At 70.4% G+C, this 57671-nt stretch carries 48 protein-coding genes and 1 pseudogene (1 of these 49 running past the window's edge); 18 read left to right on the plus strand and 31 right to left on the minus strand.

Going from position 1 to position 57671, the window contains the following annotated elements; all coding sequences use genetic code 11:
* Positions 1–32: 32 nt before the first annotated feature.
* The 3 genes from ACFWP5_RS17695 to ACFWP5_RS17705 all read right to left on the minus strand — a co-directional run bounded on the left by ACFWP5_RS17695 (position 33) and on the right by ACFWP5_RS17705 (position 5796).
* Entirely contained in the window at positions 33–2015 is a 1983-nt protein-coding gene (locus ACFWP5_RS17695) for an ATP-dependent DNA helicase (RefSeq protein WP_384156632.1), read from the minus strand.
* A gap of 463 nt (positions 2016–2478) precedes the next feature.
* Positions 2479–3441 (minus strand): GNAT family N-acetyltransferase, encoded by a 963-nt coding sequence (locus ACFWP5_RS17700; RefSeq protein WP_384156635.1) that lies wholly within the window; start codon positions 3439–3441, stop codon positions 2479–2481.
* Between the two features lie 153 nt (positions 3442–3594).
* On the minus strand, positions 3595–5796 hold the full coding sequence (locus ACFWP5_RS17705; RefSeq protein WP_384156638.1) for an IucA/IucC family protein: 2202 nt from the start codon (positions 5794–5796) through the stop codon (positions 3595–3597).
* A 623-nt stretch (positions 5797–6419) separates the two neighbouring features.
* Between ACFWP5_RS17705 and ACFWP5_RS17710 the strand changes: the two genes are divergently transcribed.
* Entirely contained in the window at positions 6420–7649 is a 1230-nt protein-coding gene (locus ACFWP5_RS17710) for a trypsin-like serine peptidase (protein WP_384156641.1), read from the plus strand.
* Between the two features lie 187 nt (positions 7650–7836).
* A complete protein-coding gene (locus ACFWP5_RS17715) occupies positions 7837–9033 on the plus strand; it encodes a trypsin-like serine peptidase (protein WP_384156644.1) in 1197 nt (398 codons plus the stop codon).
* A gap of 116 nt (positions 9034–9149) precedes the next feature.
* On the opposite strand, the gene hflX is transcribed toward ACFWP5_RS17715, so the two are convergent.
* The 6 genes from hflX to miaA form a co-directional block, all read right to left on the minus strand.
* Positions 9150–10643 carry a GTPase HflX gene (hflX, locus tag ACFWP5_RS17720; protein ID WP_384156647.1) on the minus strand — a complete coding sequence of 498 codons (1494 nt, stop codon included), beginning with the start codon at positions 10641–10643 and terminating at the stop codon, positions 9150–9152.
* Positions 10644–10811: 168 nt separating this feature from the next.
* On the minus strand, positions 10812–12341 hold the full coding sequence (locus ACFWP5_RS17725) for a M1 family metallopeptidase (RefSeq protein ID WP_384156650.1): 1530 nt from the start codon (positions 12339–12341) through the stop codon (positions 10812–10814).
* Between the two features lie 179 nt (positions 12342–12520).
* Positions 12521–14668 (minus strand): RelA/SpoT family protein, encoded by a 2148-nt coding sequence (locus ACFWP5_RS17730; RefSeq protein ID WP_384156653.1) that lies wholly within the window; start codon positions 14666–14668, stop codon positions 12521–12523.
* A 285-nt stretch (positions 14669–14953) separates the two neighbouring features.
* Positions 14954–15823: a diaminopimelate epimerase gene (gene dapF / locus ACFWP5_RS17735; RefSeq protein WP_384156656.1), complete on the minus strand. Its 870-nt coding sequence runs from the start codon at positions 15821–15823 to the stop codon at positions 14954–14956.
* Positions 15824–15882: 59 nt separating this feature from the next.
* On the minus strand, positions 15883–16383 hold the full coding sequence (locus ACFWP5_RS17740) for a hypothetical protein (RefSeq protein ID WP_384156761.1): 501 nt from the start codon (positions 16381–16383) through the stop codon (positions 15883–15885).
* Positions 16384–16491: 108 nt separating this feature from the next.
* Entirely contained in the window at positions 16492–17430 is a 939-nt protein-coding gene (miaA, locus tag ACFWP5_RS17745; protein WP_384156659.1) for a tRNA (adenosine(37)-N6)-dimethylallyltransferase MiaA, read from the minus strand.
* A gap of 183 nt (positions 17431–17613) precedes the next feature.
* Between miaA and ACFWP5_RS17750 the strand changes: the two genes are divergently transcribed.
* Together ACFWP5_RS17750 and ACFWP5_RS17755 are read left to right on the plus strand one after the other, a co-directional pair.
* Positions 17614–17907 carry a hypothetical protein gene (locus ACFWP5_RS17750; protein ID WP_384156662.1) on the plus strand — a complete coding sequence of 98 codons (294 nt, stop codon included), beginning with the start codon at positions 17614–17616 and terminating at the stop codon, positions 17905–17907.
* A 24-nt stretch (positions 17908–17931) separates the two neighbouring features.
* Positions 17932–18222, plus strand: coding sequence for an antitoxin (locus ACFWP5_RS17755; protein WP_384156665.1), 291 nt, complete (start codon positions 17932–17934; stop codon positions 18220–18222).
* Positions 18223–18653: 431 nt separating this feature from the next.
* On the opposite strand, the gene ACFWP5_RS17760 is transcribed toward ACFWP5_RS17755, so the two are convergent.
* The 3 genes from ACFWP5_RS17760 to ACFWP5_RS17770 all read right to left on the minus strand — a co-directional run bounded on the left by ACFWP5_RS17760 (position 18654) and on the right by ACFWP5_RS17770 (position 21531).
* Entirely contained in the window at positions 18654–19379 is a 726-nt protein-coding gene (locus ACFWP5_RS17760; protein ID WP_384156667.1) for a class III extradiol dioxygenase subunit B-like domain-containing protein, read from the minus strand.
* Positions 19380–19494: 115 nt separating this feature from the next.
* A complete protein-coding gene (gene miaB, locus ACFWP5_RS17765) occupies positions 19495–21012 on the minus strand; it encodes a tRNA (N6-isopentenyl adenosine(37)-C2)-methylthiotransferase MiaB (RefSeq protein WP_384156670.1) in 1518 nt (505 codons plus the stop codon).
* A 114-nt stretch (positions 21013–21126) separates the two neighbouring features.
* Complete coding sequence (locus ACFWP5_RS17770; protein ID WP_384156672.1) at positions 21127–21531, minus strand: MazG nucleotide pyrophosphohydrolase domain-containing protein; 405 nt, start codon at positions 21529–21531, stop codon at positions 21127–21129.
* 134 nt (positions 21532–21665) lie between these two features.
* Here ACFWP5_RS17770 and ACFWP5_RS17775 point away from each other — a divergent pair, with 134 nt between their 5' ends.
* Positions 21666–22664, plus strand: a complete 999-nt coding sequence (locus ACFWP5_RS17775) for a TAXI family TRAP transporter solute-binding subunit (RefSeq protein ID WP_384156675.1) — start codon at positions 21666–21668, stop codon at positions 22662–22664.
* A 127-nt stretch (positions 22665–22791) separates the two neighbouring features.
* On the opposite strand, the gene ACFWP5_RS17780 is transcribed toward ACFWP5_RS17775, so the two are convergent.
* Entirely contained in the window at positions 22792–24204 is a 1413-nt protein-coding gene (locus ACFWP5_RS17780) for an ATP-binding protein (RefSeq protein ID WP_384156677.1), read from the minus strand.
* Between the two features lie 9 nt (positions 24205–24213).
* Complete coding sequence (locus ACFWP5_RS17785; RefSeq protein ID WP_366098003.1) at positions 24214–24900, minus strand: response regulator transcription factor; 687 nt, start codon at positions 24898–24900, stop codon at positions 24214–24216.
* 289 nt (positions 24901–25189) lie between these two features.
* On the opposite strand from ACFWP5_RS17785, the gene ACFWP5_RS17790 reads away from it, so the two are divergent.
* The 7 genes from ACFWP5_RS17790 (at position 25190) to ACFWP5_RS17820 (ending at position 31577) form a co-directional block, all read left to right on the plus strand.
* Positions 25190–25966 carry an amino acid ABC transporter ATP-binding protein gene (locus ACFWP5_RS17790; protein ID WP_384156682.1) on the plus strand — a complete coding sequence of 259 codons (777 nt, stop codon included), beginning with the start codon at positions 25190–25192 and terminating at the stop codon, positions 25964–25966.
* A gap of 200 nt (positions 25967–26166) precedes the next feature.
* On the plus strand, positions 26167–27009 hold the full coding sequence (locus ACFWP5_RS17795) for a glutamate ABC transporter substrate-binding protein (RefSeq protein WP_384156685.1): 843 nt from the start codon (positions 26167–26169) through the stop codon (positions 27007–27009).
* A gap of 50 nt (positions 27010–27059) precedes the next feature.
* Positions 27060–27728, plus strand: a complete 669-nt coding sequence (locus ACFWP5_RS17800; protein WP_384156688.1) for an amino acid ABC transporter permease — start codon at positions 27060–27062, stop codon at positions 27726–27728.
* Positions 27725–28627 (plus strand): amino acid ABC transporter permease, encoded by a 903-nt coding sequence (locus ACFWP5_RS17805; protein ID WP_384156691.1) that lies wholly within the window; start codon positions 27725–27727, stop codon positions 28625–28627. The genes ACFWP5_RS17800 and ACFWP5_RS17805 overlap by 4 nt, the downstream gene beginning before the upstream one ends.
* Positions 28628–28802: 175 nt before the next feature.
* Positions 28803–30398, plus strand: a complete 1596-nt coding sequence (locus ACFWP5_RS17810; RefSeq protein ID WP_384156694.1) for an FAD-dependent monooxygenase — start codon at positions 28803–28805, stop codon at positions 30396–30398.
* Between the two features lie 241 nt (positions 30399–30639).
* Positions 30640–31179, plus strand: a complete 540-nt coding sequence (locus tag ACFWP5_RS17815) for a cysteine dioxygenase (protein ID WP_384156697.1) — start codon at positions 30640–30642, stop codon at positions 31177–31179.
* Positions 31176–31577, plus strand: coding sequence for a rhodanese-like domain-containing protein (locus tag ACFWP5_RS17820; RefSeq protein ID WP_384156700.1), 402 nt, complete (start codon positions 31176–31178; stop codon positions 31575–31577). Before ACFWP5_RS17815 ends, ACFWP5_RS17820 begins: the two co-directional genes overlap by 4 nt.
* 33 nt (positions 31578–31610) lie before the next feature.
* Here the strand turns inward: ACFWP5_RS17820 and ACFWP5_RS17825 are convergent, their stop codons facing one another.
* The 4 genes and pseudogenes from ACFWP5_RS17825 to recA all read right to left on the minus strand — a co-directional run bounded on the left by ACFWP5_RS17825 (position 31611) and on the right by recA (position 35857).
* Positions 31611–32573: a sugar ABC transporter substrate-binding protein gene (locus ACFWP5_RS17825; protein WP_384156764.1), complete on the minus strand. Its 963-nt coding sequence runs from the start codon at positions 32571–32573 to the stop codon at positions 31611–31613.
* Positions 32574–32865: 292 nt separating this feature from the next.
* Positions 32866–33480: pseudogene (locus ACFWP5_RS17830) on the minus strand (FtsX-like permease family protein); the annotation flags it as partial.
* 274 nt (positions 33481–33754) lie between these two features.
* Positions 33755–34720 (minus strand): recombination regulator RecX, encoded by a 966-nt coding sequence (recX, locus tag ACFWP5_RS17835; RefSeq protein WP_384156704.1) that lies wholly within the window; start codon positions 34718–34720, stop codon positions 33755–33757.
* Positions 34721–34723: 3 nt separating this feature from the next.
* Complete coding sequence (gene recA, locus ACFWP5_RS17840) at positions 34724–35857, minus strand: recombinase RecA (RefSeq protein WP_384156706.1); 1134 nt, start codon at positions 35855–35857, stop codon at positions 34724–34726.
* 334 nt (positions 35858–36191) lie between these two features.
* Here recA and ACFWP5_RS17845 point away from each other — a divergent pair, with 334 nt between their 5' ends.
* Positions 36192–36395, plus strand: coding sequence for a hypothetical protein (locus tag ACFWP5_RS17845; protein WP_384156709.1), 204 nt, complete (start codon positions 36192–36194; stop codon positions 36393–36395).
* A gap of 83 nt (positions 36396–36478) precedes the next feature.
* On the opposite strand, the gene ACFWP5_RS17850 is transcribed toward ACFWP5_RS17845, so the two are convergent.
* Positions 36479–37090 (minus strand): dihydrofolate reductase family protein, encoded by a 612-nt coding sequence (locus ACFWP5_RS17850; protein ID WP_384156712.1) that lies wholly within the window; start codon positions 37088–37090, stop codon positions 36479–36481.
* A 179-nt stretch (positions 37091–37269) separates the two neighbouring features.
* Between ACFWP5_RS17850 and ACFWP5_RS17855 the strand changes: the two genes are divergently transcribed.
* Positions 37270–38016: a hypothetical protein gene (locus tag ACFWP5_RS17855; protein ID WP_384156715.1), complete on the plus strand. Its 747-nt coding sequence runs from the start codon at positions 37270–37272 to the stop codon at positions 38014–38016.
* 34 nt (positions 38017–38050) lie between these two features.
* Here the strand turns inward: ACFWP5_RS17855 and ACFWP5_RS17860 are convergent, their stop codons facing one another.
* Both ACFWP5_RS17860 and ACFWP5_RS17865 read right to left on the minus strand, forming a co-directional pair.
* Positions 38051–39340 (minus strand): AI-2E family transporter, encoded by a 1290-nt coding sequence (locus ACFWP5_RS17860; RefSeq protein ID WP_384156766.1) that lies wholly within the window; start codon positions 39338–39340, stop codon positions 38051–38053.
* Between the two features lie 164 nt (positions 39341–39504).
* Positions 39505–39699, minus strand: coding sequence for a DUF3046 domain-containing protein (locus ACFWP5_RS17865; RefSeq protein ID WP_384156718.1), 195 nt, complete (start codon positions 39697–39699; stop codon positions 39505–39507).
* Between the two features lie 80 nt (positions 39700–39779).
* Here ACFWP5_RS17865 and ACFWP5_RS17870 point away from each other — a divergent pair, with 80 nt between their 5' ends.
* A complete protein-coding gene (locus ACFWP5_RS17870; RefSeq protein ID WP_384156721.1) occupies positions 39780–40724 on the plus strand; it encodes a hypothetical protein in 945 nt (314 codons plus the stop codon).
* A gap of 12 nt (positions 40725–40736) precedes the next feature.
* Here the strand turns inward: ACFWP5_RS17870 and ACFWP5_RS17875 are convergent, their stop codons facing one another.
* The 3 genes from ACFWP5_RS17875 to ACFWP5_RS17885 are packed head-to-tail and all read right to left on the minus strand — an operon-like array spanning position 40737 to position 42675.
* Entirely contained in the window at positions 40737–41045 is a 309-nt protein-coding gene (locus ACFWP5_RS17875) for an AzlD domain-containing protein (RefSeq protein ID WP_033286170.1), read from the minus strand.
* Positions 41042–41785, minus strand: coding sequence for an AzlC family ABC transporter permease (locus tag ACFWP5_RS17880; RefSeq protein WP_384156769.1), 744 nt, complete (start codon positions 41783–41785; stop codon positions 41042–41044). The genes ACFWP5_RS17875 and ACFWP5_RS17880 overlap by 4 nt, the downstream gene beginning before the upstream one ends.
* Positions 41689–42675: an AraC family ligand binding domain-containing protein gene (locus ACFWP5_RS17885; RefSeq protein WP_384156725.1), complete on the minus strand. Its 987-nt coding sequence runs from the start codon at positions 42673–42675 to the stop codon at positions 41689–41691. The genes ACFWP5_RS17880 and ACFWP5_RS17885 overlap by 97 nt, the downstream gene beginning before the upstream one ends.
* A 175-nt stretch (positions 42676–42850) precedes the next feature.
* On the opposite strand from ACFWP5_RS17885, the gene ACFWP5_RS17890 reads away from it, so the two are divergent.
* The 3 genes from ACFWP5_RS17890 (at position 42851) to ACFWP5_RS17900 (ending at position 50056) form a co-directional block, all read left to right on the plus strand.
* Positions 42851–48022: an ATP-dependent helicase gene (locus ACFWP5_RS17890; protein WP_384156728.1), complete on the plus strand. Its 5172-nt coding sequence runs from the start codon at positions 42851–42853 to the stop codon at positions 48020–48022.
* Between the two features lie 238 nt (positions 48023–48260).
* Positions 48261–49259, plus strand: coding sequence for an Fpg/Nei family DNA glycosylase (locus ACFWP5_RS17895; protein ID WP_384156730.1), 999 nt, complete (start codon positions 48261–48263; stop codon positions 49257–49259).
* Positions 49260–49291: 32 nt separating this feature from the next.
* Entirely contained in the window at positions 49292–50056 is a 765-nt protein-coding gene (locus ACFWP5_RS17900) for an SDR family NAD(P)-dependent oxidoreductase (RefSeq protein ID WP_384156733.1), read from the plus strand.
* On the opposite strand, the gene ACFWP5_RS17905 is transcribed toward ACFWP5_RS17900, so the two are convergent.
* The 7 genes from ACFWP5_RS17905 to ACFWP5_RS17935 all read right to left on the minus strand — a co-directional run.
* Complete coding sequence (locus ACFWP5_RS17905; RefSeq protein WP_384156737.1) at positions 50004–50342, minus strand: hypothetical protein; 339 nt, start codon at positions 50340–50342, stop codon at positions 50004–50006. The genes ACFWP5_RS17900 and ACFWP5_RS17905 overlap by 53 nt on opposite strands.
* A 308-nt stretch (positions 50343–50650) precedes the next feature.
* Positions 50651–51025 carry a helix-turn-helix domain-containing protein gene (locus tag ACFWP5_RS17910; protein WP_019060943.1) on the minus strand — a complete coding sequence of 125 codons (375 nt, stop codon included), beginning with the start codon at positions 51023–51025 and terminating at the stop codon, positions 50651–50653.
* Positions 51026–51134: 109 nt separating this feature from the next.
* Entirely contained in the window at positions 51135–51680 is a 546-nt protein-coding gene (locus ACFWP5_RS17915; RefSeq protein WP_384156740.1) for a CinA family protein, read from the minus strand.
* Positions 51677–52507, minus strand: a complete 831-nt coding sequence (gene pgsA, locus ACFWP5_RS17920) for a CDP-diacylglycerol--glycerol-3-phosphate 3-phosphatidyltransferase (RefSeq protein WP_384156743.1) — start codon at positions 52505–52507, stop codon at positions 51677–51679. The genes ACFWP5_RS17915 and pgsA overlap by 4 nt, the downstream gene beginning before the upstream one ends.
* Positions 52504–53976: a 30S ribosomal protein S12 methylthiotransferase RimO gene (gene rimO / locus ACFWP5_RS17925; RefSeq protein ID WP_384156746.1), complete on the minus strand. Its 1473-nt coding sequence runs from the start codon at positions 53974–53976 to the stop codon at positions 52504–52506. The genes pgsA and rimO overlap by 4 nt, the downstream gene beginning before the upstream one ends.
* Before the next feature lie 104 nt (positions 53977–54080).
* Positions 54081–54935, minus strand: a complete 855-nt coding sequence (locus ACFWP5_RS17930; protein ID WP_384156749.1) for a helix-turn-helix domain-containing protein — start codon at positions 54933–54935, stop codon at positions 54081–54083.
* Between the two features lie 252 nt (positions 54936–55187).
* Positions 55188–57671 carry the 3' portion of a DNA translocase FtsK gene (locus tag ACFWP5_RS17935; RefSeq protein ID WP_384156752.1) on the minus strand. Its footprint extends 237 nt past the window's final position, so the window shows 2484 of its 2721 coding nt (coding positions 238–2721); the start codon falls outside the window, past its right edge; the stop codon is at positions 55188–55190.

Consider the following 57671-nt stretch of genomic DNA (forward strand, 5'->3'; position numbering starts at 1 on the left):
GGCCCGGCGCGCCGGGCCGACACCGTCCCGGTTCACTCCGATTCGGCTTCCTCCTGCTTCGCCTTCGCATCGATCGCGGCCAACGACCTCCGGGCCTGGTTGCGGTCCGTGGTGTACCAGAAGTCGGGCAGTGACGCCTTGAGATAGCTGCCGTAGCGGGCGGTGGCCAGCCGCTGATCGAGGATGGCGACCACACCTCGGTCGCCCGACGCGCGGACGAGACGGCCGGCGCCCTGGGCCATGAGGAGCGCCGCATGCGTGGCGGCCACGGCCATGAAGCCGTTGCCTCCCGCGTCCTCAACCGCCTTCTGGCGGGCGCTCATCAGCGGGTCGTCCGGGCGCGGGAACGGGATCTTGTCCATGACGACCAGCTGGCAGCTGGCTCCGGGGACGTCGACGCCCTGCCAGAGGGACAACGTGCCGAAGAGACAGGTCTTCGGGTCGGCCGCGAAGTTCTTGATCAGCTCGCCGAGCGTCTCCTCGCCCTGGAGCAGGATCGGGTACTCGGGGACGCGGGAGCGCAGCTCCTCGGCGGCGAGTTGGGCACCCCGCATCGAGGAGAAGAGGCCCAGGGTGCGACCGCCGGCCGCCTGGATCAGCTCCGTCAACTCGTCCAGCATGTCGGCGCGATCGCCGTCCCGCGCGGGGCGTGCCAGGTGTTTGGCGACGTACAGGATTCCCTGCTTCGGGTAGTCGAAAGGCGAGCCCACGTCGACGCCCTTCCACTGCGGCAGGTCGTCGCCCGCGGTGCCCTCGGGGGCGAGGCCCAGGGAGGCCCCTACGCCGTTGAAGTCGCCGCCGAGCTTCAGTGTCGCCGAGGTCAGGGTCACCGAGCGGTCCGTGAAGAGCTTCTCCCTCAGCAGGCCCGACACGGACATGGGGGCGACGCGCAGGGAGGCGCCGAAGCGGTCGTGGCGTTCGTACCAGACGACGTCCCACTCGGAGCCGTTGGTGATCCGCTCCGCCACGTCGTGCACGCTCTCCACGGAGGCCAGCGCCTGCTTACGGACCGCGTCCTCGTCCTGCACGGACTTGTCGCGGGTGGCACCGATCCCGGAGATCACCGTACGGCAGGCGTCGCGCAGCGCCATGAGCGCGTAACCGAGGTCCTCCGGGACCTCCTCCAGGCGGCCCGGCAGAGCGAGCTCCATCAGCCGCTCGAAGCCCTCGGCGGCGGTCTGGAGCTGGTCGGCGGACTTCTCGTTGACCAGCTTCGCGGCCCGGCGCACCGCGCGGTTGACCTGACCCGGGGTGAGCTCGCCGGTGGCCACTCCGGTGACCCGCGAGACCAGTTCATGGGCCTCGTCGACGATCAGCACCTCGTGCTGGGGGAGGACGGAGGCGCCTTCGATGGCGTCGATCGCGAGCAGCGCGTGGTTCGTGACGACGACCTCGGCGAGCTTGGCGCGCTCGCGGGCCGCCTCTGCGAAACACTCCGCCCCGTAAGCGCACTTCTGGGCGCCCAGGCACTCACGGGAGGACACCGAAATCTGCGCCCACGCCCGGTCGGAGACTCCGGGTGTGAGGTCGTCCCGATCGCCGGTCTTGGTCTCGTCCGTCCAGTCGCGGAGCCGCAGCAGGTCCTGGCCCAGCTTGCTGGTGGGGGCGGCCGCCTCGAACTGGTCGAAGAGGCCCTCCTCCTCGTCCTGCGGCATGCCCTCGTGGAGCCGGTGCAGACACAGGTAGTTCGACCGGCCCTTGAGCATCGCGTACTGGGGGCGGCGGCGCAGCAGCGGATGCAGCGCGTCGACCGTGCGCGGCAGGTCGCGCTCCACCAGCTGGCGCTGGAGCGCGAGCGTGGCGGTCGCTACGACCACACGCTCCCCGTGCGCGAGCGCGGGCACGAGGTAGCCGAGCGACTTTCCGGTGCCGGTGCCGGCCTGGACCAGCAGATGGGAGCCGTCGTCGATCGCCTCCGCGACGGCTTCGGCCATGGTCACCTGGCCGGGGCGCTCCGAACCGCCGACGGCAGTGACGGCAGCATGCAGGAGTTCAGGGAGTGAGGGCTTCGTCATAGCGCGACCAGCCTACGGGGCGGGACTGACAGCCGGGCGATCAAGGCTGGGGGCAGGGGGTTGATCAAGACCGGGGGCTTTTGGATGGGGGTGGGTTTTGTTCGGGTGGGATCGGGTCGGGTCGGGTGGAGATGGGTTTGGGGCGGAGGGGGTTGGTTCGCGGCGGACGGGCGGGGGGAAATTGGGGTTGTTTTGCTTCGGTCGGGGGCTGGCTTGGTTCGCGGTGGCTCGGGTTGTTGGGGGTGAGGTCGGATTGGTTCGGTGGCTCGGATTGGTTCGGCAGGGTGATCCCGGATTCTTCGAGGATCCGGTCCGTTCGGGGTGGGAGCGGTCGGATTCGGTCGGTGGGGCCGGGGGTTGGGGCACGGAGGCCGAGGCGACGACGTCCGGAATCCAATTCGAGGAAGTGGGAACCGGATCGAGCCGAGCGGTGTACCAAAAGTGATGGCGCTGCACCGTGGCGTTACAGCAGATCGCGCAGTGAACGGTCTCGGACCATGAGGGCGGCCCGCTTTGCGGGCAGGTCGACCTCGGCGGAGAACCGGAAACCGGCGCCCAGGAAAGCGGCTACGGAAGGGGTGTTGCGAATGTCGGGTTCCGCGACGATGCGGGCGCAGGTGGAGCGCTTGTCGAGTACGAGATCGGCAACGGCCCGGAGGAGAGTGCCGCCCAGCCCTCGTCCTCGGTCGGCGACGTTACCGACGAGGAGGTGGATGCCGGTGTCGTGCGGTCGGGCGGGGTAGTGGCGGGCCAGTGGGTCGAGGTCAGCCCGGTAGATCTCCCAGTAACTCATCGGGGTGCCGTCCAGCACGCCGAGACAGGGAACGCTGCGTCCGTCGCCGGCGAGTTGGGCGCGCAGGTGGTCCTCGGTCAGCGCCTGAGGGCCGGCCAGTTCCCAGAACTCTGCGACAGCAGGGTCGTTCATCCAGCGGTTGATCAGCGGAAGGTCGCGATCGATATGGACGGGGAGGAGGTGGAAGGTGCCTGCGGGGGTGTGGGTCGGCCCCCAGTCGGCGACGCGGTCGAGGAGGTCGTCGCCGGGCGGGATATAGGAGTTGGGCGAGATGTCAGAGGTAGGCGGGGCGTCTACGTCGGGCGGGACGGCGGAGTTGGGTTGGGCCGTGCCTTCCGTGCCCTCAGGCGGGTTCCCCAGGCCGATGGTGTCGGCCTCGTCGGGGCCGGCTGTATCGGGGGCGGATGCGTGGTGGTCTACCGCGTCATGGGCTGCCGCACGGGGTGCAACCGCGCACTGAGCTACCACGTCGGCTGCGTCCGCCTCGGCCCAGAGCACGATGAACTCCTCGGGCAGACGTAGGTCGAGGGTGTCCTCCCCGTCCGTGCCTGGGCTCTGGCTCGCACTCGCGCTGACGCCCAGGTTGGAGCCAGGGACAGTCGCGGTGTCGGCGCTCGCATCGGTGGGAGGCACGGCGGCACTCCTCTCTGGAGATGGGGTGGGTCATGTTCCTCAGGGGCGAAAGGAGTTGGTGGTGGTCGGGGTTGATTGGCGATGGTCGGGGTTGAAGAGGGCCGGTGGTGATCGAAGTCGGGAGAAGCTGGTGGCGTTCGGAGCCGGTGACGGTCAGGAACGAAGGGGGTTGGCGATGGTGACGTAAACGGACTGGGTGTCGACCGGGCCGATGAGTTCGTCGAGGCCGTGCAGCCGGGTCAGCAGGTTGGCCTTGCAGCGCAGGACGGGTGAGTCGAGCAGGCGGGCCGGCAGGGAGGTGCGCAGCCGGGCAGGACCCGAGGCCACGTCGCCGAGGAAGCGACGGAAGGCGGAGAGCAACAGCCGTTCGTCGGCGAGACGTTGCGAACCGAACGCCCCGATGAGACCGAGCACGTTGTTGATCGCGAGGTAGTACGCGAAGCGTTCGTCGGTGACCTCGTCGGAGACGAAGGTGTCGCTGTGTTCGCCGATGCCGGGCAGCCGGGCGTCGAGTTCCGCGCGTCGGGATGCGCGGAAGTAGTAGCCCTGGTTGTCGCGGTAGCGGCCACCCACGGGCCAGCCTTCGCCGTCCAGCAGAAGCAGGGTGTTCTGCTGGTGCGCCTCCAGGGCGATCCCCGCCTCACTGTCCAGCCACAGCACGGGACGGACGACCTGCTCCAGGTAGCGCAGGAACCACTCGGCAGCGACTGCGCCACGCGACCGGCCGGTCCGCGCGGCGAGGTCCGTGACGACCTCGGCCAGACGGGACCGCAACAGCGGTGCGCCGGACTCGGAGTGGCTGGTGTGCGAGGTTGCCGCCGGTCCGACGACGGTGGCGCTCCGCACGGTGTACGGCCGGAGTGAGACGAGCCCGGCGATGCAGCACACGTCGTCGGACACGCTGAACGGGTTGTGCCGGATCACCACGTCGATTCCGGCCAAGGGCACGCGGGCACCCCGCTCGCCACGGCCGACACGGTCAGCACCGCTCTCTCCCGGGTCGGCGCCGCACTCGTCCAACGCGTCGACGGCCAGCCACGCCGGGTCGCGGACGATGTCGAAGCCCGGGTGGGCGGCGTGCCAGTGCCGGGACAGGCCGGTGCGTAGCAGGCGGTGTACCTCGACGCCTCGGTGGAGTTCCTTGCGGAGGTTCTCACGGCGGGAGTTGGTGATGCGGAGGCCCAGAGACAGCTTGAGCATGGCGGGGGCGCCGGATTGGTGAACGGTTCGTACGGAGGAGGTGGGGTGCCACGGGGCGCCATGGGTGCCGAGGTCCTGGATCAGACCGGCGTCGAGCAAGGCTGCGATATCCGCACGGTGTTGGATCTCGCGCCACTGCCAGGGATGCAGGGGAAGAGCGGCATGGCCCTCGGGCAACGGCAGTTCGGGGCCGGCGAGTCGGGCCGTGAGGTGAGCGGCGGGGACAGGTCGGCCGCGTTCGGTCCACGCCGAGTCGGTGGCGAGTACGGAAGGGGCGACAGCGAGCCAGCGCAGCGGGAAGGAGCCGCGCAACTCCGGTGAGTACAGGCGGGCTTCGGCCTCCGAGAGGCCCTCGCGGCTCTTCGGGGTCGGGTGCAACGGGTGACCGAGCAGAAGTGCCTGTTCGGCGGCGAGGAAGAGATCGGGGCCGTCGGCCGGGTGTGCGCGGCGGTCGGTGATGAAGGTGACGGTACGGCGGACGGAGTCGGCTACGCGGGCCACCAGGTCGGTCACGGTTTCGGTCGCCGTTGCGGTTGCGGGTGACCTTGTCGCTGCCGCTGTCACCGCCTCGTCAACGACCGGGAGGACGCCGGGAACCGCCGAAACCGAGGTGGCGCCGGGAATTGCCGATACGTCGGCGCCCCCGGCAACACGGCCGCCCCCCTGCGACACCGCTCCCGCAGAGGCAACGGCCGCTGTATCAGCACCCGTTGCTGAGCCGCCGTCGCGCACAACCGCCTCCCTGGCGAGCAGTGCCGCGACCGTCACCGCGTCGGCAGGTGGTGCGCCGTGAGGAGCTTCGGACAGATACGGAAGGCCGAAGCGGTGCCAGCCCGTCGGGGACCAGTAGTGGACCTGAGCGTGCAGGGCTGTGCCGCTGGCGGGGAGGGGGATGTGGAGGGTGCCGTTGGCGGGGGCGGGGAGGTTCGTTTCTCGTACCCAGCAACGCAGGAGGTTCTCGACGGCTGCGGTCTGGGCGGCGGTGTGCGGGTCGGGGTGCTCCAGGAGGTCGGCGGTTGTGCCTCGCGGCTGACCTACTTCTGGGCTCCGGGGCTGCTGCCGGGGAACGGACTCGGACGACGACGCCGTCAGGGTCTGCGTGTGTCGAAGGCTCGCCTCGTGGGAGTGACCGTCAGAGGTGGGTGTGGAATTCAAGACTGTTCCTCGGGAGGTGTTTCGGAGTGGGAATCATGTGGGGTCAAGACCCGGTGTTCTGACGGGCGTTGAGCTTGGCTGCTCTGCAACTGGTGCTCCAGGTCACCCGAGTTGGTGTCCGGCGGCGCTACGTTCTCCGGAGCGGTCACCTGGACGTACCGGCGACGACCGGTCGACGTACCGGCGCGGGCCGTACCAGTGCGGGCCAGCCGACGTACCGATGCACTTCCGCAGGGCACTCGCCTACCGCCCGCACCCCAACTGACGCCCCAGGGGCCCCTCGTACTGCCCGCCCACCGACCAACGCCCCAAGCCACCCCTCCTGGACCCCCAACCCACCACCGCAGACACACCGCGGAGCCCGCCCAGACGGGCGCAGGGAACCGCGCATCGACAGCAAGCTCCCCGTGGCTACCAACCCCACACCGCCCACGGGGTTACGGGTCGCCTCAAGATCCTTGCCGTGACGGAACCGTTGCCGTTCCGTGGGAAGCCCCCCACAGCGAGCGCATAGTGTGTGGTGCCGTTCCCGAAGGCCGTGAGTTCCGCGTGAACTCACCATGAGTTCCGGCTGAGATCACAGCCGTGGCGCACCATCCGTTCACCCAGGGGGAGTCAAGACCATGCGATCGATACGGCCGTCCTTCACCGCCCGTCGTGGGAGGGGCGCGCGTCGCGGAACCTCCCCCGCGCTGGCCGCAGTTGCCGTCGCCTCGGCGCTCGTGCTCACCGCGACAGCGTGCGGTTCCAGTGGCACGAAGGCCGATGGCAAGCCCACCGCGTCCGCCACCAGCAGTGACACCGGTGACGGCAAGATCAAGATCCCGGACGACATCAGGGACAAGCTCAAAGAGCACGGGATCGACATCGACAAGTGGAAGAAGGGCGCCTGGAAGAACTGGAACAGGGACGACTGGCTGCGCGAGGCCGACGACTACATCAACCCGATCATCAAGGGGCTGTGGAGTTCCGGCCGGATGCGGGACGCCAACGACCCGGACACGGGCGTCGACACCAACGACATCTCCGGTGACCAGGGTGTGACCGACCCGACGCCCACGGTGGTGGACGCGAAGGCCGTGTCGCCTACGTACCACGCCAACGCGGCGACGGCGGGCAAGGTGTTCTTCGACTCCCCCGAGGGCACCATGGTCTGCTCGGCGACGGTCGTGGAGGACCCGGCGCACCCGGGCAAGTCCAACCTGGTGTGGACGGCGGGCCATTGCGTCCACGCCGGCAAGAAGGGCGGCTGGTACCGCAACATCGCGTTCGTGCCGTCGTACAACAACGCGGGCCGGACGGCAGCGCAGTTGGAGAGCGAGACCCGGGACCAGGTCGCTCCGTACGGTGTCTGGTGGGGCGACTGGGCGCGGACCTCGCAGCAGTGGATCGACCAGGGCGGCGAGACGGGCGGGCAGGGTTCGTCGTACGACTACGCCGTGATCCATGTGACGCCCGAGAAGGGCAACGGGGGCAAGTCCCTTGAGGAGACAGTCGGTTCGGCACTGCCGGTGGACTTCAACGCGCCGGCCGTTCCGAAGGTGTCCAGCATCACCGCGACCGGCTACCCCGAGGCGAAGCCGTACGACGGTTCGACGCTGTACCAGTGCACGGACAAGCCGGGGCGGCTGTCGATCAACGCCTCGGACCCGACGATGTACCGCATCGGCTGCAGCATGACCGGCGGTTCGTCCGGCGGCGGCTGGGTGGAGACGGGCACCGACGGCAAACCGACGCTGGTGTCCAACACCTCGATCGGCCCGGTGACTTCGGGTTGGCTCGCGGGTCCGCGGCTGGGTGATGTTGCCAAGGGTGTGTACGACTCGGTCAGCAAGAAGTTCGCCGGGCAGTAGGAGCAGCGGCAGGCACAGTCGGGGGACAGACGTCGGCGGGGTGTCTCACAGGAACCTCACCGCCTCACCGGCGTTCGTCCCCAACTCCCCGGGCATAGTGGGGTGTCGTAGAACGATCAGCAGTACACGGTCAGTAGTACGCGATCGGTAGTAGAAGATCAGCAGTTTCCACGGGGGTTATCGCACCATGCGTTCCACACGTACGCCCGCATCGTCTCGGCGCGGGCGGCGCACCGGCCTGGCCGCCGCCTGTCTCGTCGCGGCCCTGTCGCTCACCGCGACCGCCTGCAACGGCGGCGACTCATCGAGCGACAAGCCCGCCGCCACCGCGACTCAGGCCTCCGGCCAGGACAAGGTCCGGATTCCGTCGTCCGTCGCCGACAAGCTCAAGGAGCACGGCGTCGACGTGGACAAGTGGGCGGACGGCGGCTGGAAGAACTGGGACAAGGACAAGTGGCTCAGTGAGGCCAAGGACTTCGTCAACCCTGTGATCAAGGGGCTGTGGAAGCCCGAGCGGATGCGGTCCGCCGAGGAGGCCAACAAGACGGTCTCCACGAAGGACGCCGCCGCCGACCAGGGCGTCAGCGACCCGGACCCGGCGCCCGTCGAGGCCGCGGCCGAGAAGACGCCGTACCACCAGAACGCGGCCCCGGTCGGGAAGGTCTTCTTCGACTCCCCCGAGGGTTCGATGGTCTGCTCCGGCACAGTCGTCAAGGACGTCAACCACCCCGGCAAGTCCAACCTCGTCTGGACGGCGGGCCATTGCGTCCACGCGGGCAAGGACGGCGGCTGGTACCGCAACATCGAGTTCGTGCCCTCGTACAACGACCTCGGTGAGTCCGCGTCCCAACTGAGCAACGCCTCAGCGTCGGAAATCGCTCCCTACGGCCAGTGGTGGGCGGACTGGGCCTCGACCTCGAACCAGTGGATCCAGGGCGGCTCGGAGACGGGCGGCGCGGGTGCCGCGTACGACTACGCCATCCTCCATGTGAAGCCGCAGTCCGGTTCCAAGTCCCTTGAGGAGACGGTCGGCGCCGCGCTCGACGTCGACTTCTCGGCGCCCTCCGCGACCGAGGTCGGCTCGATGGGCGCCTGGGGCTACCCGGCCGCGCCGCCGTACAGCGGTCTGAAGATGTTCAAGTGCCTGGACCGGCCGGGCCGGTTGTCGCTCAGCACCACCCTGCCGACGATGTACCGCATCGGCTGCACCATGACCGGCGGTTCGTCCGGCGGCGGCTGGTTCCGCGTGGTGAACGGCAAGACCGAGCTGGTCTCCAACACCTCGATCGGCCCGTCCGACAACACCTGGCTCGCGGGCCCCCAACTCGGCACCACCGCCGAGTTGCTCTACGAGAACATGAGCAAGACGTACGGCGGTCAGTGACCCGCACACACGCGCGCACGCCGAAGGCCCGCCCCCGGGAAAACATGGAGGCGGGCCTTCGGGCTGTTCTACGACCGCGTTTCCACGGCCTGCTCAACAGCCTTTGCTACGGCCGGTCAGGCCAGCGGTGCCGGGACGTACGGCGCGAGATCCGCCGCCAGTTCCTCGTGCACCCGCACCTTGAGCTGGGTGCCCTCCGGGGTGTGCTCCTCGGAGATCACCTCGCCCTCGGAGTGGGCGCGGGCGACCAGCTTGCCGTGGGTGTACGGCACGAGCGCCTCGATCTCGACCGAGGGGCGCGGCAGTTCGCTGTCGATGAGCGCGAGCAGCTCGTCGAAGCCCTGGCCGGTGCGGGCCGAGACCGCGATGGAACGCTTCTCGTTCCGCATCAGCCGCTGGAGCGTCAACGGGTCCGCCGCGTCCGCCTTGTTGATCACGACGATCTCGGGCACCTTCGTGGCGCCGACATCCCGGATCACCTCGCGTACGGCAGCCAGCTGCTCCTCCGGGACCGGGTGCGAACCGTCCACCACGTGCAGGATCAGGTCGGCGTCGCCGACCTCCTCCATCGTGGAACGGAAGGCCTCGACCAGGTGGTGCGGCAGGTGCCGGACGAATCCGACGGTGTCGACCAGCGTGTACAGCCGTCCGCCCGGGGTCTCGGCCCGGCGCACGGTCGGGTCGAGGGTCGCGAACAGCGCGTTCTCGACCAGCACGCCCGCGCCCGTGAGGCGGTTGAGCAGAGACGACTTGCCTGCGTTGGTGTAACCGGCGATCGCGACCGAGGGCACCTTGTGGCGACGGCGTTCCTGGCGCTTGATGTCGCGGCCCGTCTTCATGGCCGCGATCTCCCGGCGCATCTTCGCCATCTTCTCGCGGATACGACGCCGGTCCGTCTCGATCTTGGTCTCACCGGGACCACGGGTGGCGAGGCCGCCGCCCGAGCCGCCGCCCATCTGACGGGACAGCGACTGACCCCAGCCACGGAGCCTCGGCAGCATGTACTGCATCTGCGCGAGCGCGACCTGCGCCTTGCCCTCTCGGGACTTGGCATGCTGGGCGAAGATGTCGAGGATCAGGGCCGTACGGTCGATGACCTTGACCTTGACGACGTCTTCGAGGTGGATCAGCTGGCCCGGGCTGAGCTCACCGTCGCAGATGACGGTGTCGGCGCCGGTCTCCAGGACGATGTCCCGCAGTTCGTTCGCCTTGCCCGAACCGATGTAGGTGGCCGCGTCCGGCTTGTCGCGGCGCTGGACGACACCGTCGAGGACGAGCGCGCCCGCAGTCTCCGCGAGGGCGGCCAGCTCGGCGAGCGAGTTGTCCGCGTCCTGGGCCGTTCCCGTGGTCCAGACGCCGACGAGTACGACGCGCTCCAGGCGGAGCTGTCGGTACTCGACCTCGGTGACGTCCTCGAGCTCCGTGGAGAGGCCTGCCACGCGGCGCAGGGCCGCGCGCTCGGAGCGGTCGAACTGGGCGCCGTCCCGGTCTCCGTCGATCTCGTGGCTCCAGGCGACGTCCTCTTCCATCAGGGCATCGGCCCGAAGACCTTCGGGGTAGGCGTTCGCGAGGCGCTCAGTGTCCTGGGAAGGGGAAGAAGAGGAGGTCATTGGGTCCTTACGTCGATGGGAGTCCTGCGAAGGTCATAACGTGCGAGCGCCTCCGGAGATTCCCGGTGGCTGCCGGGTGTGTCCCCGGTGACCCGCGCCGCCGACCTGACGATGGTCGCACGGCACGGATCGCCGCGTCACTGCCTTATTTATTGCCCCGTCACCGCCTTACTTCACGGGTGCCTGCGACTTCCAGTCCGGGTGACCCGGCATCGGCGGGGTCTTCTCGCCGTAGAGCCAGCCCTTGAAGAAGTCGCTCAGGTCGCGGCCGGAGATCGCGGAGGCGAGTTCCTCGAAGTCCGCCGTGGTGGCGGTGCCGTCGTGGTGGATGTGGACCCACGAGCGCTCCAGGCGTTCGAAGGCCGGGCGGCCGATCTCCTGGCGCAGTGCGTACAGGGCCAGGGCGGCGCCGTCGTAGACGTTGGGGCGGAAGATGCTGATCTTCTGGCCGGGCGCGGGCGCCTTGGGGCGTGCGGGCGGCCCACCGGCGGCGCGCCAGCGGTCGGAGGCCGCGTAGGCCGCCTTCATGCGCGTCTCCATCGGCCTGTGCGCCTTCTCCTCCGCGTACAGCTCCTCGTACCAGGTGGCGTGTCCTTCGTTGAGCCACAGGTCGGACCAGGTGCGGGGGCTGACGCTGTCCCCGAACCACTGATGGGACAGCTCGTGCACCATGATCGACTCGACATACCACTTGGGGTAGGCGGGCTCGGTGAAGAGATCTCTCTCGAAGAGAGAGATCGTCTGTGTCTCGAGTTCGAAGCCGGTGGACGCGTCGGCCATGAGCAGCCCGTACGTCTCGAAGGGGTACCGGCCGACCTTGCTCTCCATCCAGGCGATCTGGTCGGGGGTCTTCTTGAGCCACGGTTCGAGCTTCGCGCGGTCCGCGGCGGGCACGACGTCGCGCATCGGCAGGTCGTGCGGTCCGGTGCGGTGCAGCACGGCGGAACGGCCGATGGACACCTGGGCGAGTTCGGTGGCCATGGGGTGCTGGGTGCGGTACGTCCAGGTGGTGTTCCCGCCGACCTTGTCGACGCCGGCCGGCAGCCCGTTGGCGACGGCCGTGTAGGCGTTGGGGGCGGTGACCCTGATGGTGAACATCGCCTTGTCGGAGGGATGGTCGTTGCACGGGAACACCAGGTGCGCGGCGTCGGCCTGGTTGGCCATGGCGAGCCCGTCCTTGGTGCGCACCCAGCCGCCGTCCTGGCCCTTGGCGGACACGGGGTCGCTGGTGTGCCGGACGGTGATCCGCGTCCAGCTCCCCTCGGAAATCGGCCTCTCCGGAGTCACGACCAGGTCCTCGCCGGCACTGGCGAAGGTAGCCGGCCGCCCGTCGACCTCGACCGAGTCCACGGTGCCGTGCGCGAAGTCGAGGTTGATCCGGTCCAGCGTCTCGGTCGTCCACGCGTCGATGGTGGTGACGGCCTGGAGCGGCTTGCTGTTACTGCCGGGATACGTGAAGGAGAGGTCGTACGACGCCACGTCGTAGCCCGGGTTGCCCAGCTTTGGGAAGAGACGGTCACCGACGCCCAGGGGCGTGGGCGGAGCGCTCGCGGCGACGAGACAGACGGACACGGCGGAGGCGAGCAGCGCCGCCTTCAGCCGTCGGGAGTTCCTGGTGCGCGGCCGGGAAGCCGGATCACCGGAGCCGGTGCGGGAGATGCCGATGCCGGTCGTGCCGGTGCGAGGGGTGAGCAGCATGCACCACCGCTACCAGCGCGCGCGTGCCCCACGGCGACGACTCGCGCCCGGCCCACTCGAACGGGGTCTCCCGAGGGCCTACGGGGCGCTCGGTGCACCGGGGGGCGTGGGCCGGCGTGTGTCCCGGTGCGCCGGGGGCGCTCAGGGCGGACGCGTGTCCCAGAGGGCCCGCGCCCGCCTCAGAGGGCCGTCGTGTTGTGGTGCTGCGCGCGGCTCACGTCGTAGACGCCCGGTACGTTGCGCATCGCCCGCATGAGGGTCAGGAGGTGGGCGGCGTCCGGGAGTTGGAGCGTGTAGGTGTGTCGGACGCGTTGCTGGGTCGGGGGTTCGACGGTCGCCGAGACGATTTCCGCGCCCTCCAGGGCGATCGCCTCGGTGAGGTCGGCGAGCAGATGCGGGCGGCCGAACGATTCGGCTACCAGCGTGACCCGGCACTCGGTGGTGTCGCCCCAGCGCACTCCGACCTCCGCGCGCCCCACGCTCTTCATGTGCGCCACCGCGCTGCACTCCACACGGTGGACGGTCACGACCCCGCCGCGTACCGAGAACCCGGTGACCTCGTCGGGCGGTACGGGCGTGCAGCAGCCCGCGAGCCGTACGGTCGCGCCGGGCTGGTCCACGACGGGGGTGGCGGGGCTTGGGGTGGTGGTGTCCGGGGTGTCTTCGGAGGCGGGGGGCGCCGAGCGGACGCTCTGCGCCCCGGCGTCCGCCTCCGCGCCCGCTCCGTCGCCGCTTCCGGGATGCGCCGCGATCCACCGCTGGATGGCGATCCGGGCGGCGGGCGTGTGCGCGTGCTCCAGCCACTCCCTGGAGGGCTCGGAGGCCGGGTCCTGGCCCATGAGGAGCTGGACGGTGTCGCCGTCCTTCAGGGCCGTGCTGAGGGTCGCCAGACGGCCGTTGACGCGGGCGCCGATGCAGGCGTGGGCATCCTCGCCGTACTGCGCGTACGCGGCGTCCACACAGGTCGCGCCGTCGGGCAGGCCCAACGTGCCGCCGCCTTGCCGGTACACGGTGATCTCTCGGTCCTGGGCGAGGTCCTCGCGGAGCGTCGACCAGAAGGTGTCGGGGTCGGGCGCGCCCTCCTGCCAGTCGAGGAGGCGGGAGAGCCAGCCGGGCCGGGTGGGGTCGGCGCGCTCACCGTCGTTCGCGGCCTGCTGCTCCTCCGAAGGAGGAGCGTAGGGATTGCCGAGCGCGATGACGCCGGCCTCGGCGACCTTGTGCATCTGGTGGGTGCGGATGAGGACTTCGACGACCTGGCCGTCCGCGTGGGCGACGGCGGTGTGCAGCGACTGGTACAGGTTGAACTTGGGTACGGCGATGAAGTCCTTGAACTCCGAGACGACGGGCTTCAGGCAGGTGTGCAGTTCACCGAGGACGCCGTAACAGTCCGCGTCCTCGTTCACGAGCACCAGGAGGCGGCCGAAGTCGGCGCCGCGCAGTCGGCCGCGCTTGCGGGCGACGCGGTGCACGGAGACGAAGTGCCGTGGCCGGATGAGGACTTCGGCCTGGATGCCGGCGTCGCGCAGGACGGTGCGCACCTCGTCGGTGACCTCGGCGAGCGGATCGTCCGTGCGGGAGGCGTTGTCGACGATCAACTCGCGTGTGTGGTCGTACTCCTCGGGGTGGAGGATCGCGAAGACCAGGTCTTCCAGTTCGGTCTTGAGCGCCTGGACGCCGAGCCGTTCGGCGAGCGGGATGAGGACGTCCCGGGTGACCTTGGCGATGCGGGCCTGCTTCTCGGGGCGCATCACGCCCAGGGTGCGCATGTTGTGCAGCCGGTCGGCGAGTTTGATCGACATCACGCGGACGTCGCTGCCGGTGGCGACGAGCATCTTGCGGAAGGTCTCCGGCTCGGCCGCGGCCCCGTAGTCGACCTTCTCCAACTTCGTCACGCCGTCGACGAGATAACGCACCTCGGCGCCGAACTCCTCGCCGACCTGATCGAGGGTCACTTCCGTGTCCTCGACGGTGTCGTGGAGCAGAGAGGCCGTCAACGTCGTTGTCTCGGCGCCGAGTTCGGCGAGGATCAGGGTCACGGCGAGGGGGTGCGTGATGTACGGCTCGCCGCTCTTGCGCATCTGGCCGCGGTGCGAGGACTCGGCCAGGACCCAGGCGCGGCGCAGCGGTTCGAGGTCGGCGTCGGGATAGTGGGCGCGATGCGCCTCCGCGACATGGCCGATGGCGTCGGGCAGCCGGTCGCGCGCGGTGGGGCCGAGCAGGGCGGCCCGGCCGAGCCGGCGCAGGTCGATCCGGGGGCGGGCCTTCCTGCGGGGCACTGTGTTGGTCACAGGGCCTGGGGTCGCAGGGTTCGTGGCCTCCGCACTCATGGGCACCTCCGGCTGCTTGACCGGCGGACGGGTGCCCCATGGCGTACTCGGCTCAGGGGATGGTGACGATCCCCCGTCCGGGCCGGTGCTTGATGCTACCGAGCCCACCACGTGCGACTGACCGCCTCTCGCCGAGCGTGAAACGGATCACCCATTCGAGCGAAGGTCGGCAGGTTTACGGTTTTGCGCCACGCCATATGAGGTCAGCCGTGGTTTCGAGCCGCGCCGGACGCCTGAGACTTCGGAACAGGGTGTCCGGAGCGGCCAGGACTGCGATTCACCCATTCAGCGGATGGCGTTTTCCAGCCACTCCGCGTCGATCTCGCCCTCGGCGACGATCACCGCGGGACCGGTCATCTCGATCTGACCGTCGGGCCGCTCGGTGATCACCAGCGTTCCACCGGGCACATCGACGGTGTACGTCGCGTGCGTCCCGGTGACGGCCGGGTCGGCGCCGTCTCTGCGGGCGGCGGCCACGGCGACCGCGCACGCGCCCGTGCCGCACGAGCGGGTCTCGCCGGCGCCGCGCTCGTGCACGCGCATGGCGACGTGCCCGGGGCCGCGGTCGACCACGAACTCCACGTTCACCCCGTCCGGGTAGGCGGCGGCCGGACTGAAGGGCGGTGGGGAGTACAGGTCGCCGGCCTGCGCGAGGTCGTCGACGAAGGTGACCGCGTGCGGGTTGCCCATGTTCACGTTCCGCGCGGGCCAACTGCGCTCGCCGACGCTCACCGTGACGTCTCCTTCGGGGAGACGGGCCTTGCCCATGCCGGTGGTGACGTCACCGTCCTTGGCGATGTGCATGGCCTTCACACCCGCGCGCGTGGCGATCGCGAAGTCGCCTTCGGCCACATACCCGGCTCGCTGGAGATAGCGGGCGAACACACGCGTGCCGTTTCCGCACATCTCCGCGATCGACCCGTCGCCGTTGCGGTAGTCCATGAACCACTCCGCCTCGGCCGCCATGTCCAGCGCCTCGGGGTGCGCGGCGGACCGCACGACGTGCAGCAGTCCGTCGCCGCCGATGCCCGCGCGGCGGTCGCACAGGGCGGCCACGGCGGCCGGGGAGAGGTCGATGGCGTTCTCGGGGTCCGGGACGATCACGAAGTCGTTCTCGGTGCCGTGCCCCTTGAGGAAGGCGATCCGCGTGCTCATTCCTCGATCGTACGGGGTGGCTATGACAACCCGATGACCCCGGTGACCGGCCTCGGCCGCTAGCGGAGCCTGGCCACGCGCCACACGGCCAGGACCACCACTAGGGCCACCACCAGGGCGTACGCGATGACGACACGCCAGTCCGGGCGGCGCCCGGAGCCGCGCTGCGGGAAGCCGGGCCAGGTGTAACCGACGCGGCGGGCGGCCGTCGTGCCCCAGCCGGCCGCGCAGGAGCAGATGAGCAGGCCGAGCATGGCGACCACGGCCCCACTGTCGCCGAAGTCGAAGGCGAGCGGGAAGGCGAACATCAGGGAGCCGACCGCGGCCAGCGCCACGATGGGGGCGAGCTGCCAGATGCGCAGACGGCGCTGCGGGCGGAGCTCGACCTCGACCTCGGGTCCGGCGAACATCTCGTCGGGATCAGGACCGTCGGCGGTCACACCGCCCTGGGTCTCGTCCGGGCCGTCCGGGCTCAGCCGGCCGTCGCCCTCTTCCGGTTCACCACGGTCCGCGGTGACCTGCTCGATGCCTTCTGCGGTGTCGCGAGGGCCGGCCTCCATCGCCACGCGCCCTCCCAACTCGGACTCCACTTGGTCGATCGAAGCTCGATGATGGCACGCCCCCGGAGGCCCGAACCGCGGCCGGAGCGTCCCGATGCCATGACGTGATCAGGCTGTGACCGGTCGTTCGACCAACGCCAGTGCCAGGTGCGGAAGTTCTGTGAGATCCGCCGCAGCCCCACTCAACCAGTGCACCCGCGGATCGCGCCTGAACCACGAATCCTGACGGCGCGCGAAGCGCTTGGTGGCACGCACGGTCTCCGCACGCGCCTCTTGTTCCGTGCACTCCCCCGCGAGCGCCGAGAGCACCTGCTGATAGCCGAGCGCGCGGGACGCCGTGACCCCCTCGCGCAGCCCGCGCGCCTCCAGCTCCCGCACCTCGTCCACGAGCCCGGCGCTCCACATCCGGTCGACCCGGCGCGCGATGCGCTCGTCGAGTTCGGGGCGCGCCACGTCGACGCCGATCTGGACGGTGTCGTAGATCGAGTCGTGTCCGGGGAGGTTGGCGGTGAAGGGTTTGCCGGTGATCTCGATCACCTCCAGGGCCCGGACGATACGGCGGCCGTTGCTGGGCAGGATCGCGTGCGCGGCCTCGGGGTCGGCGGCGGCCAGGCGGGCGTGCAGGGCGCCGGAGCCGCGCAGGGCGAGTTCCTCCTCCAGGCGGGCCCGGACCTCGGGGTCGGTGCCGGGGAACTCCAGGTTGTCGACGGCCCCGCGCACGTACAACCCGGAGCCGCCGACCAGGATCGGCCAGCGTCCCTCGGCGAGCAGGGCGTCGATGCGCTCACGGGCGAGCCGCTGGTACTCGGCGACGGACGCCGTGACCGTGACGTCCCAGATGTCCAGGAGGTGGTGCGGGACGCCGTCGCGCTCCTCGGGCGTCAGCTTGGCGGTGCCGATGTCCATCCCTCGGTAGAGCTGCATGGAGTCGGCGTTGACGACCTCGCCACCTAGGCGCTGGGCCAGGAAGACGCCCAGATCGGACTTTCCGGCCGCGGTCGGTCCGACGACGGCGATGACTCGGGGGGCGGGGGGTGCGCTGCTCACGTTCCCAGTCTCGCAAACGTCGGACCCTCGCCTCGAACGAGTTACGTGACAGCACGCGCGCGGGGTCGTTGCCCGTTGCGAGGTAACCCGCCGCCGGTTCCGGGAGGCGGTGACCCGGGCGACGCAAACGGACGCACCGGGCTACGCGGGATTTCGCCCGCACGAGTAACGTATGGAGTTGATATGGGCGTTTTTGACCGGTTTCTTCGGAGGTCGAAGGCTACGGAGGAGGCGTCAACCGCCGAAGCACAGGCCGACGCGCAGACGACCGAGCCCCTGACGGCTGAGGCGGCGGACGAGGCGACGGAGACCGAGGCGGGGACGGAGACGGGGAGCGAGGACACGGCGGAGATGACGGCGACGGAGGCCGTCGAAGCCGCCGAGGCCGCGGATGGTGTCGACAGCGTCGAGATCCCCAAGCAGCAGTCCGCCGAAGTCGCCGCCGACAACGAGGCCGGTGAAGGCGCCCGCACATAACTGCCCCGCGTGGGAAGGTGAACCATGGGTCTGATGGACAGTTTCAAGGCCAAACTCGCCCCGGCGAAGGACAAGGTCTCGGGCCTCGCGCAGCAGCACGGAGGCAAGATCGAGAACGGCCTGGACAAGGCCGCGAAAATGGTCGACGAGAAAACCAAGGGCAAGTACAGCGACAAGATCCAGACGGGCACGGGCAAGGCCAAGGACGCCATGGACCGACTCGCGCACCAGGGCGACACGGGAAGCACTGGGAGCACGGGGGCGGAGGGCAGCGGCACCACCACGCCGCCTGGCTCGGCCCCGCCGGCTTCCTGAACGGCACCTGCACATCGATCGGCGGACGGCCGCGGGGCGTATGGCTCCACGGCCGTCCGCCGTTTCGTGGGGGGCGGTTCGGACATCGGAGATGCGTTCAATTCAGGGAGGGTCGAGTGGACGCGGTTCAGGGGCGCTACGGCCGTCTCGCGCGCGTCTGCGGCCTACGGGCCTGCGTGACGACGGCGACGAAGACGGCGTACGGATGGGTGCCACGGACGCCGCGTGCAGGCGCGTGCCCCGCCCGCCCGCTGGCCACAGAGGGGCCGCCTTCCTACGGTGCTCGCGTCGCTGCCACACGGGGCGTAACGCACGCCACGCGGCACCTGCCTCGGCGACGCACAGCCCACCCTGCGCCCCACCGGCGACGCTGAGACCACCCACGGGCAACGTCACACAGGGCAAGCCACCCTCGCCCCACACGCCCGCGCCTACGACCAGGTAGCAACCACGTACCCGACCCCATACGGCGCGTCCTCGTACAGCAGCGCACCGCCGAGGTCCGCGCCCTCAGCCGCGCCCGCGAGGACCTGCCAAGGCGCGCGTCCGGACGCCTTCAACTCGTACGCCAGCTCGGCGTCCAGCGCCTTGACGGCCGCCACGTCCGCCGCCCCCAGCGCCCGCGCGACCTCCGCGTCGAAGGGTGCCGCCCGCTCGTCGAGATAGCCCGGCGCCTTCAGCGTCCGGCACGCGCTGGCGTCGCCCATCACCAGCAGCGCGACCCGGTCGGCCTGCGCGACGATGTCCCTCCCGGTTTGAATACACCGCTCGGCCTCAAGAGGTTCCCCCACGCCGAGTCCCCCGATCGGGGCGTCGGACCATCCGGTCCGCTCCAGCAGCCACGCGGCGACGGCGAGCGAGGGCGGAAGCTCACGCTCCGACGCCGTACCTCTGCCCCCGTTCCCGTCCCCGCCCAGCCGTACGTCGAGGTCCACGCCGAAGCCTCGGAACGAACCCCGGGTGCCCTCAGGATGCGGCCCGCGCCCGCTCTGCTCGGCGGGCCCGACGACCACCAGGCGGTCGGGCCGCGCGGCGGCGAGCACACCCAGTGCGTCGGTGCACGCGGCCCGCGCGGCGGCCAGTTCGGGCGCGGCACCTGCGGCGACGTCGGGGACGAGAAGCGGCGGGCAGGGGCAGACGGCAGCGGCTACGAGCATGGCCGGAACACTAACAAGGCGCCCCGACACGTCACGCGGACAGGCGGACAGTCCGCATGGCCACGCCGTCGACTCGACGTCGACCCGGCGTCGCGCTCAGCGGGGCGCGACAACCTCAGTCGCAGCCGCAACCGCTCCCCGTGGCGACCGGCAGCGGTGCGGGTGCGCCGATCTTCGGCAGGCCCAGCATCACGCCGGCTGGCTTGACGGCCTCGGCCGCGTTCCGCTTCTCCCACGCGTCGCCCGCGCGCGTGGGGCGCACGTTCAAGGTGGGGCCCTCGGCGAGGAGGTGGTGCGGGGCGGCGTACGTGATCTCGACCGTCACGACGTCACCGGGGCGGACCTCCTGGTCCGGCTTGGTGAAGTGGACGAGGCGGTTGTCCGGGGCGCGCCCGGAGAGGCGGTGGGTGGCGCCGTCCTTGCGGCCCTCGCCCTCGGCGACCATCAGCTCCAGGGTGCGGCCGACCTGCTTCTTGTTCTCGTCCCAGGAGATCTGCTCCTGGAGGGCGACGAGACGCATGTAGCGCGTCTGGACGACCTCCTTGGGGATCTGGTTCTCCATGGTCGCGGCCGGGGTGCCGGGCCGCTTGGAGTACTGGAACGTAAACGCTTGCGCGAAGCGCGCCTCCCGGACCGCGTGCATCGTCTGCTCGAAGTCCTCCTCGGTCTCCCCGGGGAAGCCCACGATGATGTCGGTGGTGATGGCGGCGTGCGGGATGGACGCGCGGACCTTTTCGATGATCCCCAGGTAGCGCTCCTGGCGGTAGGACCGGCGCATGGCCTTGAGGATCGGGTCGGAGCCGGACTGCATGGGCATGTGCAGCTGCGGCATCACGTTCGGCGTCTCGGCCATCGCGGCGATGACGTCGTCGGTGAAGTCGCGCGGGTGCGGGGAGGTGAACCGGACGCGCTCCAGGCCCTCGATCGCGCCACACGCGCGGAGCAGCTTGCTGAAGGCCTCGCGGTCGCCGATGTCGGAGCCGTACGCGTTGACGTTCTGGCCGAGCAGCGTGATCTCGGAGACGCCCTCGCCGACCAGGGCCTCGATCTCGGCGAGGATGTCGCCGGTGCGGCGGTCCTTCTCCTTGCCGCGCAGCGCCGGGACGATGCAGAAGGTGCACGTGTTGTTGCAGCCGACGGAGATCGACACCCAGGCCGCGTAGGCGCTCTCACGCCGGGTCGGCAGCGTCGAGGGGAAGGCCTCCAGGGACTCCGCGATCTCGACCTGCGCCTCCTCCTGCACGCGCGCACGTTCCAGCAGGACCGGCAGCTTGCCGATGTTGTGCGTGCCGAAGACGACGTCCACCCAGGGCGCCTTCTTCACGATGGTGTCGCGGTCCTTCTGGGCGAGGCAGCCGCCGACGGCGATCTGCATCCCGGGGCGCTTGGTCTTCATCGGAGCGAGGCGGCCGAGGTTGCCGTAGAGCCGGTTGTCGGCGTTCTCGCGCACGGCGCAGGTGTTGAAGACGACGACATCCGCGTCCCCGTCCGAACCCTCGGGCGCGCGCACATAACCGGCACCCTCCAGGAGACCGGAGAGCCGCTCGGAATCGTGAACGTTCATCTGGCACCCATAAGTGCGCACTTCGTACGTTTTGACGTCCACTGCCCCGCTCCGGTCACCGCTGCTCATGTGACAAGGGTAGGCGGTTCAGGGAGTGGCTCTTCCGGCGGCCGAGAACCGCCGTGCCTCATGCGCCCCGCTCTACGGGCGGAAGCCGGCCGGCACCACCACCCGGCAGGCCGGTCACTCCCCTCCGGTGCCCCACCCCTGCCTGCGCAGCACTCCCGACACATCCGGCGCCTCGTAGTGCTCCCCCTTGAGCACCTTGCCGTCGGCCCGGCGGGCGACCTCGCCGTCCGGACCGATCTTGGTCATGTTGGCGCGGTGGATCTCTGCGATCACCGCGTCGAGGTCGACGCCGTGGACGAGGGCCGTGCCGTACGCGACGTAGACGACGTCGGCCAGCTCGTGCGCCAGCCGGTCGAGGGGGCCGCTCACCGAGACCTCGGCGACCTCCGCGGCCTCCTCGGCGAGCAGTTCGCCCCGGTGGGCGGCGAGGTCGGGGGCGACCTCGGTGGGTGTTCTGCGGGCGTCGAGCCCGAAGGCCAGGTGGAATTCGCGGACCAGGTCGGCGGGCGAAGAACTCATGCGGCGACCCTAGTGGCCGCCACTCACCGGTTCCGGTCAGCCTCCGTCGATTCCCTCCGCCCCGATCCGCCCTACCGCCGCGAGCCCCGCCCCGCCCTGGTCAGCACCGCGCACAGGCTGGCAGGATCGCGCGCATGCTCAAGGTGTTCTCCCGTATCAGCAGGCGCCGGGCCCTCCAGGGCGCGGCCGCCGGCTTCGTCGCGTTCGGGCTGTTGCTGTGGTGGCTGATGCCCCTGGGCGACGAGCCGCCGACCGGGACGGTCACCTTCAGCACCGGGACCCCGCTCGGGGTCTACCAGGAGTACGGCAAGCTCCTGCGCACCGAGCTGGACAAGGACATGCCGGGTCTCACGGTGAAGCTCGTGAACAGCGACGGGTCGCAGGAGAACGTCGCGCGCGTGGCGACCGGCCACGCCGACTTCACCATCGCAGCGGCCGACGCGGTGGGGACGTACGAAATGGAAGGCAAGCCCGGTGCGGCCGGGCTGCGCGGGGTCGCGCGCCTCTACGACGACTACGTCCAGCTCATTGTTCCGCACGACTCGGACATCGACTCGGTCAGCGATCTGCGGGGCAAGCGGGTGGCCATAGGGCCGGACCGCTCGGGTGTGCGACTGATCGCCGACCGGGTACTGACGGCGGCCGGCATCGACCCGAAGAAGGGCATCGAGCCGGTGGCGGCCGGTATCGACACCGGACCGGACCTGCTCAGGCGGGGCAAGATCGACGCGTTCTTCTGGTCGGGCGGGCTGCCGACGGACGGCCTGAAGGACCTTGCCAAGAACTACGCGTTCCGGTTCGTGCCGATCGAGGCGACTCTCGTGGCCAAGATGCACGAGCAGGGCGACGCCACCCGCTACTACCGCGCCACCAACATGCCGGAGTCGGCCTACCCCACCATCCAGCGGGGGTCCACCGTTCCGACGATCGCCGTGTCCAACCTGCTGATGACCCGCAAGGACATGAACGCCCGGCTCACCGAGTGGATCACCAAGACCGTGATCAAGAGCCGCGACGGCATCGGCAAGCGCGTCCACTCCGCGCAGCTGGTGGACCTGCGCACGGCGATCTACACCGACCCCCTGGCCCTGCACGAGGGCGCCCGGCGCTACTACCGCTCCGTCAAGCCGTAGAGCCGGGCCTCAGGGCCTCAGGGCCCACCGCAGACCCTGGGCCGCCCGCTCAGGCCCGGGGGCTCAACACAGGCCCCTGGGGCGCCCGTTCAGGCAGCAGGACCTCACGGGGCCCCTGACCGCCCGTTCAGGCCGCAGGACCGCTCCTGGGCACCCACACGGTTACCTTGAGGCCGTGCGGCTCGTGGTGGTCGTACGTGAGGGAGCCGCCGCCCGCGGCCAGCAGGACCTGGGAGATGGACAGGCCGAGGCCGGAGCCGTTGATGTTCTGGTGGCGGCCGCTGCGCCAGAAGCGGTCGCCGACGCGGGCGAGTTCGTCCTCGGTGAGGCCCGGGCCGTGGTCCGTGACGACGACGGTCGAGGTCTCGCCGTTCGACGCGACCGTCACCTCGACGGACTCGTCCTCGGGCGTGAACTTCACCGCGTTGTCGATCACCGCGTCCAGGGCGCTGGACAGCGTGATCGGGTCGGCCCAGGCCGTGGTGGGCGGGCAACTGCCCACCAGGCGCACGCCCTTGGCCTCGGCGGTCGGTGCCCAGGCCGCGACGCGCTCGGCGGTCAGCGCGCCGATGTCGGTGATCCTGAGATCCGCGTCCGCGTGCTCGGCGAGGGCCAGGTCGAGCAGGTCGTCCAGGACCTGGGTCAGGCGTTTGCCCTCGGTGCGGACCGAGGCGATCTCGTCGTTGTCCTCCGGCAGTTCGAGTGCGAGCAGTTCGATGCGCAGCAGCAGCGCCGAGAGCGGGTTGCGCAACTGGTGCGAGGCGTCGGCGACGAAGGCGCGCTGCTGCTCCAGCACGTCCTCGACGTTGTCCGCCATCTCGTTGAACGAGCGGGCCAGGCGCTGGAGTTCCGGTGGCCCGCCGGCGGCCGCGACCCGGGACTTGAGGCGTCCGGTGGCGATGTCGTGGGTGGTGGCGTCGAGGACCCGTACGGGTCGCAGGACCCAGCCGGTCAGCCGTAGGGCCGCGCCTACGGCGAGCAGCATCGCGGCGATCTCGCCGGCGCCGATCGTCAGCCAGCCGCGCAGGGTCCGTGAACGCATCGGCCCGGTGGGCGAGTCGGTGACCACGACCGCGATGACGTCGCCGTCCCGGATGACCGGCGAGGCGACGACCAGGCGGTTGCGCTGCCAGGGCCAGACCTGTTCCGGGTCGTGGCTGCGGCGGCTGAGGAGTGCCTCGGCGAACGCGTCGCGCACCTCGCCCGTCTTCGGCAGCAGGAAGTCGTCCGGCGCGTTCGCCATGGAGATGTCGGTGCGGTAGAAGACGCCCGCGCGGATGCCGTAGACCTCGTAGTAGCTGGCCAGTTCGCGGTCCAGGGTCTCCTGGCGCTCGTCCGGAACCGTGTTGGCGGGGCGTGATCCCGTGGGCACATCGCTGACGAACTGGGCGAGGGCCGCGAACCGCGCGGTGTCGTCGATGCGGTCGACGATCACCTTCTGCTGCTGCGCCGCGGCCGTGCTGATGGCGAGCGGCACGCCGAGCGCCAGCAGTACGGCCGCCATCAGGACGATGAGCAGCGGGAGAAGACGTGTGCGCACCCGTGCCCGCTACGCGGCCGGAGCGACGAGCCGGTAGCCGACGCCTCGTACGGTCTCGATCAGCGCGGGCATCCGCAGCTTGGCGCGCAGGGACGCGACATGCACCTCCAGGGTGCGTCCCGTGCCCTCCCAACTGGTGCGCCACACCTCGCTGATGATCTGCTCCCGCCGGAACACCACTCCTGGGCGCTGTGCCAGCAGCGCCAGCAGATCGAACTCCTTGCGGGTCAGCTGGACGACCGAACCGTCCACGCTGACCTGACGGGTGGGCAGTTCGATGCGCACCGGGCCGAGCCGCAGCGCGGTGTCGCCGCCCCCGCTCGCGTCCTCGTGGACGCTGCGCCGGCTGACGGCGTGGATGCGGGCGAGCAGCTCCCCGGTGTCGTACGGCTTCACTACGTAGTCGTCGGCTCCGAGGTTGAGGCCGTGGATGCGGGAGCGTACGTCGGAGCGGGCGGTGACCATGATCACCGGGGTGCTGGTGCGCTTGCGGATCTTGCCGCAGACCTCGTAGCCGTCCTGGTCGGGCAGGCCGAGGTCGAGGAGGACGACACCGAAGACGTCGCCCTCCGGGACGAGTGCCTGGAGGGCCTCCTCGCCACTGCGGGCGTGCGTGACGTCGAATCCGTGCCGCGCCAGGACCGCGGACAGAGCGGCGGCGACATGGTTGTCGTCCTCGACGAGGAGCAGTCTCATCCCGGCCCCCTCCGGTTCATCGTTCGTATGGTGTCGGCCTGTACAAAAGCACGTCTCACGCGCGCGTGCACCCAGGCAGTCACGCTGATGGACGAAGACGCCGTCAAGTGGGTTCCGGTTGCGCGCGGCTTCCGTTATCCAGCCGGTACGCATCCCGTCGGCAAACTGCTACGACACGTGTCCGATTGCTATCCGATCGTGATGCTCAGATCTCGCTCAGATGTGATGACGCTGGTCGTACGGCCTCACTACTGTCCTCCGCAACCGACGAGGACGGAGCCAGCAAGCGATGACCGAAGTATCGGTGGCCAAGGAAGAAGTGGCCGCGACCGGCGAACTCGTCGTCCTGAAGAGCGTCAACAAGCACTTCGGCGCGTTGCACGTACTCCAGGACATCGATCTGACGATCGCCCGCGGCGAAGTCGTCGTGGTGATCGGGCCCTCCGGGTCCGGGAAGTCCACTCTGTGCCGCACCATCAACCGCCTGGAGACGATCGATGCGGGTTCGATCACGATCGACGGCAAGCCGCTGCCCCAGGAGGGCAGGGAGCTGGCCCGGCTGCGTGCGGACGTCGGGATGGTCTTCCAGTCCTTCAACCTCTTCGCGCACAAGACCGTGCTCGAGAACGTGATGCTGGGTCAGATCAAGGTCCGCAGGGCCGACCGCAAGCAGGCAGAGGAGAAGGCCCGGGCGCTGCTCGACCGGGTCGGCGTGGCCACGCAGGCGGACAAGTACCCGGCCCAGCTGTCCGGCGGCCAGCAGCAGCGCGTCGCCATCGCGCGGGCGCTGGCCATGGACCCCAAGGTGATGCTCTTCGACGAGCCGACCTCCGCCCTCGACCCGGAGATGATCAACGAGGTGCTGGAGGTCATGCAGCAGCTCGCCCGCGACGGGATGACGATGATCGTCGTCACCCATGAGATGGGCTTCGCCCGCTCGGCCGCCAACCGAGTGGTGTTCATGGCCGACGGCCGCATCGTCGAAGAGGCCGTGCCGGACCAGTTCTTCAGCAACCCGCGCAGCGACCGGGCCAAGGACTTCCTGTCGAAGATCCTTCACCACTGACGGCCCCTGACGGCCGCCGGCCATCACCGACAACCGCTGACGATCAGCCACGAACGCTGACGAACCGCTACAGCCAGCCACTGGCGGCCCGCCGACGGCGGGCGGCCGCCGACTGCCGCTGAGGGCCCCGCACGCCCTGACGGCCGCCGTCACACGCCCTGACGGGCCCTCATCTCCTCACCAGCCAAAGGATGTTCACCATGAAGCTCCGCAAGGTCACCGTCTTCGCGACCACCGCTCTCGTCCTCTCGCTCGCCGCGACGGCCTGCGGGAGCAGCGACAAGGACAGCTCCGGTTCGGGCTCCGGCGGCGGCAGCAAGATCAAGGTCGGTATCAAATTCGACCAGCCGGGCCTCGGCCTGAAGCAGCCGGACGGCACCTACGCCGGCTTCGACGTGGACGTGGCGACCTATGTGGCCGGGCAGCTCGGCTACAAGCCCGCCCAGATCGAGTGGGTCGAGACCAAGAGCGCCGACCGTGAGAACGCGCTGGCGCGCGGCGACGTCAAGTTCATCGCGGCCACGTACTCGATCAACGACGAGCGCAAGAAGAAGGTCGACTTCGCCGGCCCCTACCTGCTGGCCCACCAGGACCTGCTCGTCAAGAGCAACTCGACGATCGCCAAGGCCACGGACCTCAACGGCAAGAACCTCTGTTCCGTGACCGGCTCCACCTCGGCGCAGAACATCCACGACACGATCGCCCCGAAGGCCAACCTCCGTGAGAACGCGGGCTACTCGGAGTGCATCGCGGCCCTCCAGAGCGGTGCCGTCGACGCGGTGACCACCGACGACTCGATCCTCGCGGGCTTCGCCGCGCAGGACAAGTTCAAGGGCCAGTTCAAGCTCGCCGGTCTGAAGCTCAGCAACGAGAACTACGGCGTCGGCGTCAAGAAGGGCGACTCCGCGACCGTCACCAAGATCAACACCGCGCTGGAGAAGATGGTCAGCAGCGGCGCCTGGCAGACGGCGGTCACCAAGAACTTCGGTCCGGCCGGCTACAAGAACGAGCCCGCCCCGAAGATCGGCAACATCGTCAAGTAGCCCGAGAAACCCCGGTAAGGCAGGCCCCATACCCGGAAGCGCGGGAGATCGTGTTCGACTTTCTTCAAGGTTATGACGTCCTCGGGGCGTTCTGGATGACGGTGAAACTGACCGCCCTCTCCGCCCTCGGCTCCTTGGTCTGGGGCACACTGCTGGCCGGAATGCGGGTCAGCCCGGTCCCCCTGATGCGTGGTTTCGCCACCTTCTACGTCAACACCGTCCGGAACATCCCCCTGACGGTCATCATCGTCTTCACCTCGCTCGGCCTCGCCGACATCTTCGGCGTGACCATGGGCGCGTCCGACGACTTCAAGGTGCAGGGTTTCCGGCTGGCACTGCTGGGTCTCGTGGCGTACCACGCGGCCTTCGTCTGTGAGGCGGTGCGCTCCGGCATCAACACCGTGCCCGTCGGACAGGCGGAGGCGGCCCGCGCCATCGGGCTGAGCTTCAATCAGGTACTGCGGATCGTCATCCTTCCGCAGGCGTTCCGCGCGGTCATCGGACCGCTGGCCAACGTACTGATCGCACTGACCAAGAACACCACCGTTGCGGCCGCGATCGGGGTCGCCGAGGCGGCCGCCCTGATGAAGACGATGATCGAGAACGAGGCCCAGACGGTCGCCATCGGCGCGGTCTTCGCGTTCGGTTTCGTGGTACTGACCCTGCCCACCGGCCTCCTCCTCGGCTGGCTGGGCAAGCGACTGGCGGTGAAGCGATGACCTCCGTCCTCTACGACGCGCCCGGCCCCCGCGCCAAGCGGCGCAACGTGCTCCTGTCCGTCGTGTTCTTCGTGCTGCTCGCCCTCTTCTTGTGGTGGGTCTGGCAGACGATGGACGACAAGGGCCAGCTGAAGTGGTCCCTGTGGCAGCCGTTCACCACGTCGGACGCCTGGACGACGTATCTGCTGCCGGGCCTCGGCGACACCCTGAAGGCCGCCGGGCTCGCCATGGTGATCGCCCTCCCCCTGGGCGCGTTCTTCGGTATCGCCCGGATGTCCGACCACCGGTGGGTGCGCGTCCCCGCCGGAGTGGTGGTCGAGTTCTTCCGGTCGATCCCGGTCCTGCTGCTGATGCTGTTCGCGAACGAGTTCTACGTCCGCTCCACGAGCATCGGCAGCGAGGAACGGCCCCTGTACGCCGTCGTCACCGGCCTGGTGCTGTACAACGCCTCGGTGCTCGCCGAGATCGTCCGAGCGGGCATCCTGTCCCTCCCGAAGGGGCAGACGGAGGCCGCGTACGCGATCGGCCTGCGCAAGGGCCAGACGATGACGAGCATCCTGCTCCCGCAGTCCGTCACCGTGATGCTGCCGGCCATCGTCAGCCAGCTCGTGGTCATCGTGAAGGACACCGCGCTGGGCGGCGTGATGCTGGGCTTCACCGAGCTGCTCAACTCGCGCAGCACCCTGGCGGCCAACTACGCCAATGTGGTGGCGAGTTTCATCGTCGTCGGGATCATCTACATCCTGCTGAACCTCGCCCTCACCACCTTCGCGAGCTGGCTGGAGCGCAGGCTGCGGCGCAGCAAGAAGAGCACGGGTGCGACCGTCGACCTCGAAGACGCCACGGGGCTCAACCCCGCGCACGTCGGCGGATCGTACGGGAGCGGCGCCTCGTCGTGATGATCGGTCAAGTGGGATGAACGGCACGGAGGCAGTGGCATGATCGCCACTGCCTCCGTCACTTGACGCAAGCACCGGCAATGGGTTGCATACGTTCTGTGATCGTGCACCCTGCTCCAACTTCCTGTTCACATACGTCCCTGAGGACACCGTCACGGGCAGGGGGCGCCGCACCGTGGACCCGGTGATCATCGTCGGGGCGGGGCCCGTGGGGCTCACGCTCGCCCTGGCACTGGCGCGGCAGGAGGTGCCCTCCGTCCTCCTCGACGAAGGTCCGGGCAAGGACGAACCGCGTCCCGCGCGCACCGTCGTCCTGCGCGAGGACACCGCAGCGCTGCTGGAGCGGCTGACCGGCATTCCGCTCGCCGAGCTCGGCTCGCGCTGGGCCGGATGGCGGTCGATGCGGCGCAAGCAGGTGATGCGCGAGATCACGTTCGACGAGACCGAGCCCGCCCCCCTGCACATCGCCCAGCACGTCCTCACCGGCGCCCTCCGGCATGCCCTCGCGGGCGAGCGGCTCGTGAGGATCGCCCCGGACAACCGCCTCGACTCGCTCGAACAGGAGCCCTCGGGCGTCACCGCCCACACCCGCGGCCCCAAGGGCACCTGGTGGCGCGGCAGTTACCTGGTCGGCTGCGACGGTCCGCGCTCGACCGTGCGCAAACTCCTGGACATCCGCTTCCCCGGCCGTACGGCGGTGGAGCGACACGCCGTGGCCGCGCTGCGCACGGAACTTCCGTGGCCCGACCAGGCGTTGTTGCATCGGGTGCCGCCGTGGCGGACGTCCGGACCCTCGGCCGCGGAGGTCACCGGACGCCCCCTCCCGGACGACGTGTGGCGGCTGGACTGGCTGCTGCCGCCGGGCAAGGACCTGGTCACCCCCGAGCTGCTGCTGGCCCGCATCCGGGAGACGCTCGCGGGCTGGACCGAGGGCCCGACACCGCCGTACGAACTGCTCGACACCGGCGTGCACACCGTGCACCACCGGCTCGCGCGCCGGTGGCGGGTGGGGCGGGTGTTTCTCGCCGGGGACGCCGCGCATCTGCTGGGGGCGCTCGGGACGCAGGGGCTGGACGAGGGGTTGCGGGACGCCGACAACCTCGCCTGGAAGCTGGCCCTGGCCTGGCACCACGGGCCGCACGAGCCGCTGCTCGACAGTTATCAGGCGGAGCGGCGGGCGGTCGTGGCGGCCCGGCTGCGCGCCGCCGACCAGGCGCTGCCGCTGGTGCGCGGCGGCGCCGGGCTGCGCGCGGTCGTACCCGGCTCGGCCCGCGGCCACGACGTGCTGCTCACGGACGGTCACCTGGGGCGCGGCGCACTCGGTGCGCCGGGGGCGTACGCCGACTCGCCGCTCGCGCCCCGGCACATCGAGGCGGAGGTCCCCGTCGACACCCCGCCCGGTGCACCGGTCGCCGATGTCCTGGTCACCGCCGAGGACGGCGCCTTCGTACGGCTGCGGGACCGCCTCGGGCGCGGCTCCCTGCTGGTCGTCCTGGTCGCGCCGGGCACGGGCGTGTGGGAGCGCAAGCACTGGGTGACGGCCGGAATCATGCCCCGCCTCGCGGCCGCCGTGACGGCGCTGCCGCACCCGGCCGAGCTGCTGGTCGCCGAGAGCTACCCGGGCGCCGCGGCCCACACCGTCCTTCTCGTACGGCCCGACGGACACCTGGTCACCGCGTTGAGCGGGGTGCGCCCGGCCGACCTGTACGCGGCGGCCGAGGCGACCCTGGGCGGCCCGGCGAGGACGGAGGCCACGGCCGGCTCACGCTGAGGCCTCCGTACCCAAACTGTCCACATAGTGACGCTGAGTTGACCGGCTCGCACCGCCGTGCTGTACTCCGGATCGTGACCAACACCTCTGTCCACCTGTGGCGGAAGGTCCATCTGGACCTCGTCCGCTATGTGGGCTGTGTGTGTCACGTCTCCTGCTGAATTCGCATCTCTTCACATCCGCGCGCGCCCTTTCTGTGGGTCCGCGCGCACCCTCGCGAACACTCATCAGGACGGTGCACGTGTCTGTCTCCCCCTCTGCCTCCGTGTCCCCCGCCACGCCCTCCCAGGCGCCGACACAGGCGGACCTGCTCGACTTCGTACGGCGTACGGCCGCCGACGCCGAGCTCATCGCCTCGCTCCCCCTCGACCCCGAGGGCCGAACCTGGGTGCGGCTCGAAGGGCCCGGCGGCAGCGAGGCGTGGCTGATCGGCTGGCCGCCCGCCAGCGGGACGGGCTGGCACGACCACGCCGAGTCGGTCGGAGCCTTCCTCACCGCCGCCGGCGAGCTCAAGGAGCACTCGCTCGCCGCCCGGCTCCCGAGCGACGGCTGGAAGACCCTCGAACTGGAGGAGGGCGTGGACCGCGAGCGGCGGCTGCCGACCGGCAAGGGCCGCGCCTTCGGTCAGCACCACGTCCACGAGGTGCTCAACGAGTCCTCCGAAGAGCACGCGATCTCCGTCCACGCCTACTACCCGCCGCTGCCGCAGATCCGCCGCTACAGCCGTACGGGTCCGGTGCTGCGCCTTGAGCAGGTCGAGCGGCCGGCGGACTGGCAGTGAGTGCCGTACGCGAACAGCCGCTCGGCATAGACGAGTTGCTGGAGCGGGTGCGCGAGACCTACGAGCGGATCGAGGCACGGGAGGCGTACGACGCGGCGCGCGACGGCGAGGCACTCCTGGTCGACATCCGCTACGCGGCCCTGCGCGACCGGGACGGCATCGTCCCGGGTGCCCTGGTCGTCGAGCGCAACGAACTGGAGTGGCGCCTCGACCCCCGAGGCAGCCACCGCGCCCCCGAAGCCACCGGCCACGACCTGCGCGTCGTGGTGATCTGCAACGAGGGCTACGCGTCCACCCTGGCAGCCGCGTCGCTGCACCAACTGGGCCTGCACCGCGCGACGGACCTCGTCGGCGGCTTCCAGGCGTGGAAGGCGGCGGGACTGCCTGTCACGTCGTAGACACTCTGTCCGCGACGTGACGGTCGGGCCCGCTCACGAGCCGTCGGAGGGGCAGTAGAGCGGGGCGGTGTCCGCGTTGGCCCTGGTGATCAGGCGGGCCGGTGTGGCGGCGATCTTCTCCACCTTTTCCTTACGGAGAAGGCTGATGGTGTTGGTGACGGCCAGTTCGCCGGTGTCCTTGGCCGAGTTGGAGACGGTGGCGGCGAAACGGCCGTCCTTGAGGGCGGCGAGGGCCTCGTCGGTGCCGTTGACCGTCACGATCTTGACCTTCTTGCCGCCGGCCGCGTCGAAGGCCGTGCGGGCGGCGAACGCCATCTCCTCGTTGGCGACGAAGGCGTAGTCCAGATCGGGATGCGCTTTGATCATGCCCTCGGCGACGATCTTCGCCTTCGCGGCGACGAACATGGCGGGCTGGTTCGCGACCACCTTCACGTTCGCCGGCAGCCCCTTGGCGAAACCGCCGACGAGCAGGTCGGAGGCGGCACCGGGCGCACCCGCGATGACACCCACCTGCACCTCACGCCCCGCGGCGTCGTCCCCGATCCAGTCGGCGTCCAGCTTGCCCACCGCCTTCAGGTCGACGACGACGGCCCCGAGGATGTCGGACGGATCGGCACTGACCGAGGTCAGGAAGATCGGGATGTGCGCGCTCCCGGCCTTGGCGATGTCGCTCTTGAGCGCGGTGGTGTTGACCGTCTGCACGATGATCGCGTCGACATGGCGCGCGATCATGTCCTGGATGTTGGCCAGTTCCTGCGCGGCGTCCTGATGCGAGTTGACGGTGACGAGCTTCGCGAAGTTGCTCTTGGCCGTGTTCGCGATCGACTCCTCAAGGCACGTGTGGAACTCCGCACTGCCGCCGTTGACGAACCCGAGAGTGATGGGCCCGTCGTCGGCGGGCGTGGCACTGGACTCCAGTCCGCAGCCATTCAGTAAGAGACCGGTACCGAGCAGGAGGACCACCAGGGTTCTTCGGTGGCGGGCGGGCAGGGACAAGGACAAGGGGATCGCCTTTCAGGGCGTACGAGGACCGGTCGGCGAAGCGGCCGGAGGCACTCGGGCAGGCCTGGCTGCGGCTCAGCGGGCGGGGACGGCCAAGGCGCAGCAGGCGGGGAGGGCCGAGGGTCGGCAGCAGAAGCTACTCCCGCGCCAAACATGCGCACCCTCTACGTCACGCACACTAAGTCTGCGAAACGCGCACCCTTCGGTGAGGCGAGTGACCTCCGGGACGGACGGCTGACAGTTCCCTCGCTCACTCTCGGGACGGACGACCGGCGGTTTCCCGCGCTCACTCCCTGGCGGTCGCCACCGTGCCCGCCCGGACCCGGAGCGCCACACGTCCCGGCAGCGCCGTGGCTACAAGGGCGAGGGTCCCGGCCACCGCTATCACCGCGAGATACACGAGGAGCGTGACCGACGGCGCCGCCCGGCCGGTCATACCGACGCTGAACGCGGTCAGGACGGCGAGGGCGATACCGCTGCCGACCGCCGTGGCGAGCGACAACACCGACAACGCCTCGGTGCGCGGCATCCGCAGCACCTGACGGCGGGTCGCCCCGGCGAGGCGGAGCAGCGCGAACTCCCGGACACGCTCCGCGACCAACATGGCGAGCGGGTTGACCACGGCGATGGCCGTGAACACCAGGACAAGCCCCATGGCCAGGTAGTTGACCTCGGCGTTCGTCTGCTGCCGCTGCGCCTGGAGTGATTCGGCGACGGCCGGCGCGAGAACCTGGACACCGGGGAAGTCACGGAGCGTAGTCGCAAGTTGTTTCTGTGTACGGGTCGTGCTGACGAGGACGGAGGAGGCGAGCGGGTTGTCGACATGCCGGGCGACGAGATCGTGCGCGAAGGTGAGATCGCCGAAGCCGAGGCCCCGGGCGTAGACGGCGACGACGGTGAGCGGCGATGCCGAGTGCGAGGAGGGTTAGGCCAGCGAGGAGGTGGGTGGAGTGGGGGCGGGTGAAGTGACCTCGCGTGGGGCGGGAGTGTGTCGGGCGGACACAGTCGTTTGCACAAGTGCCTGTGCGCTGCGGCAATCCGGCGTCTTCAGCCGGGGGTCAGCCCCACCTCGGGCGCCGGCCCGGTGCTTGCCTGAACGCGGTCGGCGCCCCCGCGCGTCCACCGTGTTCAGGACGTTCGCACCATCGAGGGGTCAGAGCCGGATCACTTCCGGATCAGTACCCCTCGTCCGCGAGGAACTCCGTGTCCTCGCCCTCTTCCTCCAGTGCCTGCCGGACCACTCTGAGGGCCATGCCCTGGGAGTAGCCCTTGCGGGCCAGCATGCCCGCGAGGCGGCGCAGCCTCTTGTCGCGGTCGAGGCCTTGGGTGGACCGCAGCTTGCGGTCCACCAGGTCGCGCGCCCTCGCCTCCTCCTGCTCGGAGTCGAGCCGGGAGACGGCCTCGTCGATCAGCGTCGAGTCGACGCCCTTGGTGCGCAGCTCCTGGGCGAGCGCGCGCCGGGCCAGGCCCCGGCCGTGGTGCCGGGACTCCACCCAGGCGTCCGCGAACGCACCGTCGTTGATCAGTCCGACCTCCTCGAACCGCGACAGCACCTCGTCCGCCACCTCGTCAGGGATCTCCCGCTTGCGCAGGGCGTCCGCGAGTTGCTTGCGGGTGCGCGGGTTCCCGGTGAGCAGGCGCAGACAGATGCCCCGCGCCCGCTCAGCCGGGTCCGCCGGCGGCTCCTCCTTCTCGGCCCTCGACGAGGAGAAGTCACCTCCGTCCTCTCCGGACGACTCGCCGAAGCCGCGGCCACGGCGCCCACGCCTACCGCGTGCGCCGTCACCGCGCGCCGTAGACCCTCGTGAGCCGCCCTCGCCACTCGCTCCGCGGCTGCGCCGCGAGCCGCGGCCGGGCGCATCGTCGGCGGCGGACCCGTCACCGGGCGAACTGCTGACGGGCGCCGAGCTCCTGAAAGGCCGACTGGTGCCGGCCGAACCATCGCCGGGCTCCGAGCCGCCGAAAGGCGGACCGGCATTCCCCGCGAAACCGCCGCCCGGCTCGTCGCCGTACGGCCCGTCCATGCCGTACGGCTCCTCGGACACGCCGTCCGCACCGTAGGCCAGGCCGTCACCGCCTCCCCCGGGCCCCTGCGGGGCGCCGGGATACGCGTACTCGGCCCAGTCCGTTCGTCGTGTCACGGGTCAGCTCTTGGCGGCCGTGGCCTTGGCCTTGGTGGTCTTGGCCGCGGCCGGAGCGGGCACCGCCTTGGCGGCGTCGTCCGTGGCGGTGGGGACCGCCGCGTCCGCGACCGGCTCGGCGGCGGGCTTGTCCTTCTCCGGACGAACACCCACACCCAGCTTCTCCAGGATCTTCTTCTCGATCTCGTTGGCCAGGTCGGGGTTGTCCTTGAGGAAGTTGCGCGCGTTCTCCTTGCCCTGGCCGAGCTGGTCGCCCTCGTACGTGTACCAGGCGCCGGCCTTGCGGACGAAGCCGTTCTCCACGCCCATGTCGATCAGGCCGCCCTCGCGGCTGATGCCGTGGCCGTAGAGGATGTCGAACTCGGCCTGCTTGAAGGGCGGCGCGACCTTGTTCTTGACGACCTTGACGCGGGTGCGGTTGCCGACCGCGTCCGTGCCGTCCTTCAGGGTCTCGATGCGACGGATGTCGAGTCGCACCGAGGCGTAGAACTTCAGCGCGCGGCCACCGGTCGTGGTCTCCGGGGAGCCGAACATCACGCCGATCTTCTCGCGGAGCTGGTTGATGAAGATCGCGGTGGTCCCGGACTGGTGGAGCGCGCCTGTGATCTTGCGGAGCGCCTGGCTCATCAGGCGGGCCTGCAGACCGACGTGGCTGTCTCCCATCTCGCCCTCGATCTCCGCGCGCGGGACGAGCGCCGCGACGGAGTCGATGACGATGAGGTCGAGGGCGCCGGAGCGGACCAGCATGTCCACGATCTCCAGGGCCTGCTCGCCGTTGTCCGGCTGGGACAGGATCAGGTTGTCGATGTCGACGCCGAGCTTCTTCGCGTACTCGGGGTCGAGGGCGTGCTCCGCGTCCACGAACGCGACCTGGCCGCCGGCCCGCTGGGCGTTCGCCACCGCGTGCAGGGTCAGGGTCGTCTTGCCGGAGGACTCCGGGCCGTAGACCTCCACCACTCGGCCGCGCGGCAGGCCGCCGACGCCGAGGGCGACGTCGAGCGCGGTCGAGCCGGTGGGGATGACCTCGATGGGCTCGTTCGGCCGCTCGCCGAGGCGCATCACCGCGCCCTTGCCGAATTGCCGTTCAATCTGTGCGAGTGCGGCGTCCAGCGCCTTCTCGCGGTCGGTTCCTGCCATGGGTTCCACCCGATTTGCTTGTGTCGATCGCTTCACGTCAAAGACGCTAACGCCTGCCACTGACAATGCGTCCCGACGCCCGCCCAGCCTGTGGATAACCCGGACACTTCACCATCAAAAGCCTGCCGAAATGCCCGTCATGGCCTCGCCGGAGCTTCCATGAGAATGGATGTTCGATTTTCGTGTCAAGCGCACCACGCGGCACTCGCGTCATCGATGTCCTGTGACACCGAGCGTCGTGGCGACGCTTCGAATGGGATGGAAATCCTTCCCGTGCCGGGGACCGGGCCTGTTCACTGACGGCAGCCAACGGCAACCGACACAGGGAGAGCTCATGAAGATGTGGAAGCGCGCGGGGATCGCGGCCGTACTGACCGCGGCGACCGTCGCCATCATGAGTCCGGCGGCATCGGCCGCTCCCATGCCGTGGGAGACCAGCCGCGTGCACAAGCCCGCGCCGGCCCAGGACACGGCGATCACCTCGGCCGGCGAGACCGGCACCGTCACCATCCTGTGCGTCGGTGGCTGCTACCAGTAGGAACCTCCACGAGCGTCGCGCGCGCCGTCGAACCAACCGTCGGGCTTCGCGGCACGTCCTCGAACCCCGACGCCACAGGACGATCACGTCCCGACCGGCCGACAGCGCACATTCACCCCGGCTGACCGGTCATCACCGTTCAGCAGCCCGAGCCGGACCGGGGCGCCGCCGGGGTTGTCGTAGAGCCGGATGCCGTCGCCGAGCAGCACCGGCACGATGTGCAGGTCGATCTCGTCGATCAGTTCGCGCTCCAGGAGTTGTCGGCCGATCGTGGGCGAGAGCACTTCGAGGTTCTTGCCGCCGGCGGCCTCCAGCCCGATGCGTACGGCCTCGGCCGCATCGCAGTTCAGGAAGGTCACCCCGGGGGCGGGCGGCGCGTCGTCGGGGTGGTGCGTGAGGACGAACACCGGCCCCTGCCACGCGCCCCCGTAGACGCTGCCGGCATCGGGGAACGCGTCGAAGCCGTCCCGGCCACCCAGTACGGCACCGGTCGTCGCGGCGTACTCCTCGACAAGGCCGGTCCGGAACGAGAACCCCGTCATCCAGTCCATCGCGTGGTCCGGCCCTGCCACAAACCCGTCCAGTGACATCGTGAAGTGCCACAGCACCTTGCCCGCGGCGGTCTGCGGTTCCGTGTCCGCCAGGGGCGGGGCGGGCGTGGTGTCGACGCTCTGCGGGGTCTTTGTGGTGGACATGATCAATCCTCGCTTCGGGGGTCACCGTTCCGCGGATTCCGGACGGCTTTCACCTCCGTGGACCCGGCACGCCCCCGAAACTCATCGCCACACCCCTGGGAGCACTACTTCCGCCGTCGTACGGCGGGTGTCTTCAGCAGTACGACGACTGCGTGGCGGATTCCCGCGAGGCTCGGGCCATGAAGAGCCACGTACGCCCCGCCGAGCGTCTCTGCCATGTGATCGGTGCCCTGTTGATCCTCTCCGGGCTGGTGCACCTGGTGGTGTTCGCGGTCGATGGAGGCCCCTGGTACGGGCCCGTCTCCTGGCGCAAGCCCGTCACGTTCGGGCTCTCCTTCGGGGCGACGCTGATCGCGGTCACCTGGGTCACGTCGTATCTGCGCGTCGGGGCCCGGTTGCGGACCGTGCTGCTCGTCGTGTTCGCCGCCGACTGTGTCGTCGAGGTCGGCGGCATCACCCTCCAGGCGTGGCGTCGGGTGCCGTCGCACCTCGACATGGAGACGCCCTTCGACACGGCGGTGTCCATGACGCTCGCGGTGGGCGGCGGTGTCCTCGTGGTGCTGCTCACCGTGTTCGCGGCGGCGTCCTTCCGGCATCGGCCGACGGGGCCCACGGGGATGGCGCTCGCGGTGCGTTCCGGGTTCGCGATCCTGCTCGTGGCGCTGGCCTCGGGCGCCGCGATGATCGCGCGCGGGGTGGTCCTCGCCCGGACCGGCCACCAAGAGGCGGCGTACCACTCGACGGCCCCGCTCAAGCCGCTGCACGGGGTGAGCCTGCACGCCGTCCTGGTGTTGCCGGCCCTGGCCTGGCTGCTGTCCCGCACGTCCTGGAGCGAGGCGGTCCGGCGGCGGACCGTGACCGTCGCGGTCGGCTGCTACGTGGTCGCCGTGGCCGGGGCCGCGGTGTGGGCGGTGCTCACGTACTGACCGCGACGCCCCGGTGTTCGCGCCGGATCATCCCTCAGGAGGAGCCGGAGGAGCCCTCTCCGGAGTCCCTCGGTTCGGAGTCGGTCGGTTCCGGATCGGTCGGCCGGGAGTCGGCTGTCCTGGAGTCGGTCGTAGGGGCGGAGTTGGTCGTATCGGCGGAATCGCTGTTACCACCGGCGGAGTCTGCCGCTGTGGGCCCCTCCGCTCCCGGCCTCCGGTCCCACAGCCGTCGCGCGCGGGCCAGCGGGCCGGGGCCTCCGGAGCCGCGGGTCCGGTGTCCGTGGACCCGGGGGTCGTCGGTGACGGCGTACCGCTTCACGTACGCCCCGAGGAACGCCTGGAGCGTGGCAACGGCCGGGATGGAGATCAGCGCGCCCACGGCGCCCAGGAGCGCGGTGCCCGCGATGACCGAGCCGAAGGCGACCGCGGGATGGATGTCGACGGTCTTCGCGGTCAGCTTGGGCTGCAGCATGTAGTTCTCGAACTGCTGGTAGACCACGACGAAGATCAGCACCCAGAGCGCGTACCAAGGGTTCACGGTGAAGGCGATCAGCATGGGCAGGGCGCCCGCGAGATACGTGCCGATGGTCGGGATGAACTGGGAGACCAGACCCACCCAGACGGCGAGCACGGGCGCGTACGGGATACCCAGCGCCTGTAGCAGGATGTAGTGCGCCACTCCGGAGACCAGCGCCATCAGGCCGCGGGAGTATATGTAGCCGCCTGTCTTGTCGACGGCGATCTCCCACGCGCGCAGCACCTCGGCCTGCCGGGCGGGCGGCAGCACGGAGCACAGTGCGCGTCGCAGCCGCGGCCCGTCGGCGGCGAAGTAGAACGAGAACAGACCGATCGTCAGCAGCTGGAAGAGGCCCCCGAGCACCTGGGTGGACACGTCCAGCACGCCGGTGGCGCTGTTCTGCACGTACTTGCGCAGCCAGTCGGAGTGGAGCAGCCCCTCCTGGATGTCGACCCGTCTCAGGTCGGTGTGGAAGTGCGTGTTGACCCAGTTGATGACGGAGTCGAGGTAGTCCGGGAAGTCCTCGATCATCTTGATGATCTGGCCGGCGAGCATCGACCCGAGGAGGGTGATGAACCCGGCACTCACGATCAGCAGGCCGAGGAAGACCATGAAGGTGGCCAGCCCGCGGCGCATGCCATAGGCGGCCAGCCGGCTCACCGCGGGCTCGATGGCGAGGGCCAGGAAGAACGCGATGAGGATGTTGATCAGCAGCCCGATGAGCTGGTGGAAGGCCCAACTGCCCAGCTGGAACACGGCGACGAGGGCGAGGGCCAGCACCATGGCGCGGGGCAGCCAGCGGGGCATGCCCGGGCCCGGAACGGCGCCGTCGGACGGGGGCCCGGCCGGCGGCGCCGCACCGAACGGGGATGCCTGTGGGGCGTCGTGCCCGGTCTCGTCAGTGGCTGCCACGGTGCAAGTCTCGCCTACGCCACTGACAACCGGTCACCGCCGTCGATCTTCGTGACCGATCAGCGACTTTCCCACGGAACGTTCATAACAGTGCAGACCACGCGCCACACGTCCTTGGCCTCCCAGCCCGCGTCCAGCGCCTCGTGCACCGTCCGCCCGCCGAGCTCCGTCATCACGTGATCGCGCGCGAAGCTCTCGGCGTACCCCGCGCCGAAGTGCTCCGTCATCCGCTGCCAGAAGACCGTCAACCGCATGACACCAGTATCCCGCCCCTGAGAGTGGGCCCTGCTCGGGACGGCTTGCGGAGACCGCTTTCCGTCCTACGGTCTGACGCATGGCCGAAACAGGAGCTTCCCCACTCCCCCCGACGCCCCCGGCGCACTCCCCGCTCTTCCGCGCCGAGCACTTCGTCTGGCTCACCGCGCGCGTGCTGGAACAGCGCCTCTTCGCGTACCACTTCCTCAACGGCGACCCCGATCCGGTGGAGACCGCGCTGGACGCGTACCGCAACGAGGACGGCGGGTACGGGCACGCGCTGGAACCCGATCTGCGCGGCCCGGTCAGCCAGCCGCTGCACACCGGTCACGCGCTGCGCGTCCTGGACGCCGTCGGGCGCTGCGGTGGACAGCGGGTGGAACGCGTGTGCCGCTATCTGACCTCGGTCTCCACGGCCGACGGCGCCCTGCCGGCGATCCTTCCCGGCCAGCGCGGCTATCCGACGGCGCCCTTCGTGCCGATCGTGGACGACCCGCCCAGCGAACTCCTCGCCACCGGGCCGGTGGTGGGCCTGCTGCACCGCAACGAGGTGTGGCACGCCTGGCTGTTCAGGGCCACCGACTTCTGCTGGCAGGCCGTCGGCTCCCTGGAGAAGTCGCACCCGTACGAGATCGAGGCCGCCGTGGCCTTCCTCGACTCGGCACCCGACCGCCCGCGCGCGGAGGCCGCCGCCGACCGCCTCGGCCGCCTGGTACGCGAACACCGGCTCGCCGCCCTGGACCCGGAGCACCTGGAGGCGTACCCGGTCGCCCCCGGGTACGCGCCGGGCGAGCACCACTTCCCGTACGACTATGCGAAGACGCCGAGTTCCCTCGCGCGCACGTGGTTCACGGACGACGAGATGGCCCGCTCCCTGGACCACCTGGCGGGCGATCAGCGGGAGGACGGCGGCTGGCCGATCCGCTGGCGCCAGTGGGCGCCGGGCATCGCCCTGGAGGCACGCCCCATGGTGACGATCCAGGCACTGCGCACCCTGAAGGCATACGGCCGCTCCGTGGGCTGACCCCGGGCCGCCTCAGCCGCCGATGGCCCGCACGCCGGCCGTCACCAGGACGGCCGCCGCGACGACGAGGAGGAATGGTGCCCGCAGCACCAGCGCCACGGCGGCCGCCGCGAGCCCCGCGGCCCGGGCGTCGAGCACGAGCGCGTGCCCGTCGGCGAAGGTCTGCTGGGCCGTGAGCGCGGCGAGCAGGGCGACCGGCAGCAGAGCTGCGAGCCGCCTCACCAGCGGCCGCTCCAGCGCGCCCGCGGGCACCAGCAGTCCGGCGAGCTTGACGACGTAACAACCGAGGGCTGTCGCCGCGATCGCGATCCAGACGGTCAACGGTCTTCCTCCTGTGCGTCGTTACGTGTCCCTCCATGCCGACGGCCCTCTGCGTAGAGGGCGATCGGCGCCGCGAGAGCAGCCACCAGGACCGGCACACCGGCTGGCAGCACGGGCAGCAGCCCCAGCCCCAACAGGACCGCGAGTGCGGCGACGGCACGCTCGGTGGTGGTCGTGAGCATGGGTGCGAGCAGCGCCAGGAAGACGGCGGGCCCGGCCGCGTCGAGACCCCAGGCGTCCGTGTCCCCGATGGCCTTGGCGCCCAGGGCGCCGAGCAGCGTGGTGAGGTTCCACAGCAGGTACAGGGTGAGCCCGGTGACGGTGAAACCGATCCGCGCGGCACGCCGCGTGGGCTGCGCGAGGGTGACGGCCGTCGTCTCGTCGATGACCCACTGGGCAGCGAACGGCCGCACCGCGCGCGGGAGGGCCAGCAACTGCGAGAGGCGCAGCCCGTAGAAGGTGTTGCGCACGCCCAGGAAGAAGGCTCCCGCCGCCGCGGTGAGCGGATTGCCGCCGGCCGCGAGCGCTCCCACGAGTGCGAACTGGGAGGCGCCGGTGAACACCAGGAGGCTGAGGGCGCAGGTCTGCAGCAGGGTGAGCCCGCCACCGGCCGAGGTGACCCCGAAGGCGAACCCGGACAGCCCTACGGCGACCCCGACTCCGAGGGCGTCCCGTACGACGGCGGAGTCCGGCTTTCCCCGGGCCTCGGGGGCTCGCTTCCCTTCTGCTCCGGGGCGTATGTCTTCTGAAGCGATCTGTTCTGCCACGTGTCGGACGGTACGAGCAGCCGGCGTCCCGCGTCTTGTACGTTCTTGCGCTCCCGCTGGTACGCGCCCGGGGGCACACCCACGATCCGGGCGAAGTGCCGGTTGAGGTGCGGCTGGTCCGTGAACCCGACGGCGACGGCCACCTCCGCGGGCGCCATACCCGCGTCGAGGAGCCGGCGTGCCTCCCGCACACGGGCGTCGGTCAGCCAGGCGTGGGGCGGCATCCCGTAGGCGCCCCGGAACGCGCGCAGGAGCGCGAAGGGACTGGTCCCCAGATCCCCGGCGAGCCGCTCCAGGGTGGGCGGTTCCGCCATCCGCGCTTCCAGTACGGCACGCGCGCGTGCGGCGACCCGACCGCCGGCCGTGGGTACGACGCGCTGCGGCAGTGGTCCGCCGTTCAGCCGGAGCAGCCTGGTGACGGCGACCCGCAGCAAGGTGTCGGCGGCGAGCGCGTTGCCCTCGTCGGCCGCGCGCAGGATCTGGTGGACGAGCCCGACGGTGTAGGGGTCGTCGAGCACGGGACTGGTGAAACCGGGGGTGCCGCGGATCGAGGTGATCTCGGCGGCTATCGCGGCCACCACCTCGGGCGACGGGTAGACCGCCCCGTACCGCCAGCCCTCGGGCACGCCCGCCCGGCCGGTGTGCGGAGTGTCCGGATTCACCAGCGCGAGCGCTCCCGCCCCGGCGGACACATCGCCCCCACCGTGGTGGAACACCTCGACGCCGTCCGCGATGGCGGCGATGACGAAGTTCTCGTGCGTGTGCCGCACGAACGTCTTGCGGATGTACCGGGCCCGCAGCAGGTCGACGCCGGGCAGTTCTGTGTACCGCCAATGTCTCGCCAGCTCGCCCGAACCTGCCATACGCCCATTCTCCGCCACGGCGACGGGAGGACGCGGTCCTGGCCACAGCGACCGGAAGACGCCGAAACGGTCCTGCCCACGACGGCCGGCAGACACCGAAACGGTTCCGCGAGCCGCCGCCGGAGAATTCCCGCAGGTCAGCCGCATTGTCAGTGGTCGGGTGCAGGATGGACGCATGGTCAGCTCCGCACATCGAGCCCTCGACGGCTTCTCCCCCGCGACCCGCGGCTGGTTCACGGGGGCCTTCTCCGCGCCCACCGCGGCCCAGGCGGGCGCGTGGCAGGCCATCGGTGAGGGCTCGGACGTGCTGGTGGTCGCCCCGACCGGCTCCGGCAAGACCCTGGCCGCCTTCCTCGCCGCCCTGGACCAGCTCGCCGCGACACCCCCGCCCGCCGACCCGAAGAAGCGCTGCCGCGTGCTGTACGTGTCTCCGCTCAAGGCACTCGCGGTCGACGTGGAGCGCAACCTCCGCTCCCCGCTCACCGGCATCCGTCAGGAATCCGTCCGCCTGGGCCTGCCCGAGCCCGAGATCAAGGTAGGCATCCGCTCCGGCGACACCCCGCCCGCCGAGCGCCGCGCCCTGTCCACACGCCCGCCGGACATCCTGATCACCACCCCGGAGTCCCTGTTCCTGATGCTCACGTCGGCCACGCGCGACGCGCTGACCGGCATCGAGACGGTGATCCTGGACGAGGTGCACGCGGTCGCGGGCACCAAGCGGGGCGCGCATCTCGCACTGTCCCTGGAGCGGCTGGACGAGCTGCTGCCGAAGCCGGCCCGCCGCATCGGCCTCTCGGCGACCGTGCGCCCGGTCGACGAGGTCGCCCGCTATCTCTCCCCGCACCGCAAGGTGGAGATCGTCCAGCCGAAGTCCGGCAAGGAGTTCAACCTCTCCGTGGTCGTCCCGGTCGAGGATCTGGGCGAGTTGGGCGGCTCCCCGGTGGCCGACGGCAAGGAGGGCGCGGAGAAGCCGTCGATCTGGCCGCATGTCGAGGAGCGCATCACCGACCTCGTCCAGTCGCATCGTTCAACGATCGTGTTCGCCAACTCCCGCCGTCTCGCCGAGCGACTGTGCAACCGGCTCAACGAGATCGCCTACGAGCGCGCGACCGGTGAGCCCCTGGACGAACACCACGCACCGGCCGAGCTGATGGGCGGTTCCGGCGCCGCCCAGGGCGCACCCCCGGTCATCGCCCGCGCCCACCACGGCTCGGTCTCCAAGGAGCAGCGCGCCCAGGTCGAGGAGGACCTCAAGGCGGGCAGGCTCCCCGCTGTGGTGGCCACGTCCAGTCTGGAGCTGGGCATCGACATGGGCGCCGTCGATCTCGTCATCCAGGTGGAGTCGCCGCCCTCCGTGGCCTCCGGCCTCCAGCGCGTGGGCCGCGCGGGACACCAGGTCGGCGCGGTCTCCACGGGTGTGGTCTTCCCGAAGTACCGGGGCGACCTCGTCCAGGCCGCCGTGGTCACCGAGCGCATGCGCACCGGTTCCATCGAGTCCCTGAAGGTCCCCGCCAACCCCCTGGACGTCCTAGCGCAACAGCTCGTCGCGATGACGGCGCTGGACACCTGGCAGGTCGACGACCTGCTCGCCACCGTCCGCCGTGCCGCCCCCTTCGCCTCGCTCCCGGAGTCGGCGTTCACGGCCGTGCTCGACATGCTCGCGGGCCGCTACCCGTCCGACGCGTTCGCGGAACTGCGCCCGCGCGTGGTGTGGGACCGCATCGCCGGCACGATCACCGGCCGCCCCGGGGCGCAGCGCCTCGCCGTCACCTCCGGGGGCACGATCCCCGACCGCGGACTCTTCGGCGTCTTCCTCGCGGGCGCCGACCCCAAGAAGGGCGGCGGCCGGGTCGGCGAGCTGGACGAGGAGATGGTCTACGAGTCCCGGGTGGGCGACGTCTTCACGCTCGGCACCAGCTCCTGGCGGATCGAGGACATCACCCGCGACCGCGTCCTGGTCTCCCCCGCACCCGGCGTCCCCGGCCGGCTCCCCTTCTGGAAGGGCGACCAGCTGGGCCGCCCGCTCGAACTGGGCCGCGCGGTGGGCGCGTTCCTGCGCGAGGTCGGCTCGCAGCCCAAGGAGGACGCCCGCCTGCGCCTCCTCGCCGCGGGCCTCGACGTCTGGGCCGCGGAGAACGTCCTGTCGTACCTGGCCGAACAGCGCGAGGCCTGCGGCCACATCCCGGACGACCGCACGATCGTCGTGGAGCGCTTCCGCGACGAACTCGGCGACTGGCGCGTGGTCATCCACTCCCCCTTCGGCGCCCAGGTCCACGCCCCCTGGGCCCTCGCCCTCGGCGCCCGCCTCTCCGAGCGCTACGGCATGGACGCCCAGGTGATGCACGCCGACGACGGCATCGTCCTGCGGCTGCCCGACGCCGATCTGATGGGCCTGGACCTCCTCGACCAGGAACCCATGAAAGCCGGCGCGGAGTACGACGCCGACCAAGCCCCCGTAGGAGCGGCGGACGTCGCCTTCGACAAGGGCGAGGTCAATCAGATCGTCACCGACCAGGTCGGCGGCTCGGCCCTGTTCGCGGCCCGCTTCCGCGAGTGCGCCGCCCGCGCGCTGCTGCTGCCGCGCCGCAACCCCGGCAAGCGCACCCCGCTGTGGCAGCAGCGCCAGCGCGCCGCCCAACTGCTCCAGGTGGCCAGCGAGTTCGGCTCGTTTCCCATCGTCCTGGAGGCGGTCCGCGAATGCCTCCAGGACGTCTTCGACGTCCCGGGCCTCACCGAACTCATGGGCGACCTGGAGTCCCGCAAAGTGCGCCTCGTCGAGGTCACCACCCCCGAGCCGTCCCCCTTCGCCCGCTCCCTCCTCTTCGGATACGTCGCCCAGTTCCTCTACGAGGGAGACTCACCGCTCGCCGAGCGCCGCGCCGCCGCCCTGTCCCTGGACTCGCACCTGCTGGCCGAACTGCTCGGCCAGGCGGAGCTGCGCGAACTCCTCGACGCCGAGGTGCTGACCGAGCTGGAGCGCGAACTCCAGTGGCTCACCGAGGACCGCCGCATCAAGGACGTCGAGGGCGTCGCCGACCTGCTGCGGATGCTCGGCCCGCTCACCGACGCCGAGTTGGCCGAGCGGGGCGCCGCGCCGCATTGGGCCCAGGAGCTGGCCTCGGCCCGCCGCGCGATCCGGGTCCGTATCGGCGGAGCCGACCACTGGGCGGCGATCGAGGACGCCGGCCGCCTGCGCGACGCACTCGGTACGGCACTGCCGGTCGGCGTCCCGGAGGCGTTCACCGAACCGGTCAAGGACCCGCTCGGCGACCTCCTCGCACGCCACGCCCGCACCCACGGCCCGTTCACGTCGGCCACAGCCGCCGCCCGCTTCGGCCTGGGCGTGGCCGTCACCGACGGCGCGTTGCAGCGGCTCGCGGCGAACGGCCGTGTCGTACAAGGGGAGTTCCACCCGGCCGGGATCGGCCAGGAGTGGTGCGACGCGACGGTGCTGCGCCGCCTGCGCCGCCGCTCCCTGGCCGCGCTGCGGCACGAGTTGGAGCCGGTGCCGCCGGCCGCGCTCGCGCAGTTCCTCCCCCAGTGGCAGCACATCGGCAAGGGCCACGGCCTGCGCGGCATCGACGGACTGGTGCGCGCCGTCGAGCAGTTGCAGGGCGCCTCCGTGCCCGCGTCCGCCCTGGAGAAGCTCGTCCTGCCGTCCCGCGTGGCGAACTACGCACCCGCCATGCTCGACGAACTCACCTCCGCAGGCGAGCTGGTGTGGGCGGGCGCAGGCTCCCTCCCCGGTAAGGACGGCTGGGTCTCCCTGTACCTGGCGGACGCGGCCCCCCTGCTCCTCCCGCCACCGCACCCACTGGAACTCACAGCGCTGCACCAGTCGGTCCTGGACACCCTCTCCGGCGGCTACGGCCTCTTCTTCCGCCAGATCACCGACCAGATCCGCGCGACCACCCACCCCGACGTCACCGATCCCCAGCTGGCCGACGCCGTGTGGGACCTGGCCTGGTCCGGACGGCTCACGAACGACACGCTCGCCCCCATGCGCTCCCTGCTGGGCTCCGGCCGTACGGCAGGTTCCACGGCCCACCGCGCCAAGCGCACGGTCCCGCGCGGGCGCTACGGCTCGCTCACCGCCGCCGCGCGCCCCGCCTCCCGCACCGGGCCGCCGACCGTCGCGGGCCGCTGGTCCCTGCTCCCCGCCCACGAGCCGGACCCCACCGTGCGCGCCCACGCCCTGGCCCGCACCCTGCTCGACCGGCACGGCGTGGTGACCCGGGGAGCGGTCGCCGCGGAGGGCGTCGAGGGCGGCTTCTCGGCGACGTACCGCATCCTGTCCGTCTTCGAGGAGAGCGGTCAGGCACGGCGCGGCTACGTCGTGGAGGGACTCGGCGCCGCCCAGTTCGCGATGGACGGCGCGGTGGACCGCCTCCGCGCGGTCGCCAACGCCCGGGACCGGGGCGACGACCTGCCCACTCCGAACCCCACGGACAACGACCCCTACGGCTTCGGCGCCCTCACCGGCTCCACCTCACCGACCGCCGACTCCGGCAACGGTTCCGCCGACCCCTTCGCCGCCCCGAGCACCACCTACGACTCGCCTGACAACCCTGGCCGCCAGGACCCGTACGCCTCGCCTGACACCCGCAATCGGCAAGCCCCGTACGCCTCCCCTGCCGACCACGGCCGACACGGCGCATCCCACTCCCCCGGCACATCCGGCTCCCCTGGCTCAAACGACTCTCCCGGAGTCCACGACTTCGCCGACGCTTTCGGCCCGTTCACCGACTTCGACGACCTCGACAGCCTGGGCTCGCTGGACGACCACCCCACGAACACAACCTCGGGCGCCCCCACCTCCCGGCACCACCGCACCCCCTCCTCGCACCCCCCGTCCCCGGGCGACTACATCTCCCCCCGCGACTTCCCCGCCCCACCGCCCCAGGGCAACACCAGCTCCCCCTACGCCAATCACCACCCCCGCCGCCCCTCCCTCGCCACCCGAGCCGTGGTCCTGGCCGCCGCCGACCCCGCGAACGCGTACGGCGCCGCCCTCCCCTGGCCCGAGCCGCCGACCGGTGCCGGGCACAAGCCGGGGCGTAAAGCGGGCTCTCTCGTAGTGCTGGTCGAGGGTGAGCTGACCCTCTACATGGAGCGCGGCGGCAAGACCCTGCTCGCCTGGCCCTCCGCACCGGACACCACGGCCTCCGAAGACCCCCGCCTCCAGGCTGCCGCCGAGGCCCTCGCGGCAGCGGCCCGAGCCGGTTCCCTCGGCACGGTCACGGTGGAGCGCGTCAACGGCGCCTCGGCCCTGAGCTCCCCCATCGGCACCCTCCTGGAAGGAGCAGGCTTCATCGCGACACCGCGCGGCCTGCGCCTCCGCGCGTGAGCCGGCTCAACGGCCTTCCGGGGTTCGGTGACCCCTCGCCCCGAGACACCTCTCACCCCGAGCCGCCCCTGCCCCCGAGGCACCTCTCTCGCAAGCCGGCCCTCACCCCATGCCCCCCTCAATCCGAGCCGCCCCTGCCCCCGCGCCACTTCTCACACCCCAAGCCGGACCTCACGTCATGCCGCCCCTCACTCCAACCTGCTCCACGCCCCCTCCCACCCCATGCCACCCTTGACCCATGCCTGAAGGCGACACCGTCTGGCAGACCGCGAAGCGCCTCCACACGGCCCTCGCGGGCAAGGTGCTGACCCGTAGCGACCTGCGCGTGCCCAAGTACGCCACGGCTGACCTCACCGGCCGCACCGTCCTGGACGTCACACCTCGGGGCAAACACCTGCTGACCCGTATCGAGGGCGGCCTCACCCTCCACTCGCATCTGCGGATGGACGGCACCTGGAGGGTCTACGCCAACGGCCAGCGCTGGAGCGGCGGCCCGGCCCACCAGATCCGCGTGATCCTCGGCACCGCCGACCGCACGGCCGTCGGCTACCGCCTCCCCGTCCTCGAACTCCTCCGCACGACCGAAGAACACCGCGCCGTGGGCCACCTCGGCCCCGACCTCCTGGGTCCCGACTGGAACCCGGAACTGGCCCTCGCCAACCTCCTCGCGGACCCCGCGCGCCCCCTCGGAGAAGCCCTGCTCGACCAGCGCAACCTGGCCGGTATCGGCAACATCTACAAAAGCGAACTCTGCTTCCTCCTGGGCGCCACCCCCTGGCTCCCCATCGGCGCACTCCCCGCCGACCGTGCCGCGAAGCTGCCCGCCATCGCCAAGCTGCTCCTGGAAGCCAACCGCGACCGCCCCATCCGCGACACCACAAGCACCATCACGAACGGTTCCCCGAACCAAAACCGCACCACAGGCCGCAGCACCCCAGCCCGCCACGCTCCAGGCACCCGCACCGCAGGCCCCGGCGCCCCGGACCACCACGCCCCACGCGCCCGCGCCACACCCCCAGGGAACACACCCCTCCACTTCCCAGGCCCCCACACCCCCGACCTGTTCGTCTACGGCCGCGCACCCCGCCCCTGCCTCCGCTGCGACACCCCCATCCGCACGGCCAACCAGGGCGACGGCTCCCGCGAACGCCCCACCTACTGGTGCCCCACCTGCCAGGTAGGACCGGCGCCGGGCACCACCCCACCCCGGGGAACTCAGCACCGTACAACTAATTGACGACCCGTCAGGAACCCTCGTACGGTCGGTTCATGCCCGTCAAGGCGTACGACCTCACCGGACGCACCGCTTTCGTCACCGGCGCCGCCAGCGGTATCGGCCGCGCATCCGCCGTGCTGCTCGCCGAGGCGGGCGCCACCGTGCACTGCGCCGATCGCGACGCGCAGGGCCTGCACGAGACGGCGACCCTGATCAAGGACAAGGGTGGCACCGCCCGCATCCACCACCTGGACGTCACCGACCGCGCGCAGGTCAAGCAAGCCGTCGAGTCCTGCGACGAGCTGCACGTCATGGCCGCGGTCGCCGGGATCATGCACAGCAGCACCGTGCTGGAGACCCGGGACGAGGATCTCGACCGGGTGCTGAACGTCAACTTCAAGGGCGTCCTGTACGCCTGCCAGGAGGCGGCCCGGCTGATGCTCGACCGCGGCATCAGGGGCAGCATCGTCACCATGGCGTCCGGCGCGATCGACACCGGAGGATCCGGGCTGCTCTGCTACAGCGTGACCAAGGCGGCCGTCGTCCAACTGACGAAGACGCTGGCGACGGAGCTGGGCCGGCACGGCATCCGCGTCAACGCGGTCGCGCCGGGCTGGGTCCGCACGCCCATGACCGACCGCCACGAGGGCGAGGCGCAGGCCCGTACCGAGGCGCTGATGGTCCGCCTGTCGCCACTGGGCCGGGTAGGTCAGCCGGAGGACATCGCCCACGCCGTGCTGCATCTGGCGTCGGACGCGTCGTCGTTCACGACGGGCCAGATCCTCCGTCCGAACGGTGGCGTGGCGATGCCTTGGTAGCCGGCACCGACTCAGCGCACGGCGACGGCCCGGTGGCCGACTCCATCCCGATGCCGGATGCGACAGACACCCGCCAGGCCTCCCGCCACCGCCCCGTAGCCACGGCCCCCGCCGCCCGCGCCTTCGGCATGCAGTGCACCGGAAGCAGACTCAGCCCCCACCCCCCGGCGGCTACGGCTCCTTCCAGCGCCCCCGCGTGCGGCGTCAGCGCGAGCCGCAGTACGGCCCACCACCACACCGCGCCGAGCACCGACGCGAGCCCCCAGCGTGCTATTCGCCCCGCCATGGCCCCACCTCCAGCCCGACGCTAGAACGTCACGGTCACCCGCAAGAAGGGCGCATCGACGGCACACGGACGCACCACTCGCCTCCACCATGACCGCACCGAGTCACACCGGCAAACGGACCGCCACAGCCGTACAGGGCATCTGACCGGAACGACCGACGCCCGTCAGGCCTCCCGCGACCGTCGACCGTCCCGACGCGAAAAACCCCGGCCGCGCCCCTCCAGGTTTCCCCGGAGAAGCCCCGGCCGGGGCTCGCACACATCGTTGAGGCAGGTCAGCGCCTCATCGGTCTACATCGGCGTGAGCGTCACGCGGCGACCACGTCCACCGCCTCGGCGGGGGCCTTGATGGTCACCCGTTCCGGTGGCACACCGGTCACCGACACGGAACCCAGCATCGGACGAACCGACGTGGGCACAGAACCGGTGGCCGCAGCAGACTGGGCCAGCTCGGCGAGAGCGAGCTCGTCGCTCACTTCCCGCATGAGCTCGGACATCCGTACGTCCAACGCGTCGCAGATGGCGGAGAGCAGTTCGGAGGAAGCCTCTTTCTGCCCCCGCTCCACCTCGGAGAGATAGCCGAGTGAGACTCGGGCGGACGAGGAGACTTCGCGCAGAGTACGGCCCTGGCGCTGGCGCTGCCGACGCAGCACGTCACCCAACAGGCGACGGAGCAGAATCATCGGTGGCTCCCTCCTCGGACCGCGTAGCCGCATCCTTCTCGCCCCACCGTACCGCCTTGCGCCGCGGCCGTGCGGGGAGCGATGTCGTGTTCACTCAGGGCTGCAAACATCAAAACCCCCCGTTCTGTTCCGTATCCTGTGTCCGCTCATTCCCGGTCTGTTCGCTCACGAGCCGCTCCAGAAGCAGCGCGAGTACGCTCCGTACACTCTCTCTACGAATTTCCGCCCGGCCGCCGTTCAACCGCAGCGCGGCCACTTTCCCGCCACCGGCGGCATCCGAATCCGGTCCGGAGGGCCCGTCCACGGCCACGAAAACAGTGCCCACGGGCTGTCCGTCCTGCGGCTCCGGGCCCGCCACACCGGTGGTCGCGATGCCCCAGTCGGCACCCAGGGCCTTCCGCACTCCGGCCGCCATCTGGGCCGCGACCTGCGCGTCCACCGCTCCCCGCTCGGTCAGCAGGGTGGCGTCGACACCGAGCAGCTGATGCTTCAGCTCGGTGGCATAGGCGGTGACCGAACCACGGAAGGCCTTGGAGGCTCCGGGCACCGATGTGATCTCCGCCGCAACCAGACCACCGGTGAGCGACTCGGCGACAGCGAGCGTCGCACCGCTCACCGTCAGTAGTCGCACCACTTCAGTGGCCGTGGAACTCACGCTTCCGTCTCCTCCGACGCCGCCATGCGCTCGGCGATTCCCTGCCTGCGCAGCACAATGGCCTGTCTCACATAGTCGAGCCCGGTCAGCACGGTCAGAACGACCGCCGCCGCCATCACCCAGAACCGCAGAGTGGCCAGCCAGCCCGTCAGCGCCAGCACATACATGCCTACGGCCACGCCCTGGACGAGCGTCTTCAGCTTGCCGCCGCGCGACGCGGGAATGACGCCGTACCGGATGACAACAAAACGCAGCAGCGTGATCCCGAGTTCCCGGCCGAGGATGACGACGGTCACCCACCACGGCAGATCGCCGAGCGAGGACAGACAGATCAGCGCCGCACCCATGATCGCCTTGTCGGCGATGGGGTCGGCGATCTTCCCGAAGTCGGTGACGAGGTCGTACGTGCGCGCCAGATGACCGTCGAACAGGTCGGTGATCATGGCGACGGCGAACGCCGCCCAGGCGAACGAGCGCATCGCCGGGTCGTACCCGCCGTCGGCCAGCATCAGGGCGACGAAGCCGGGGACGAGCAGCAGCCGGAGCATGGTCAGGAAGTTGGCGATGTTCCAGACGCTCGCCTGGTTGACGGCCGCGGCCACGACCTTCGCACCGCGCGCCGGCCTGGGACCACCGGGCCCGCCGGTCTCGACGACACCGGGCGAGGCACCACCGGACACGGCACTACCGGACACGGCACCACCCGAGACGTTGCCCGACATCGCGCCGGAAGAGGCGCCACCGGAGGCCGCACCGGAACCCGCGCTCGCGGGCGCGCCGTTCGCGCTGGAGGTGCCGCCCGCCGCCGATGCCGGGACTCCGGTCATCTGCCCGCCTCCTCACTACACGCGAGCGAACCCAGGAGCGGCTCGGCCACCAGGTCGACACCTTCCGTACCGACCACCTTCGCCTCGACCATACGGCCGACGCTCAGGCCTTCGCCGCTCGTGAGCAGCACCTGGCCGTCCGTCTCCGGCGCCTGGTGCTCGCCGCGGCCGTGGGCGCCGTCCTCGGAGTCCACCGACTCGACCAGCACGTGCACGGTCTCGCCGACGCGATCCTCGGCGCGCTGCGAGACGAGTTCCTCGGCGAGCCGGGAGATGTGCGCGAGCCGCGCGGCCACGACGTCCTCGTCGAGCTTCTTGTCGTACGTCGCCGCCTCCGTGCCCTCCTCGTCGGAGTAGCCGAAGACACCGATGGCGTCCAGCCGCGCGCCGTTCAGGAAGCGCTCCAGCTCGGCGAGGTCGGCCTCGGTCTCGCCGGGGAAGCCGACGATGAAGTTCGAGCGCACGCCGGCCTGCGGGGCCTTGGAGCGGATGGTGTCGAGCAGTTCGAGGAAGCGGTCGGTGTCGCCGAAGCGGCGCATGGCGCGCAGCACGTCGGGCGCGGAGTGCTGGAAGGACAGGTCGAAGTAGGGCGCGATCTTCGGTGTCGAGGTGAGCACGTCGATGAGCCCGGGGCGCATCTCGGCGGGCTGGAGGTAGCTGACCCGTACGCGCTCCAGGCCGTCGATGTCCGCCAGCTCAGGCAGCAGCGTCTCCAGGAGGCGGATGTCGCCCAGGTCCTTGCCGTAGGACGTGTTGTTCTCGGAGACCAGCATGATCTCCTTGACGCCCTGCTCGGCCAGCCAGCGCGTCTCGTTCAGTACGTCGCTCGGGCGCCGGGAGATGAAGGAGCCGCGGAAGGACGGGATGGCGCAGAAGGAGCAGCGCCGGTCGCAGCCGGAGGCGAGCTTCACCGAGGCGACCGGGGCGCCGTCCAGGCGGCGGCGCAGGGGCGCGCGGGGACCCGAGGCGGGCGCGAGGCCGTCCGGGAGGTCGACCGGGCCGTGGCCGGGCAGCGCGACCTCGGCGGCGGACCCCTGCCGCTCGGCGGGGCTGATCGGCAGCAGCTTGCGGCGGTCGCGCGGGGTGTGCGAGGCGTGGATGCCGCCGTTCAGGATGGTCTGCAGGCGGTCGGAGATGTCGGAGTAGTCGTCGAAGCCGAGCACTCCGTCGGCCTCGGGCAGCGCCTCGGCGAGCTCCTTGCCGTACCGCTCGGCCATGCAGCCGACCGCGACGACGGCCTGCGTTCTGCCGTGACCCTTCAGGTCGTTGGCTTCGAGGAGGGCGTCAACGGAGTCCTTCTTGGCGGCCTCGACGAAGCCACAGGTGTTGACGACAGCGACGTCCGCGTCCTCGGCGTCCTCCACGAGTTGCCAGCCGTCCGCCTCCAAGCGGCCTGCGAGCTCCTCCGAGTCCACCTCGTTACGGGCGCAGCCAAGAGTGACGAGTGCGACGGTACGGCGTTCAGGCATGGGCTCAAGACTACTTCGTCCCACTGACACCCCACGTCGAAGGGGTTGGCCGATCTTGGCCAACCCCTTGAACAGTCACCCCGTAGGACGGTTTGCCGGACCGCTCAGCCGACCTCAGGGTCGCCCTTCGTGTACGTAAGACGCTCCACCGCTCCGGGCCGGAAGTCGTCCTGGATCTTCTTGCCGTTGACGTAGAGCTGGATCACACCGGCGTCGCCGAGGATCAGGTTGACCTTCGAGCTGTCCTGGAAGGTCTTGGACTCGCCCTTCTTGAGGAGTCCGTCGAAGAGCATCCGGCCGTTGTGGTCCTTGGCGGAGATCCAGCTGCGGCCGTCGACCGCGCTCACCTGGACCGTCACCTTGTCCTGCGGCGCGGCGGCGATGGCACTGTCGGAGGGGTCGGACTTGGGCGTGGCGGAGTCGGTGTTGGAGGGCTTGGGCGCTGCGGACTTGCTGGCGCTGGGCGTGGCTCCCTGGGCGGCCTGCGACGTGGTGTCGCTGTCGCCGCCCTTGAACGCCGTGAACCCGACGAAGCCGACCACGGCGACGATCGCGGCGACCATGGCCGCGGTCCAGTTGGGGCCCCGCCGCTCCGGACGGATACGTTCCGCCTCGAAGAGCGGCGCCGCCGGCGTCGGGGCCGGGCGCCCGCCGTGATCGTCGTCGTAGCGCGCGAGCAGCGGGGCGGGATCGATGTGGACGGCCTTGGCGAGGGTCCTGATGTGCCCGCGGGCATAGACGTCACCGCCGCAGGGCGTGAAGTCGTCGGCCTCGATGGCGTGCACGATGGCGATGCGGACCCGGGTGGCACCGCTGACGTCGTCGACGGTCAGCCCCGCGGCGATACGTGCCTGCTGCAGGGCTCGGCCGACGGAAGGGCGGGCTTCTTCCTCATGACCGTCTTCGGAACGACCGTCTTCGAACGGAGGGTCGTCTTCAGGGGAGTTGCCGATGGACACGGGGGCGCCTTTCGAGCGTGTAGCCACCTGTGCTGGAAATTCAGTCTAGGGGGGGTACCGAAGGGTGGGGCAACCGGGCGGTGGGACTTTGTACGCCATCGGTATGGCCGGACAGCCTGATGGCGAGCCAGACACGGACCCCATGGTGGGAGCCCCATCTGTCTTCTCGCTCAACTTGACGTACGGCAAAGGGAAACGGTTGCCCGACGATCTCTAACGGGTGAGTCACGGTCGCATCCTTTCGGCGGACGCCTACCCTTCAGACTCCCCGCGGATCACCGCGAGCACGCCATCCAACTCGTCACCCTTCACAAGAACGTCACGTGCCTTGGATCCCTCGCTGGGTCCGACGATGCCCCGGGACTCCATGAGGTCCATGAGCCGCCCGGCCTTGGCGAAGCCGACGCGCAGCTTGCGCTGGAGCATCGAGGTGGACCCGAACTGCGTGGACACGACCAGCTCGGCCGCCTGGCACAGCAGGTCGAGGTCGTCGCCGATGTCCTCGTCGATCTCCTTCTTCTGCTTGCTGCCCACGGTGACGTCTTCCCGGAAGACCGGCGCCATCTGGTCCTTGCAGTGCTGGACGATCACCGCGACCTCGGCCTCGGTGACGAAGGCACCCTGCATACGGGTCGGCTTGTTCGCCCCCATCGGCAGGAACAGCCCGTCGCCCTTGCCGATCAGCTTCTCGGCGCCGGGCTGGTCGAGGATGACCCGCGAGTCGGCGAGCGAGGAGGTGGCGAACGCGAGCCTGGAGGGCACGTTCGCCTTGATCAGACCGGTGACGACGTCTACGGACGGCCGCTGCGTCGCGAGCACGAGGTGGATGCCGGCCGCGCGCGCGAGCTGCGTGATGCGCACGATCGAGTCCTCGACGTCCCGCGGCGCGACCATCATCAGGTCGGCCAGCTCGTCGACGATCACCAGCAGATACGGATAGGTCTTGAGCTCCCGCTCGCTGCCCTCCGGCGTCTTCAGCTTGCCGTCGCGGATGGCCTGGTTGAAGTCGTCGATGTGCCGGTACCCGAAGGCCGCGAGGTCGTCATACCTGAGATCCATCTCGCGTACGACCCACTGGAGCGCCTCGGCGGCCCTCTTCGGGTTGGTGATGATGGGCGTGATCAGGTGCGGGATGCCTTCGTAGGCGGTGAGTTCGACGCGCTTGGGGTCGACGAGGACCATGCGCACGTCCTCGGGGGTCGCGCGGACCATGACGGACGTGATCAGGCAGTTGATGCACGACGACTTACCGGAACCGGTAGCTCCGGCGACCAGCACGTGCGGCATCTTCGCCAGGTTGGCCATCACATAGCCGCCCTCGACGTCCTTGCCGAGCGCCACCAGCATCGGGTGGTCGTCCTCGGCCGCGTCCGCGAGGCGCAGCACGTCGCCCAGGTTGACCATCTCGCGGTCGGTGTTCGGGATCTCGATGCCGACCGCGGACTTGCCGGGGATCGGGCTGATGATCCGCACATCGGGGCTGGCGACGGCGTAGGCGATGTTCTTGGTGAGCGCGGTGATCCGCTCGACCTTGACGGCGGGGCCCAGTTCGACCTCGTAGCGCGTGACCGTCGGCCCGCGCGTGAAGCCGGTGACCGAGGCGTCGACCTTGAACTCCATGAAGACGTTCTGGAGGGAGGCGACGACGATGTCGTTGGCGGCGCTGCGCGTCTTGCCGGGGCCGCCGCGCTCCAGGAGGTCGAGTGACGGGAGGGAGTACGTGATGTCGCCGGACAGCTGGAGCTGCTCGGCCCGCGGCGGCAGGTCGCGCATCTCCTCCGGGGGCGCCTTGGTCAGGTCCGCCACGACGCGCTCGGCCGGCTCGGCCTTGAGCTTCTCCTGCTTGGGGCGCGCGGCGGGGGCCGGGACGGGCGTCGGGGTGGTGTCCTCGCGGTCTCCCCCGACCCGTACGCCCTGGGTGAGGTCGGCGACGATCGGCGAGGGCGGCATGCCGTGCAGGACGGCCCCGTCGAGCGCGGCAGCGGCGGCCGCCGCGACGTCCACGGCGTCCATGGGGCGGTTCATGTCGGGCTGTGGCACGGCGGAGCGTCGGGGGCGGCTCCGGCGCTTGGAGAGGGCGTCCTGCTCGGCGCTGTCGGGGTCGTACGCCTCGGGGGCGCTCCCGCGCTTGCGGGGGCGCGCGGGCAGCGCCTCGCGCCACTGCTCGTCGTAGCGCTCGTCGTCCTCGCCGAACTCGTCCTCGTCGTCGAAGTCGTGGACGATGCCCAGCTTCACGCCGAGCAGCCGCAGGCGCTGCGGGATCGCGTTGACGGGCGTGGCCGTGACGACCAGCAGCCCGAAGACCGTGAGCAGCACGAGCAGGGGTACGGCGAGGACCTCGCCCATCGTGTACGTCAGCGGGGTCGCCACGCCCCAGCCGATGAGGCCGCCGGCGTCCCTTATCGCCTGCATGCCGTCGCTGCGCGCGGGCGCGCCGCAGGCGATGTGGACCTGGCCGAGCACGCCGATGACGAGCGCCGACAGGCCGATCACGATGCGACCGTTGGCCTCGGGCTTCTCGGGGTGCCGGATGAAGCGCACGGCGATCACCGCGAGCAATATCGGCACGAGCAGGTCGAGGCGGCCGAAGGCGCCGGTCACCAGGATCTCGACGAGGTCGCCGACCGGGCCGCGCAGATCGGCCCAGGTGCCGGCGGCGACGATCAGCGCGAGGCCGAACAGCAGTAGCGCGACGCCGTCCTTGCGGTGGGCCGGGTCCAGGTTCTTCGCGCCCTG

It is taken from the genome of Streptomyces sp. NPDC058469, assembly GCF_042721125.1.
In the GTDB taxonomy this organism is placed as follows: Bacteria; Actinomycetota; Actinomycetes; order Streptomycetales; family Streptomycetaceae; genus Streptomyces.

Bases quoted from the DNA above. Each gene is read 5' to 3' on its own strand.
- recA (WP_384156706.1), bottom strand. From the start codon at position 35,857: ATGGCAGGAACCGACCGCGAGAAGGCGCTGGACGCCGCACTCGCACAG.
- dapF (WP_384156656.1), bottom strand. From the start codon at position 15,823: ATGAGCACGCGGATCGCCTTCCTCAAGGGGCACGGCACCGAGAACGAC.
- ACFWP5_RS17715 (WP_384156644.1), top strand. From the start codon at position 7,837: ATGCGTTCCACACGTACGCCCGCATCGTCTCGGCGCGGGCGGCGCACC.
- ACFWP5_RS17905 (WP_384156737.1), bottom strand. From the start codon at position 50,342: ATGGCGGGGCGAATAGCACGCTGGGGGCTCGCGTCGGTGCTCGGCGCG.
- ACFWP5_RS17890 (WP_384156728.1), top strand. From the start codon at position 42,851: ATGGTCAGCTCCGCACATCGAGCCCTCGACGGCTTCTCCCCCGCGACC.
- ACFWP5_RS17845 (WP_384156709.1), top strand. From the start codon at position 36,192: ATGAAGATGTGGAAGCGCGCGGGGATCGCGGCCGTACTGACCGCGGCG.
- miaB (WP_384156670.1), bottom strand. From the start codon at position 21,012: ATGAGCAGCGGTGACCGGAGCGGGGCAGTGGACGTCAAAACGTACGAA.
- ACFWP5_RS17725 (WP_384156650.1), bottom strand. From the start codon at position 12,341: ATGCTGCTCACCCCTCGCACCGGCACGACCGGCATCGGCATCTCCCGC.
- ACFWP5_RS17910 (WP_019060943.1), bottom strand. From the start codon at position 51,025: ATGATTCTGCTCCGTCGCCTGTTGGGTGACGTGCTGCGTCGGCAGCGC.
- ACFWP5_RS17755 (WP_384156665.1), top strand. From the start codon at position 17,932: ATGGGTCTGATGGACAGTTTCAAGGCCAAACTCGCCCCGGCGAAGGAC.
- ACFWP5_RS17760 (WP_384156667.1), bottom strand. From the start codon at position 19,379: ATGCTCGTAGCCGCTGCCGTCTGCCCCTGCCCGCCGCTTCTCGTCCCC.
- ACFWP5_RS17795 (WP_384156685.1), top strand. From the start codon at position 26,167: ATGAAGCTCCGCAAGGTCACCGTCTTCGCGACCACCGCTCTCGTCCTC.
- ACFWP5_RS17895 (WP_384156730.1), top strand. From the start codon at position 48,261: ATGCCTGAAGGCGACACCGTCTGGCAGACCGCGAAGCGCCTCCACACG.
- ACFWP5_RS17730 (WP_384156653.1), bottom strand. From the start codon at position 14,668: ATGAGTGCGGAGGCCACGAACCCTGCGACCCCAGGCCCTGTGACCAAC.
- hflX (WP_384156647.1), bottom strand. From the start codon at position 10,643: ATGACCTCCTCTTCTTCCCCTTCCCAGGACACTGAGCGCCTCGCGAAC.
- ACFWP5_RS17750 (WP_384156662.1), top strand. From the start codon at position 17,614: ATGGGCGTTTTTGACCGGTTTCTTCGGAGGTCGAAGGCTACGGAGGAG.
- ACFWP5_RS17850 (WP_384156712.1), bottom strand. From the start codon at position 37,090: ATGTCCACCACAAAGACCCCGCAGAGCGTCGACACCACGCCCGCCCCG.
- ACFWP5_RS17805 (WP_384156691.1), top strand. From the start codon at position 27,725: ATGACCTCCGTCCTCTACGACGCGCCCGGCCCCCGCGCCAAGCGGCGC.
- pgsA (WP_384156743.1), bottom strand. From the start codon at position 52,507: ATGACCGGAGTCCCGGCATCGGCGGCGGGCGGCACCTCCAGCGCGAAC.
- ACFWP5_RS17865 (WP_384156718.1), bottom strand. From the start codon at position 39,699: ATGCGGTTGACGGTCTTCTGGCAGCGGATGACGGAGCACTTCGGCGCG.
- ACFWP5_RS17695 (WP_384156632.1), bottom strand. From the start codon at position 2,015: ATGACGAAGCCCTCACTCCCTGAACTCCTGCATGCTGCCGTCACTGCC.
- ACFWP5_RS17775 (WP_384156675.1), top strand. From the start codon at position 21,666: ATGCTCAAGGTGTTCTCCCGTATCAGCAGGCGCCGGGCCCTCCAGGGC.
- ACFWP5_RS17885 (WP_384156725.1), bottom strand. From the start codon at position 42,675: ATGGCAGGTTCGGGCGAGCTGGCGAGACATTGGCGGTACACAGAACTG.
- ACFWP5_RS17870 (WP_384156721.1), top strand. From the start codon at position 39,780: ATGGCCGAAACAGGAGCTTCCCCACTCCCCCCGACGCCCCCGGCGCAC.
- ACFWP5_RS17860 (WP_384156766.1), bottom strand. From the start codon at position 39,340: ATGCCCCGCTGGCTGCCCCGCGCCATGGTGCTGGCCCTCGCCCTCGTC.
- ACFWP5_RS17770 (WP_384156672.1), bottom strand. From the start codon at position 21,531: ATGAGTTCTTCGCCCGCCGACCTGGTCCGCGAATTCCACCTGGCCTTC.
- ACFWP5_RS17900 (WP_384156733.1), top strand. From the start codon at position 49,292: ATGCCCGTCAAGGCGTACGACCTCACCGGACGCACCGCTTTCGTCACC.
- ACFWP5_RS17855 (WP_384156715.1), top strand. From the start codon at position 37,270: ATGAAGAGCCACGTACGCCCCGCCGAGCGTCTCTGCCATGTGATCGGT.
- ACFWP5_RS17790 (WP_384156682.1), top strand. From the start codon at position 25,190: ATGACCGAAGTATCGGTGGCCAAGGAAGAAGTGGCCGCGACCGGCGAA.
- ACFWP5_RS17710 (WP_384156641.1), top strand. From the start codon at position 6,420: ATGCGATCGATACGGCCGTCCTTCACCGCCCGTCGTGGGAGGGGCGCG.
- ACFWP5_RS17740 (WP_384156761.1), bottom strand. From the start codon at position 16,383: ATGGAGGCCGGCCCTCGCGACACCGCAGAAGGCATCGAGCAGGTCACC.
- rimO (WP_384156746.1), bottom strand. From the start codon at position 53,976: ATGCCTGAACGCCGTACCGTCGCACTCGTCACTCTTGGCTGCGCCCGT.
- ACFWP5_RS17785 (WP_366098003.1), bottom strand. From the start codon at position 24,900: ATGAGACTGCTCCTCGTCGAGGACGACAACCATGTCGCCGCCGCTCTG.